Source organism: Alkalilimnicola ehrlichii (genome assembly GCF_003399765.1).
Lineage (GTDB): Bacteria > Pseudomonadota > Gammaproteobacteria > Nitrococcales > AK92 > AK92.
The window spans coordinates 57672-115342 of the sequence record NZ_NFZV01000014.1 but is presented as its reverse complement, the minus strand read 5'-3'; the positions used below and the strand labels follow the sequence as shown (position 1 = coordinate 115342).

The 57671-nt window shown below is 59.3% G+C and carries 54 protein-coding genes and 2 pseudogenes (2 of these 56 cut by a window edge); 24 read left to right on the top strand and 32 right to left on the bottom strand.

The window, feature by feature from the left end:
• The 7 genes and pseudogenes from CAI21_RS14045 to CAI21_RS14015 form a co-directional block, all read right to left on the bottom strand.
• Positions 1-467: the beginning of an 8-oxoguanine deaminase gene (locus tag CAI21_RS14045; RefSeq protein ID WP_116302863.1), read on the bottom strand. 901 nt of this gene lie to the left of the window's left edge; the window shows 467 of its 1368 coding nt (coding positions 1-467); its start codon is at positions 465-467; its stop codon lies beyond the left edge, outside the window.
• A 14-nt stretch (positions 468-481) separates the two neighbouring features.
• Positions 482-1522, bottom strand: coding sequence for a 2Fe-2S iron-sulfur cluster-binding protein (locus tag CAI21_RS14040; RefSeq protein WP_116302862.1), 1041 nt, complete (start codon positions 1520-1522; stop codon positions 482-484).
• 149 nt (positions 1523-1671) lie between these two features.
• Positions 1672-2987: pseudogene (locus CAI21_RS25010) on the bottom strand (capsule biosynthesis protein).
• 157 nt (positions 2988-3144) lie between these two features.
• On the bottom strand, positions 3145-3984 hold the full coding sequence (locus tag CAI21_RS25005; protein WP_258868958.1) for a capsular polysaccharide export protein, LipB/KpsS family: 840 nt from the start codon (positions 3982-3984) through the stop codon (positions 3145-3147).
• Positions 3981-5171, bottom strand: a complete 1191-nt coding sequence (locus tag CAI21_RS25000; protein ID WP_258868957.1) for a capsular polysaccharide export protein, LipB/KpsS family — start codon at positions 5169-5171, stop codon at positions 3981-3983. The genes CAI21_RS25005 and CAI21_RS25000 overlap by 4 nt, the downstream gene beginning before the upstream one ends.
• Positions 5164-6000 carry a glycosyltransferase family 29 protein gene (locus CAI21_RS14020; RefSeq protein WP_147305121.1) on the bottom strand — a complete coding sequence of 279 codons (837 nt, stop codon included), beginning with the start codon at positions 5998-6000 and terminating at the stop codon, positions 5164-5166. Before CAI21_RS14020 ends, CAI21_RS25000 begins: the two co-directional genes overlap by 8 nt.
• Positions 6001-6157: 157 nt before the next feature.
• Positions 6158-7207 carry a glycosyltransferase family protein gene (locus tag CAI21_RS14015; protein ID WP_116302858.1) on the bottom strand — a complete coding sequence of 350 codons (1050 nt, stop codon included), beginning with the start codon at positions 7205-7207 and terminating at the stop codon, positions 6158-6160.
• A 79-nt stretch (positions 7208-7286) separates the two neighbouring features.
• Between CAI21_RS14015 and CAI21_RS24000 the strand changes: the two genes are divergently transcribed.
• From CAI21_RS24000 to CAI21_RS22910, 3 genes are read left to right on the top strand one after another with little or no spacing between them, the layout of a single operon-like run.
• Entirely contained in the window at positions 7287-8879 is a 1593-nt protein-coding gene (locus CAI21_RS24000) for a glycosyltransferase family 2 protein (RefSeq protein WP_220348297.1), read from the top strand.
• Positions 8768-9349: a glycosyltransferase gene (locus CAI21_RS23995; protein WP_404840878.1), complete on the top strand. Its 582-nt coding sequence runs from the start codon at positions 8768-8770 to the stop codon at positions 9347-9349. The genes CAI21_RS24000 and CAI21_RS23995 overlap by 112 nt, the downstream gene beginning before the upstream one ends.
• Positions 9346-9534, top strand: a complete 189-nt coding sequence (locus CAI21_RS22910) for a hypothetical protein (RefSeq protein WP_147305120.1) — start codon at positions 9346-9348, stop codon at positions 9532-9534. The genes CAI21_RS23995 and CAI21_RS22910 overlap by 4 nt, the downstream gene beginning before the upstream one ends.
• Here the strand turns inward: CAI21_RS22910 and CAI21_RS14005 are convergent.
• The 24 genes and pseudogenes from CAI21_RS14005 to CAI21_RS13885 all read right to left on the bottom strand — a co-directional run bounded on the left by CAI21_RS14005 (position 9502) and on the right by CAI21_RS13885 (position 35126).
• Complete coding sequence (locus CAI21_RS14005; protein WP_116302856.1) at positions 9502-10971, bottom strand: class I SAM-dependent methyltransferase; 1470 nt, start codon at positions 10969-10971, stop codon at positions 9502-9504. The genes CAI21_RS22910 and CAI21_RS14005 overlap by 33 nt on opposite strands.
• 12 nt (positions 10972-10983) lie before the next feature.
• Positions 10984-12453 carry a glycosyltransferase family 4 protein gene (locus tag CAI21_RS14000; protein WP_147305119.1) on the bottom strand — a complete coding sequence of 490 codons (1470 nt, stop codon included), beginning with the start codon at positions 12451-12453 and terminating at the stop codon, positions 10984-10986.
• Positions 12450-14384, bottom strand: coding sequence for a glycosyltransferase family 2 protein (locus CAI21_RS13995; RefSeq protein WP_116302854.1), 1935 nt, complete (start codon positions 14382-14384; stop codon positions 12450-12452). Before CAI21_RS13995 ends, CAI21_RS14000 begins: the two co-directional genes overlap by 4 nt.
• Before the next feature lie 112 nt (positions 14385-14496).
• Positions 14497-14742 (bottom strand): ATP-grasp fold amidoligase family protein, encoded by a 246-nt coding sequence (locus CAI21_RS13990; RefSeq protein WP_258868126.1) that lies wholly within the window; start codon positions 14740-14742, stop codon positions 14497-14499.
• Positions 14709-15257 carry an ATP-grasp domain-containing protein gene (locus CAI21_RS13985; RefSeq protein WP_147305118.1) on the bottom strand — a complete coding sequence of 183 codons (549 nt, stop codon included), beginning with the start codon at positions 15255-15257 and terminating at the stop codon, positions 14709-14711. Before CAI21_RS13985 ends, CAI21_RS13990 begins: the two co-directional genes overlap by 34 nt.
• Positions 15227-17302, bottom strand: coding sequence for a glycosyltransferase family 2 protein (locus tag CAI21_RS13980; RefSeq protein WP_116302851.1), 2076 nt, complete (start codon positions 17300-17302; stop codon positions 15227-15229). The genes CAI21_RS13985 and CAI21_RS13980 overlap by 31 nt, the downstream gene beginning before the upstream one ends.
• A 9-nt stretch (positions 17303-17311) precedes the next feature.
• On the bottom strand, positions 17312-18535 hold the full coding sequence (locus CAI21_RS13975) for an acylphosphatase (RefSeq protein WP_181919438.1): 1224 nt from the start codon (positions 18533-18535) through the stop codon (positions 17312-17314).
• Positions 18536-18882: 347 nt separating this feature from the next.
• Positions 18883-19761 (bottom strand): aspartate/glutamate racemase family protein, encoded by an 879-nt coding sequence (locus CAI21_RS13970; RefSeq protein ID WP_181919437.1) that lies wholly within the window; start codon positions 19759-19761, stop codon positions 18883-18885.
• A gap of 100 nt (positions 19762-19861) precedes the next feature.
• Positions 19862-20917: an ATP-grasp domain-containing protein gene (locus CAI21_RS13965; protein ID WP_116302848.1), complete on the bottom strand. Its 1056-nt coding sequence runs from the start codon at positions 20915-20917 to the stop codon at positions 19862-19864.
• 49 nt (positions 20918-20966) lie between these two features.
• On the bottom strand, positions 20967-21926 hold the full coding sequence (locus CAI21_RS13960) for an ATP-grasp fold amidoligase family protein (RefSeq protein ID WP_116302847.1): 960 nt from the start codon (positions 21924-21926) through the stop codon (positions 20967-20969).
• Between the two features lie 176 nt (positions 21927-22102).
• Complete coding sequence (locus tag CAI21_RS13955) at positions 22103-23377, bottom strand: enolase-like domain-containing protein (RefSeq protein WP_116302846.1); 1275 nt, start codon at positions 23375-23377, stop codon at positions 22103-22105.
• 143 nt (positions 23378-23520) lie between these two features.
• Positions 23521-24396, bottom strand: a complete 876-nt coding sequence (locus tag CAI21_RS13950) for a sugar-transfer associated ATP-grasp domain-containing protein (RefSeq protein WP_116302845.1) — start codon at positions 24394-24396, stop codon at positions 23521-23523.
• A complete protein-coding gene (locus CAI21_RS22905; RefSeq protein WP_147305117.1) occupies positions 24357-24569 on the bottom strand; it encodes a hypothetical protein in 213 nt (70 codons plus the stop codon). Before CAI21_RS22905 ends, CAI21_RS13950 begins: the two co-directional genes overlap by 40 nt.
• A 27-nt stretch (positions 24570-24596) precedes the next feature.
• Entirely contained in the window at positions 24597-25655 is a 1059-nt protein-coding gene (locus tag CAI21_RS13945; RefSeq protein ID WP_116302844.1) for a hypothetical protein, read from the bottom strand.
• Between the two features lie 179 nt (positions 25656-25834).
• Positions 25835-26962: a sugar-transfer associated ATP-grasp domain-containing protein gene (locus tag CAI21_RS13940; protein WP_116302843.1), complete on the bottom strand. Its 1128-nt coding sequence runs from the start codon at positions 26960-26962 to the stop codon at positions 25835-25837.
• Between the two features lie 139 nt (positions 26963-27101).
• Entirely contained in the window at positions 27102-27599 is a 498-nt protein-coding gene (locus tag CAI21_RS13935) for a hypothetical protein (protein WP_147305116.1), read from the bottom strand.
• A 407-nt stretch (positions 27600-28006) separates the two neighbouring features.
• Positions 28007-29089, bottom strand: a complete 1083-nt coding sequence (locus CAI21_RS13930) for a KpsE/RkpR family capsule polysaccharide export protein (protein ID WP_116302841.1) — start codon at positions 29087-29089, stop codon at positions 28007-28009.
• Positions 29086-29751, bottom strand: coding sequence for an ABC transporter ATP-binding protein (locus CAI21_RS13925; RefSeq protein ID WP_116302840.1), 666 nt, complete (start codon positions 29749-29751; stop codon positions 29086-29088). The genes CAI21_RS13930 and CAI21_RS13925 overlap by 4 nt, the downstream gene beginning before the upstream one ends.
• The gene (locus tag CAI21_RS13920) at positions 29748-30539 is read right to left on the bottom strand and encodes an ABC transporter permease (RefSeq protein ID WP_181919435.1); all 792 of its coding nucleotides are present in this window, start codon (positions 30537-30539) and stop codon (positions 29748-29750) included. The genes CAI21_RS13925 and CAI21_RS13920 overlap by 4 nt, the downstream gene beginning before the upstream one ends.
• A 96-nt stretch (positions 30540-30635) precedes the next feature.
• The gene (locus CAI21_RS13915; RefSeq protein ID WP_258868120.1) at positions 30636-32387 is read right to left on the bottom strand and encodes a polysaccharide biosynthesis/export family protein; all 1752 of its coding nucleotides are present in this window, start codon (positions 32385-32387) and stop codon (positions 30636-30638) included.
• A complete protein-coding gene (locus tag CAI21_RS13910; protein WP_181919434.1) occupies positions 32384-32752 on the bottom strand; it encodes a DVU3141 family protein in 369 nt (122 codons plus the stop codon). Before CAI21_RS13910 ends, CAI21_RS13915 begins: the two co-directional genes overlap by 4 nt.
• Positions 32753-33182: 430 nt before the next feature.
• Positions 33183-34208 carry a helix-turn-helix domain-containing protein gene (locus CAI21_RS13900; protein ID WP_116302837.1) on the bottom strand — a complete coding sequence of 342 codons (1026 nt, stop codon included), beginning with the start codon at positions 34206-34208 and terminating at the stop codon, positions 33183-33185.
• Positions 34209-34219: 11 nt separating this feature from the next.
• Positions 34220-34803, bottom strand: a pseudogene (locus tag CAI21_RS24995) (GGDEF domain-containing protein).
• Positions 34791-35126, bottom strand: a complete 336-nt coding sequence (locus CAI21_RS13885; RefSeq protein WP_116302834.1) for a hypothetical protein — start codon at positions 35124-35126, stop codon at positions 34791-34793. The pseudogene CAI21_RS24995 and the gene CAI21_RS13885 overlap by 13 nt, the downstream one beginning before the upstream one ends.
• A 383-nt stretch (positions 35127-35509) precedes the next feature.
• Here CAI21_RS13885 and CAI21_RS13880 point away from each other — a divergent pair, with 383 nt between their 5' ends.
• Both CAI21_RS13880 and CAI21_RS13875 read left to right on the top strand, forming a co-directional pair.
• Positions 35510-38317: a TonB-dependent receptor gene (locus tag CAI21_RS13880; RefSeq protein WP_147305115.1), complete on the top strand. Its 2808-nt coding sequence runs from the start codon at positions 35510-35512 to the stop codon at positions 38315-38317.
• A 64-nt stretch (positions 38318-38381) separates the two neighbouring features.
• Positions 38382-39845 carry a purple acid phosphatase family protein gene (locus tag CAI21_RS13875; RefSeq protein WP_116302832.1) on the top strand — a complete coding sequence of 488 codons (1464 nt, stop codon included), beginning with the start codon at positions 38382-38384 and terminating at the stop codon, positions 39843-39845.
• 51 nt (positions 39846-39896) lie between these two features.
• Here the strand turns inward: CAI21_RS13875 and CAI21_RS24990 are convergent, their stop codons facing one another.
• Positions 39897-40064, bottom strand: coding sequence for a hypothetical protein (locus tag CAI21_RS24990; RefSeq protein WP_258868956.1), 168 nt, complete (start codon positions 40062-40064; stop codon positions 39897-39899).
• Here CAI21_RS24990 and CAI21_RS13870 point away from each other — a divergent pair.
• The 19 genes from CAI21_RS13870 to CAI21_RS25670 form a co-directional block, all read left to right on the top strand.
• Complete coding sequence (locus tag CAI21_RS13870) at positions 40014-40646, top strand: DUF3450 domain-containing protein (RefSeq protein WP_258868960.1); 633 nt, start codon at positions 40014-40016, stop codon at positions 40644-40646. The genes CAI21_RS24990 and CAI21_RS13870 overlap by 51 nt on opposite strands.
• Positions 40643-42007, top strand: a complete 1365-nt coding sequence (locus tag CAI21_RS24985; protein ID WP_116302830.1) for a MotA/TolQ/ExbB proton channel family protein — start codon at positions 40643-40645, stop codon at positions 42005-42007. Before CAI21_RS13870 ends, CAI21_RS24985 begins: the two co-directional genes overlap by 4 nt.
• Complete coding sequence (locus tag CAI21_RS13860) at positions 41991-42536, top strand: MotA/TolQ/ExbB proton channel family protein (protein WP_116302829.1); 546 nt, start codon at positions 41991-41993, stop codon at positions 42534-42536. Before CAI21_RS24985 ends, CAI21_RS13860 begins: the two co-directional genes overlap by 17 nt.
• The gene (locus tag CAI21_RS13855; RefSeq protein ID WP_116302828.1) at positions 42533-42949 is read left to right on the top strand and encodes an ExbD/TolR family protein; all 417 of its coding nucleotides are present in this window, start codon (positions 42533-42535) and stop codon (positions 42947-42949) included. The genes CAI21_RS13860 and CAI21_RS13855 overlap by 4 nt, the downstream gene beginning before the upstream one ends.
• Positions 42949-43497 carry a hypothetical protein gene (locus CAI21_RS23225; RefSeq protein ID WP_220348292.1) on the top strand — a complete coding sequence of 183 codons (549 nt, stop codon included), beginning with the start codon at positions 42949-42951 and terminating at the stop codon, positions 43495-43497. The genes CAI21_RS13855 and CAI21_RS23225 overlap by 1 nt, the downstream gene beginning before the upstream one ends.
• Complete coding sequence (locus CAI21_RS26035) at positions 43425-43589, top strand: energy transducer TonB (RefSeq protein WP_220348290.1); 165 nt, start codon at positions 43425-43427, stop codon at positions 43587-43589. The genes CAI21_RS23225 and CAI21_RS26035 overlap by 73 nt, the downstream gene beginning before the upstream one ends.
• Positions 43590-43594: 5 nt before the next feature.
• The gene (locus CAI21_RS13845; protein ID WP_116302826.1) at positions 43595-44794 is read left to right on the top strand and encodes a tetratricopeptide repeat protein; all 1200 of its coding nucleotides are present in this window, start codon (positions 43595-43597) and stop codon (positions 44792-44794) included.
• 62 nt (positions 44795-44856) lie between these two features.
• Positions 44857-46230 carry a histidine-type phosphatase gene (locus tag CAI21_RS13840; protein ID WP_181919433.1) on the top strand — a complete coding sequence of 458 codons (1374 nt, stop codon included), beginning with the start codon at positions 44857-44859 and terminating at the stop codon, positions 46228-46230.
• A 145-nt stretch (positions 46231-46375) separates the two neighbouring features.
• Complete coding sequence (locus CAI21_RS13835; protein WP_116302824.1) at positions 46376-46780, top strand: hypothetical protein; 405 nt, start codon at positions 46376-46378, stop codon at positions 46778-46780.
• 167 nt (positions 46781-46947) lie between these two features.
• Positions 46948-48858 (top strand): TonB-dependent receptor plug domain-containing protein, encoded by a 1911-nt coding sequence (locus CAI21_RS13830; RefSeq protein WP_116302823.1) that lies wholly within the window; start codon positions 46948-46950, stop codon positions 48856-48858.
• A gap of 11 nt (positions 48859-48869) precedes the next feature.
• Positions 48870-49739: a ChuX/HutX family heme-like substrate-binding protein gene (locus tag CAI21_RS13825; protein WP_116302822.1), complete on the top strand. Its 870-nt coding sequence runs from the start codon at positions 48870-48872 to the stop codon at positions 49737-49739.
• Positions 49736-50566 carry a heme/hemin ABC transporter substrate-binding protein gene (locus CAI21_RS13820; protein WP_116302821.1) on the top strand — a complete coding sequence of 277 codons (831 nt, stop codon included), beginning with the start codon at positions 49736-49738 and terminating at the stop codon, positions 50564-50566. Before CAI21_RS13825 ends, CAI21_RS13820 begins: the two co-directional genes overlap by 4 nt.
• Positions 50563-51627 carry a FecCD family ABC transporter permease gene (locus tag CAI21_RS13815; protein ID WP_116302820.1) on the top strand — a complete coding sequence of 355 codons (1065 nt, stop codon included), beginning with the start codon at positions 50563-50565 and terminating at the stop codon, positions 51625-51627. The genes CAI21_RS13820 and CAI21_RS13815 overlap by 4 nt, the downstream gene beginning before the upstream one ends.
• The gene (locus CAI21_RS13810; RefSeq protein WP_116302819.1) at positions 51620-52399 is read left to right on the top strand and encodes a heme ABC transporter ATP-binding protein; all 780 of its coding nucleotides are present in this window, start codon (positions 51620-51622) and stop codon (positions 52397-52399) included. Before CAI21_RS13815 ends, CAI21_RS13810 begins: the two co-directional genes overlap by 8 nt.
• 81 nt (positions 52400-52480) lie before the next feature.
• Entirely contained in the window at positions 52481-52948 is a 468-nt protein-coding gene (locus CAI21_RS13805; protein ID WP_116302818.1) for a copper chaperone PCu(A)C, read from the top strand.
• 255 nt (positions 52949-53203) lie between these two features.
• Entirely contained in the window at positions 53204-54787 is a 1584-nt protein-coding gene (locus CAI21_RS13800) for a carboxylesterase/lipase family protein (protein ID WP_116302817.1), read from the top strand.
• 301 nt (positions 54788-55088) lie between these two features.
• Positions 55089-56678 carry a carboxylesterase/lipase family protein gene (locus CAI21_RS13795; protein WP_116302816.1) on the top strand — a complete coding sequence of 530 codons (1590 nt, stop codon included), beginning with the start codon at positions 55089-55091 and terminating at the stop codon, positions 56676-56678.
• A gap of 250 nt (positions 56679-56928) precedes the next feature.
• Positions 56929-57399 carry a hypothetical protein gene (locus tag CAI21_RS13790; protein ID WP_116302815.1) on the top strand — a complete coding sequence of 157 codons (471 nt, stop codon included), beginning with the start codon at positions 56929-56931 and terminating at the stop codon, positions 57397-57399.
• Positions 57400-57657: 258 nt separating this feature from the next.
• A protein-coding gene (locus tag CAI21_RS25670; protein ID WP_116302814.1) for a TonB-dependent receptor domain-containing protein crosses the window boundary here: on the top strand, positions 57658-57671 show its 5' end (the start). Its footprint extends 1948 nt past the window's final position; the window shows 14 of its 1962 coding nt (coding positions 1-14); its start codon is at positions 57658-57660; its stop codon lies off the right edge, out of view.

Genomic DNA, 57671 nt, shown 5'->3' with positions numbered 1-57671 from the left:
CCACGCGCAGCGTGGAAACGCATACCGATCTCGGCCGCAGCGGCGATGTTGTCGTCCAGCCGGATACCGTTCACGTATAAATAGGCGTGGTCGGCGGCAGTCGTACAACCGGAGAGCATCAACTCCGCCATCGCCGTTTGGGTGGCGGTACTCGACATGGCCGGGGTTATCCGCTCCCAAACCGGAAACAAGGCGCTCAACCAGTCGAATAATTCTGCATCCTGTGCTGCCGGCAGCACTCGGGTAAGGCTTTGGAACATGTGATGGTGCGTATTGATCAGACCGGGAATGACCACGTGCCCGCTCAGATCGATCACCGTATCCGCCGTTTGCGGCAGCTCATCGCTCGGCCCAACCGCTTCGATCAGATTATCGCGGATAAATACCGCTCCATTCTCGATTTCCCGCTCCTCGGCATCGAGCGTGGCAAGTAGCGTGGCGTTTTTTAGCAGTAAACTACGACTCATCGAGCATTCCTTATTTAGGCCGTCTGGCGAGTGGGCGCGGTCGTTAACTCGTGGGCAAAATTAAAGGCGTCGGCGTAAATACGCTCTATGGGCAAACCATTCGCGGCAAACGCGCCTTTGGCGGCGCTGATCATCGCCGGTGGGCCGCAGAGGTAGGCGTCAAAGCCTGATAGGTCGGCCAAGTCCGCCGCTGCCGCCTGGTGCACGAAGCCAACGCGACCGCTCCAGCCGTCGTTGCCCACCGGCTCCGACAGCACAGGAACATAACGAAACTGCGCAAGCTTTGCCGCCCAGCCCAAGGCCTCGATATCCAGATAGAGATCCCGCCGCGAGCGCACACCCCAATACAAATAAACCGGACGTTGCACGCCTGAGTAAATCACACGCTCAATCAGGCTCTTAATCGGCGCAAGCCCGGTGCCGCCGGCAACCATCAACAGCGGCCGCTCGCTCTCCTCGCGCAAGTAAAACCCGCCCTGCGGCGCCTCTATCTGCAGGATGTCCCCAGGCTTCGCCTGCTCGAACAGATACTGGCTAAAGCGTCCACCCGGCACGCGTCGAACGTGTAGGTCGATAACGCCCCTTTCCGGTGCCGAGGCGAAAGAGAAACTACGCCGCTCCGATCCATCCAGCAATACGTCGAGATACTGGCCGGCACGGTACGCTAAGGCTTCGCCGCTCTCGACTTCCAACACGAGCCGCATGACATCGTGGCATAAGGGCGCCAACTCTCGGAGCCTCAGAGAGTGATTTCCGCAAGCTTCAGCGGGAGACGCTGCAAGAGCATCATCCAAACGAATAACGAGATCGGACGCAGCGCAGGCTTGGCAGGTTAACGCAAAGCCTGCGGCCTCCTCTTCCGCAGTAAGTGCCATGGGCGGTAAATCGTAAGTAATGTCACCACGACGAACCTGTACCCGGCAGGTACCGCACCCTCCACACTGACAGTCGAAGGGCAGCTCAACGCCGCAACGCAGCGCCGCGTCTAATAACGGCTCGCCTTGCTCCGCCTCGAACTCAACGGAAGAATTCTCGATACGGACCCGATAGGCCATAACTTGCCTCCACATTCGGTACACAACACTGTACACAAGCAAGTTATGTGCCTGCCGCATTCGGCCGCTTTTCTGGCAATAGTGTATACGTTACGCACCAACATCGTGCGGGTAGCGGCGGCGCTGCTTCCGAACGCCGCAGCGCCGAACTATGCTTGCTGGCTCAACGTCGTCATGCCTGCGGTAGACAAAGGCGCGGCCTCCCCGCTCACCGAGTCGGCGGCGACCGCCGACCCCGGACGAACCGTCCGTGGCGGCGTCGCGCCCCGACAGGTTGCCGTGACGGTACCCAGCGGCCAAGCGACGCCGGTCAATCCAAGACCTTTATGAACCCGGCGATAGAAATTACCGTTCGCCAATACGGTCGTGACCAGATAACGCCGGAAGGCTTTGTAGAGCTGCGAATCGACTGTGCCGGGTTCCGTCCAGAACTGGTCGAGGTCCACCTTGGCGACTAAGCCCGGAATGTCGTAAACCGCTTTGCCGAGTACTTTTACGGGAGTTTTGTGGTGCAACGACGATAAACCGACCGTGCTATTGATGGTCACCGTCCCCTGCGCGTGTCGCAACAAGCTGGGCAAATCGGCTTCCCGCAAGTAAACGACACGCGCTTTTACCCGATATTGCGCCGCGAGCTTAGCGATCTCGGCCCCGTGATCGCAATAGGGGCGATCCATCGGATGCTGCTTGAAGACCAAAATCGTCCCCGCCGGCGCATGGCCGGCAAAGGAGGCAATGACTTCTTCGATAAATGCCTTAATAGACTCGAAGCGGGAGTAATGGAGAACCTGCGCATCGCAATGGACTTGCAAAGGAACAAAAAATAACGTTTTCTCAAGGGCTTGAATAATCGCCGCGCACGGCGCTTGTCCGCGCAATGATAATAAGCCTTTTTACACGCCGACATTCCCCAGCGGGCGCCTTCGATATAAGGATTCAGGGGCCGATGATGACGATAGAGCGGGTAGCGTTTACGCCCTAGCCAGTAGTACACCGCATAGCGGGTGGAGAACCAGGCATGAGCCCAAAAGGCGAGCTTGCCGGGATTCACTTCCGGCCGGGCGATGGTGTCCGCAGTTGCGGCACCTGCTTTGGCTCGATCAAGGTAATCGTTGGGGTCTCGGGGCAGGCTGGAGCGCCCGTTGACGCCGCCGGCCTCGACTGTCACGAACGCGGGGCGGACATAACCCTCCTCGAATACATAGACTGGAATACGAAACGACGCCGCGACATCCAGCGCTACTACGTGATAAGGCCGACGATCGCCGTACAGGAAGACACGATCGATCTCCTGCTCGGCGATGAACGCCGCTAAATAATCGCGCCACTCAGCGAAACTGCCCGTATAGGCTAACGCGCCAGGGTGCCTGTAATCGGCTTCGTCGCCGCCATGAAAGTTGATCTTGAACACCGCACAGCCTTCCGCCGTAAGCTCGCTCGCCAAACGCGAAAAGAACGGTCCCATCGGCCCTTGCAATAGCAGTACCTTTCCAGCCATAGCCTCTCCCCTTGCTGTGGCACACGATGACACTGCCGCCCCGCCAAGGCGGGCGGCTATTACTCAATACCGTCCCACGACTGCTACGCTGTCATTCTGCGGCGCGCATAGCGCCCGCAAAGCCTTATTCGAGGTTCGCCGTTTTCTTCACCTGTTTATCGCCGCTTTGCCATCGCTCAAGCCCACGCTGGCAGCGGTATAGCCAGCGGAAGAGATAACGCCAGAGCGATGCATCGGGCGCCGTTTGGCGCCACGCTTCCAATTCGCGAAGTACGCATTCGGGAGTAGAAAAACGTCCGCTGGCGCGACTGACATAGGTGGGATACAGGATCAGGCTTGCCGCCACCAGTTGGTCCAAATTCAACTGCCTACTGCGCCGCGCTATCGGCGCGCGGTCTTGGGTTAACCCCCAGCCGGCATAGAACGGCCGACCATGGGTAACAACCTGGCGGCCCCTTAACAACGCTTCGAACCCGGCTAGCGAGGTCATGACGTGAACCTCGTCCACACTTTCCAGCAACGCCCCCATGGGCACATCGGCCACGACCTCATCGCACCAGTAAACGCAATCGGCTTCGCCGCTTCCCACTGCTCGTAGTCCTGCCAAAACGTCCGGGTGCGGTTTATAGACAAGATACGCGTGCGGTACGGCTTGCCGGACAGCGCGCAGTAAGCCGAGGTTGCTCGTCACGGCGCCGGCGCCAAAGCGCATCGCCGCATCGCCCTCCACCTGCCCAACCGCTAGCACTACCGTGTTTACCCCCGCCGGACGACGCCACTCGCCCTGGCCGACGTTGTACTTGGTCAGCCCCAATTCGACGATACGCTCGCGCAAACGCCGGGCACGCGCGAGTAACGCCGGCTCAAAGCGCGCTGACTGCAATAACTGTTCGAGGCCGGATGGTGTGCCGGCGTCGTAATACAGTCCCTGCTCGTCGAGCACCCAAGACAACGGACGCGTCAACTCGGCTCCCAACCCGACCGAGCGTAGAAAGCCATCCTCCAACCGTATAACAGGCCGCCCCCGCGCCACCGGCCGCTGTCCCCATACCGCGACGGTAGCCCGTTTCGGCAATTGCTGCTCACGGCGCACGAACCGCACCTGGCTGCCTTGAAAAACGCCCGGACAATGGGCCGCTTCCAAAGCGAGAAGCCAAGCGCATATACTTGCTCGGGGAAGCGCTCCCGCAGCGTCCGTTGCAACCCCATCCATTCGACCGCACGCTCTACTTCGCAACGGCGGCCGGTTTCCGGATCGAGGTAACGCGGATACGCCACTAACGCGGAGTGGGCTAACTGCTCGACTGTCGCCGCACCGCGCCGCTCAGGCGCGGCGAGCTCATCTTGCGTCAAACCCCAGCCGGCATAGAAAGGCATGCCGAAAGTCCGTACCGGCTTGTCCCACAACAGGCCCTCGAACCCCAACTGCGAGGTAACGACATACACGCGTTCGGCGCGCTCGAGCAAGGCAACCGGGTGCACATCTTGGCCAAGCACTCGGACCCTGGCCGCCTGAGCGGTTGTTAGCTTGTCGAAATAGCCGCGTTTACGGCCGGCGAAAACATCGGGATGCACTTTGAGCAAGATTGGCGCGCCCGGGTTTTCATCCAGCGCTGCCTCTAACATCCGCTGAAAACTTGCCGGTCCGGCACAGCCGTAACGCACCGACACGTCGCCGACCGTCTGGTCCGCCAGCAACACAAAGGAAGATGGCAAGCCGGCGCTAGCCTCTCGCGCGTGGTTATATTTGGAGACCCTTGCCTCCCGCCATTGCCGTAGCAAGGCCCGAGCACGGGCGGCCTGGGCTGCACCGATGGGCGCTCGTATTAAACGCTCCAGCCGAGATGGGCAAGTTGCGTCGTAGTAAATCCCCAGCTCGTCGGTAACCAGCGACAGCGCCGCGTCGCGGTCGCCTAAATCGACCGAGCGGAGAAACCCGTCCTCCAAATGCGTCACCGCCAGCCCCTTACGACGAGCAAACTCGACCGCACGGCGGGCACTGGGCTTACGTCCCCAAGCCAAAACCTTTACGTGCTTGGGGAGCCTGCTGCCAACAGCCCGATAAAGCACCTCCCCCCCCAGTAATTCAGACAAGCCTTTATTGGCAACCAAGCCGCGGGAAAACGCCAGATAACAAGGTCGCTCAGCCATGCTCCGTCTCCTTGGCAGCATCCGACACGAGGTTCAGGCCATCGGCCTGCCAGCGCCGCAATAAGGCCTGCTCCTGCGCCCAATGGTGGCGCGTTGCACGCGGCACCGGGCAGTTACTATCGCCGAGACTAAAGCCGACAGCGCTCACACCCTGCCAGCTTCCGAGCAACTGACGGAGCCAAGCCAAACTAAGTAAGCCGGCGCTTGGAGGCGCCATGAGTTTCTTCACTAAGGCTCGCCATACCTCCAGCGGGACCGTTAGCACAGGAACGCCTTGCTCCACAATGTCAGCCAATGCCCCCCAGTTCCGGAGGCGGAATATCACATCGGGCCCGCTGACGACGACCCAGCGGACAGCGGCGGGCGGCGCCCTATCAAGGCTTGGCGAGCGCACCCAGACATCGTGCTTCTTGCCGCTGTCGACTGCCGACGATGGGTCGTAATAGAAACGGTTAAAACGCATAACCAAACCTTGACCGTCGATGAAGCTTCCCAAGCGACTCCCCCGCATTACCGGCGCGTTTCCCACCACGCATATTCCCTGGTCGCGACACTGGGCGACATGGGCGGCAAACTGTGAGCGCCATGTCTGCTGACACCGGCAAACCTCCCTTAACACCTCGCCCCACTGGGTTGGCGGATCGCCGCCGGACTCGGCCAGTAAGCCCTGTGCCAAGTAGAAACGGCGCCCATGCAAAGCCGGCAAGGCATCGCTAAGCTCGGCCCGACGCGCTAGCGGCAGCGGGCGACCGAGGTCGCGACAATACGCCAAATAATCGAGCAAGCAGGAAGCCCGTCGGCTGCGCTGCCAAGCTCGCCGGAACAGCATTAAGGTAAACGCGTCATAAAAGCCCTTCTGCCGCCGCCGGTGCGCCAACCGGCGGAGCAAGACCCAGGGTATGTCATCGCACCGGCGCCGGCGCAGCGCGCTAAACGTTCATCGTGTTGTGCCATACGGAGGTACTGATTAAGCCCTATCAGCATGATTACGCCGCTCGCTCGCGATGAACTTCTGCCAGCAGACGTGCAGCAATCGTCTGCACATCGGCCAACGCCAGTACCCGCTCCCGTAAGCTAGTCGTCAACTGACGGTAGTAATGAAAATCCAGTAAAGCTTCGAGGTGCGCCAACCACTGCTTACCGCTTTGAGCGAGTAGTGCGCCGGCGGCAGCGAAACGCTCGGCATCGGGGGTAGGCGAGCAAACCGTCGGAATCCCCCAAAAGGCGGCCTCCATCACCTTCAAGGCGGACTTACAACGGGTAAACGGCGTCGCTTCTAACGGCGCGAGATTGACCCACCCTTCCTGCACCCGAGGATGAAAATCGGCGAAAGCGACCTTATCTCGGTGTATTACCTGCCCCGGCCGCGCGGCGAGAGAAAAATCAATCGGACCGGTAACGTGCAAGCTAACGTCGGGGTGCCTGTCGAGGAATATCCGTATCGGTTCCGCCATTACCGCGAAGTCGCGATCGTGGCTGGCGGTGCCGGGCAGGTAAGTCATGACTTTGCGTGCACTAGGCCCGCTCCGGGACGGCGGCGCGGATAGCGTCCGCCACCGATAATGCACCGCGTTCGGTAACAGCCGAATCCGAGTTCCGGGAAACGAACGCGCCACCGCCTCGACCAGCGGTTGGGTGGACACGGCGATGACATCGAACAACTGCAAAGCACGGTAATGCGCAAGGTACTGCCGCCTGACGGTTTGCAGCGGCAACTGGCGGTTCAAGACAGCGGGACTGAACGCCGCCTGACGTTCGTCGAAGACAAGGTCGTCGACATCCGCCAGCACCAAGGCTCCGGCTCGCCGCGCCGCATGGACGGCCAGCCGTAGGCGCAGGGAATAGCGCGGGCGGTGGAACAGCAGAACATCGAATTGGGGACGTAACGGTAAGTCGCGCAAATGGCCAAGAAACACGTGGTGTCCTGCCGCCTGCATTGCCGCCGCCAGGTTCTCGCAGCGGTAAATATACGAAGGGTCTTGCCGGAACCGGCTCGGATTACGGTTGCAAGCTACGAACGCACAGCGTAACGACATCCTTCGCCTCTCATAGTTAGCAGTGACGAACGACCTAGACGATCGCCGACCGTTCAGCCTCTCCAGCTTAGGTGCGCTCATGACACAGCATGTAACGCGTTTCAAAACAACAACTTGGAAAGGCCCTATCGACGACGCCCGGCACCTCGACTTGAGTGGCCTTAGCGCCCGCCCCGGCTGGTACCACATTCGGGTTTCCGTTTACCCCACAGCGGGAATGCAGCCGCCGCAGGAAGCGACACTCAGGCGCGATACCGGTGGCCCAGGGCTGCGCTTGTTGCGCGGGAGCGCCGCCGGCGAATTTGAGCTGCGGCTCTGTTCCGGCCGACCGTTGCAACAACTGCGGCTCGAATTTGATGCTCCTGCCGCATTGAAGGCGGTTCGCGTCACCTTGCGGCGGCATACCGCCCTTGGGTCGTACGCTCACATCATGCGGCGGATAAGCCGCAACGACAGTCGCCGAAACGGCAGCCGCACTCGGATCTACCGTAAGTCCTGGGCTCGCTGGCGTCGTCATGGTCGAGAAGGCTTTTTGCTCCGCCTGATTCGCGAATATCATCCTTACCTCGTGCAGTGGTTGCTTAGCGAAGACCCCTACCGTATTTGGATAAGAACAACTGAAATCCCGCGGCGTTCGGACCTCGCCCAAATCGCGACAACACTCGATAAACTGACGAACCCGCCGCACATTGTCTTGCTGCTCACGGCCGGCGACACGCCCCCGACGCAGTTACGGGCAACCCTGGAATCCGTTTGCCGGCAAGCCTATCCGCACTGGACGCTGTACCTGGACTTGCAGCCAGCGGAGGTAGACAGCCTGAGCGCCGACTACGGCAACGACCGGATCGCGGCGCACCCGAGCTCCGACCTACCTGCTCTACCGCCGCAGCAAGCCGCCGACTCCTGCTACTTCGCCCATCTAAAAGCGGGCGATCGCCTCGCCAAGGACGCGCTTTACTACGTTGCCGATGCTCTACGACAACGCCCCGGCATCAAAATCCTATACAGCGACGAAGACACCATAACGCCGGAAGGTCGCCGCCTGGACCCGCATTTCAAGCCGGACTGGAGCCCGGATCTGGTGCTGTCGTACAACTACGTCGGCCAATTGTGCCTGTACCGCTACGACCTGATTCGGTCGCTGCCCTCCAGCAAGCCGAACGACACCCTGCTCTATCGCTGCCTACCGCTACTGGCAGACACAGAGATCGCCCATATTCCGAAAGTGCTCTTCCATCGCTCCTCGCTCTCCCCCAGACGCCCGCCTTTGAGTACGGATGAAGAACAAGCAGCGTTATCGGTACGCCGGGCTTACCTAACCGCGCTAGGACACGGCAATGCGGTTGTAGAACCTGCTCGGCCTGTCGGCACCTACCGAGTTCGCTACCCGGTGCCGCGGCCGCAGCCTTTGGTCAGCTTACTCATACCTACGCGGGACCGGCGCGACCTGCTAGAAACCTGTATTCGCAGCGTTCTGGGGAAAACCAGCTACAGCAACTTCGAGATCCTCGTGCTCGACAATCAAAGCAAAGACCCCGCCACACTGAGCTTTTTGAGTCCATTCGGCGAGAGGATCAGCGCATTCACATACTGCGCTACGATCACCCCTTCAACTATTCAGCAATTAATAACGTTGGTGCGGAAGCAGCAAAAGGCAACATCATCTGCTTGATGAACAACGACATCGAAGTCATCGGCTCCGATTGGTTGACGGAGATGGTGGCGCACACTTGTCGGCCAGAGATCGGCTGCGTCGGCGCTAAGCTTTTGTATCCCAACGATACTATTCAACATGCGGGGGTTATTACCGGACTATGGGGCGTTGCAGGACACGCGCATAAGCACTTCGGCCGCCACGATAGCGGTTATTACTACCGTGCTGCCTGTACGCAGAACTACTCTGCCGTCACCGCAGCCTGCCTCTTGGTACGCAAGGAGGTTTACCGGCAGGTCGGGGGCCTTAACGAAGCGGCGTTGCCGATCGCCTTTAACGATGTGGATTTCTGCCTGAAGGTACGGCAAGCCGGTTACCGCAATCTATGGACGCCGCATGCCGAGCTTTATCATCATGAATCGGTATCGCGGGGGCGGACGACACGCCGGAGAAGAAAGCACGCGAGCAAAGCGAAATCGCTTACATGATAAGAACCTGGGGGCACCTGCTAAGCCCGGACCCTTACTACAACCCTAACCTAACCCATCGCATGGAGAACTTCGCCATTAACATCGACTCGCTGTTGTTTCCGGAGGGGAGCGACACAAGCGAGATGTTGCAACAGCTGCTGGTCCGTCGATTAGGCAAATCGCTGTCGGAACCGACGCCTTAAGTCAGCCATTATTCGCTGCACGATTGAAACCTCGGGCCGAGACTCCGGCACGGTTAGCGTTACCACTGGTAATAGCTTGTCTTCCACCACAAAGCCCACTTCCACGCCTGCATCAAGCCAAGCTGCATCCAACACGAAACTAAAGCCGCACTGTTCGCTACTCCGAGCGGCCGCTTCCGGGAAGGCTTGAACGACATCGCGTCGGCGCCGATCGATCGCAAACCGCAGACGCTCCAAACCCGAGCGGGCATAAACGGCGGCCGGTCTTACAGCCGTGTTGGGCAAGACCCAGCCGGACACCGTAAAGTGCGTGCCGTTGGGACGCAGTTCGCCTTTCGCCGGCTGATCCAGATGCCATTTGTAAATCAGGCTATGGCCGGCCGTGCTCGGGGTCTTACGCACATCTATCGTCCCCAACCGCCGTTCGCCGTGCTGGCTCGCCAAACTTTCCGTATAGGCTTGCGCGCGCTCCTCGGCTTCCGCCGGCGTCGCCATGCTTTTGTTCATTTCCCAGTTCAGGGAAACGGGAATATAACCTTTATCGAGCAAGAGGTTACTGACCTGTTGCCGATAGTCGGCGGGGACATAAGAGTCCAGCGCGAAATCCCTATAGCCTGCTTGGGCACACCAAATGTCTACCAAGTCGTCCAGTAAACCGTGCTGAAACACCTGTGTCGTAACGCGATCGATGGAAGCAGTAGAAAACTCGTGACTCACCACCGCCGTCAACGCCGCCGGAGCAGCAATCTGCCCGCGGGCAATTTGCATATAGATGCGGTCGCCCGAAATCACCGGAATCTCCGCGCGCGAGAACAAGACTCGGCCCAGCGTCGACTTGCCGGTGGCGGGCGTCTCCAGCAGTAGAAAAACATACGGCTTTAAAGGGCGGATATGCACCACATAACGCGGCACCGGATCGCCGGTCTGGGGGGCGCTATGGCCGATCACCTTCCAGGCGTAATCGGCCAGTAGTTCATTAAGCTTGCGGCGGGTAGGAAACAAGCGCTCGTCGATACTACGGGTAACGGAAATCCATGTGTTGTCGCCCGATTGGGCAATGCCCAGCTCCAAGACCAAGGTCCCGCTCTCGCTCAAGGCGCTCATAAGGCGCTTTAGCAGAGCGGCCTGGTCGTCCGCATAATGCAAGGCGGAAGCGAGCAGGATCACATCGAACGGCCCCTCGGGCAGCGTATCCCAAGACTGCTGGTAAAACTCGGCATCGGGGAATCGCGCTTGCGCCCGTTCAATGGCCGTTTTCGAATAATCGATACCGACCACCCGACTTGCGCCTTCAAATAGGGCGTAACCGGCAAAATAACCTTCGTTGCAACCGACATCTAAAAAACGCTTTCCTGCCAGCGAGGGCAAGCGGAGGGCCTTGAGTTTTTGCAGCGAATTCGAGCCGCCGGTAACGTCTGGAAAAGTCTGATATTGCATCCACTGCCTACCTTATTTTTCAACACCCTGACCTTCGGCGAATGCGGGCTCGCATCTCTGCGGCGGTAAGATACGGCGGTAAGCGGCGGCCAAAGCCTTGCAATGCGCCTGGAAACCGTACGTTTCGGCCGCCATTTTTCGGCCTGCCTCCCCCATTCTTTGTCGTAGCCGAGCGTCGTTGCACAAGGCTTGAACGCTCTCTACAAGGCGCCTCATATCGCCAAAGGGCACGAGAAAACCGTTAACGCCGGATCGCACTAACTCTGGCAACGCGCCCTGTTCGTAGGCCACCACCGGGCGACCGGCTGCCATCGCCTCCAACACGGTCCGACCAAACGATTCGGGCACATGACTTAAATTGAGTACGATGTGCGTCTGAGCAACAGCGGCTTCCGGGGTCTGGGCATAACCGGCAAACACGACGTTAGGCGCCAGTTGCCCACAGGACTGCCTCTGCTTGAGTTGCTCGGTGACGGCATTATCCGGGCCAATTAATAAGAACCGTGCTCCCGGACAGGCGCGTTTTAACTGCTGAGCCACAGCAATGAAGTCGTGCACCCCCTTCCTCGCCGTATTACTACTGATCAACCCGACCTTAATTCGCCCGCACCACGAGCGCTGTTCTAACATGGCGGAGAAATCCGGCGCCCGCCCCGGCACGACATCCACCTGCGCGAGCGAGTTTAAGCGGCTAGCGGTAAACCGAGAGTTGGCAATGAGATGCGTAGCCCGAGCGGCCAAGCTCGCGACGATCGTCTCCGAATCCGCTCCGATGGCATCGCACAAGGCAGGATCGTGCGACGGCAGTTCGCGCACGTGGACGACGCCGGGAATGTGCATCCGCTGCGCGGCAAGCAACGGTTCGCGCAGCATGATCGTATTGACATGGACGGCCCCGACACGAAAACGCTCGATAACGCCGACGAAGCGCTCGACAACCGCCTCCGCCGGCGGCACGCGTTCGTCCCACCAAGGGCACGGAATATACTCCACCGCCATCGATCGGGCCGTTAGTGCCTGCAAGTAATCTGGGTTACGCAGTTGGGGCACGCTGACAACCGGCTCGAAACCGATGGCTATCAGCCCGTCAAGCACGTCGAGTAGACTCCTCTCGCCGCCGAAAAGGGTTGTGCCCGCGGCGTGGCCGCAGACCAATATCCGTCGTTTGCCGGGAAGCGCGCGCCGCTTACCCGGTAAGCCTTGCGGCGCGCCGGAACGGCCTAAGCGGCGGCCAACCAGTAAGTAATGGAGTAACGGCTCAAGGCCGGTCTGGACTACATCGGGGTAACGCCAAGCATAAACGCTCGCACTGAACCAGGGGCCGGGGTCGCGTCCTTCGGCAGCGCCGTGACTAAGATAGTGCTGTAACGGGTCGATCCCCGCGCGCCGAACGTCCGGATAGATCGTCTGGTACCAAGCCGGCGAGAAAAGCTCCGACTGGGCAATCAGCTGCTCTGCCCTCCAGCGGCGAGCCGACATCATACGGACACCTCGGATAAAAGCCGCTCGTCTGCGAACGACTCGCACCACTCCCCTTGCGAGCCAAAGCAGGCGAATAGATTGCCTCGTATAAGGCTGGACGCTACGGCCGTCGCCGGTTTACCAACCACGTCGACCAACAAACGCTGGTAACGAATACTCGGCACTCGGTCTAGCCGATAACGCAGCAGATGCGCCTCTTTTATGAGCAAAACGTTTGTCTCCAGCTCATCGTCCGGCGCCAGGATAGCGAGCGACGATTTGGCGGCGAGGCCACGATAAGCGTCGGCAACGAAAGTCAGAGGCGTTCTGTCAAAATCCGGCCAATGCAACAAGGCGACGGTTTGCTGCCGCTCGACTAAGGATTCCACGAAGTCGTACAGCTCGCCCGAGCCTTCGCCGAAATCGGCGACAACCGTCGTATCCACCTGCCGCCAGACAGGTCGCTGATCGAGCAGTCGGTCGGGAGCCGGAAACCGGCGTTCGCTTGCCTGCGGCGGGATGTACAGCTCTGCAGGCCGGCTGTGGCTATGCCACCAAGCCGCAGCCTCATCGTATTCCCGCCGCGTACCGAAAAACTGAGTGCGTAGATGCGTATCCTGCCGGTGAGTTAGCGAACCTTCGCTCAGGCGACCGAATGCTAACGGAATAGTAGGCTGAATGTCGCTGAGGGCGGTGGCGCCAAACACCCGCTCCAGGCGCCGGTAGAACTCGGCGTCGGCTCCCGCTCGCACACCGTCCCACGCGCCGACTCGCTCGATCGCGTCGCGGCGAAACATGAAGGACGAGAGGTTGCGATGCACTAAGCCAGACTCGGCTCGCCAGCGCCCGAAATGCAAAGACGGCTCAACCCGTGCCCAGGAAGTTAACACGCCGACGATATCCGACCGCGCCTCCAGAGCCTGCACTTGCAACTCAAGCTTTTGCGGGTGCGACCAATCGTCGCTGTCATGGGTCGTGATATATTTTCCCGTCGCCTGCTGTAAACCCGTGTTACGGGCTGCGTAGGCGCCCCGGTTTTCGTCATGCCGTAACGCAACGACGCGTCGATCCCGACGCGCGAAATCGGCGATAAGCTCGGCCGTACCGTCCTTGCTAGCATCGTTAACGACTAGCACCTCCAGATTGCGCCAGCTTTGCTCAAGTACGCTGCTCAACGCTGTTGCCAAGGTGGCGGCGGCATTGTAAGCCGGCACGATCACGCTGACTTTAGGGCCGAAAAAGCCCGCCAAACGCCAGCGTCGAGATGCCCACACATTATCGATCGCAAGCGGCTTATTAGGCTGACGCTTGCGCAACGGCGCGAGCCCGGCCGTCCGGTATACCCGGTTGATCCAGTCCAGCCGTAGGCGCTCGGCCTCTTCCGAACCGTCGCAGGTATTGGCGAGAGCGAGTAACAGATCGGGCGATCGCGCGCGCGTATGCAAAGCGCGCTTCAGCAGCGCCTGCGCGGCGGCGGCTTGCCCCAACCGTCGTAAGCAATCGCTTTCCAGCAGGATAGGACCGAGATGCCCGGGAAACGCAGGCCGCAGGGCTCGCCTTGCCCGCAGCGCGGCTGCCGAACGTCGCCACTCCTGTCGGCTTGCATACCAACGCGCTAACGCCCAATAGGCATAACTACGCCAATCCCGCGGCGCAGACTCATCCGCACTGATTCGCGCCAACTCGCCGACCGCCGATTGGGAAAACCCCATCCATAGCTTGTCTTCCAGGTCCGCGGCGGGATTGGCTCGCGGCAACCGGCCCTCGCTGCGACCGTGGCGCAGGAAATGAACTAAGGGATTAAGCCCGGCTGCCCGCACATCGGGGTAGGTGGCAGCATACCAAGCGCTGTCGAAATCGGGCCCAGGCGCTCGCCCAAGAAAGCCGCCGTATTGCAAGTAGTGTTGCGCCGGGTCCAAGCCGCTCGCCGCCACGTCCGGATAAAGCGACACATACCAGCGGCCTGGTCGAAATAGGCGGAACGTTTAATAAGGTCTAACTCGTTAGCGCTCATGACAACATCCTTGTTTTGTCATGTACCCTAGAAAGAAGCGGCCGGCTACGCTACACCTTCTCTCCCACGTGCTTCTCCCACAGCTCGCCGAAGTAGCGGTCGCCAAACGGGGTAAAGGTCTGCCCATCCCACGGAAACGGGCAAAATTCGCCGAAGATGACTTCCGAGGGGGTAATGTAGAAATCAATACGCACGAAGGTATCGTAAGCGGCGCCTAGCGTTCTGGAATAAGCAAGGAGTTTGTTCAACTGCTGCGGGCGTTCTATATCCCCCCGATGCGGCGCATAATCGCTGATCGGCTCCTCGATGAACTCCCAAGCCTCGGTAAAAAACCTTGGTACAGCGTCGTGATATCGTGCTTGTCCGGATCGAACTTGTCGTGGTTAACGCGGACGATGCAGCGCTCGCCGAAAACAAACACCTTGTAACACTCGACGTAGTCATAAGCACCCGTTTTAGTGGGTGCATACTCCTCGATTAATACCGGCTCGCCTTTTGCGCGATACCGTTGCCGCAACCACTCCCAGTCAACTTCGGTTCCGGCAACCTGATTCCATCCGTCGGCGATCGGGTAGACACCCTCTCCCGAGTGGCCGCGAAAAGGTTTGATAACGAAACGGGCCGGCAAGCCTTCCGGCGGCAAGGCGTCGAACTGATCCCCAAACCAATATAAAGCCGGAACGGGCACTCCATGCTGGGCGGCGAATAGCTTCGCCTCAAGTTTGTTGGCGAGCCTCGCTTGCCACATCTTTTTCGCCGCCCAACGCCGACGACGTCGGGCTATTCGGCTGGTGAACGTGCGCGTGCCCACATAACCTCCTGGATAGCAGAACTTTCCTCGCGATTCGGTCGGTACCTTTGGATATCCCCGGATTTCGCGCTACCGGCGGCCCCTCCAAGCAGGGTCCGTATCCGGCTATCTACGAGAACGGCTGGGGTATTAGCCGAATCCTTTTCCAAGACGGTTTGTTCTATGCCGTGGACGCGGGGCAGCGCGTCCACCGGAAACTCAAGTAGCCGACTATCTGCAACGACGATCAAGGGCGCTTTGAACGAATCGCCGGGACTAACGAGCGCCACGGCTTGCCGCTGACACAGCTCAAATACCGAGTCCGCCACCGGTGCGTTCCAACGACCTTCGTACACAGGCCAATGGAAGATGGCGACCTTTGCCCCCCGCGCCAGATGGGAAGCGACTATACGTTCACAGAAACGCTCCAAATCCGGGTTGTCGACCGAGCAATCGGCAAGCGCCAACACATCGTAGGTATCGGAACAGCCGCGGAGGTTGCCCGTTGGAGCCGGGAAACGCCGGCCATCATTAGCACCGACATGCAGCACTTCATTCGAGCGATGCCACCATTGCGCAGCCTCTCGGTAAAGTCGCCGCAAACCGAAGTGTATCGTTTTGACATGAGTCGCCTTGTGCCGAGTCAAGGAATCGGAGGCGGCGAGCGAGAACGATAGCGGAAGCCCAGGCAGAACGCTCCGTATCGCCGACCTGCCATAAACGGCTTCGATGCGCCACAAATACTCCGTGTCGCCGCCGACATTCACCTCGTCCCAACCGCCGAGCGCTTCGAATACCGACCGCCGCAGAAGGGTTGAGGAGTGGTTCTTCTCAACAAAGCGCCCACTTAGAAGCCAGGGACCAACGAAGACTAATTGCTTATCTACTCTCACCCAATCGCTATACGTAACCGCCAGATGAGGATCGCTGAGCAAAGCCGCCATTTGCCGCTCGATCTTCTGCGGATGGGACCAGTCGTCGCTATCGTGCACGGCGATAAAGTCGCCTGTTGCGGCACGAGCGCCGGTATTGCGGGCCGGGTAGGCACCTCGATTAGCGGTGTGACGAATCAACCGGACCCGCGGGTCGACAAACTGAAGGGCTTCGACAATTGCCGCCGTCGAGTCCTCGCTGGCATCGTCCACAACGATAACTTCCAAATTCTTCCAGGTTTGCTCCAGCAAGCCATTAAGGGCGATACGAATAGAGGACTCGGCGTTATAAGCGGGAACGATAACCGTAACCAACGGCCCCTTTATTGGGTGCCGCTCTTCCACGCTCCGACCCGTCGTTAGGTTTCCCAAGGCAAGCGGGCGTGTCGGCTCACGCGCCATCAGCGGCAACAGGTCATGCGCGTCGAACAACTCGTTAATTAACGCGAGCCATTCCCCCATCCGCTCCGGTTGCCCATTTAACCAATTGAGCAACACGTAACGTCGCTGATCTCCGAGCACATCGGCATAGGTGTGTTCGAGCAAGGGCGCCAACTCGTCGGTACGCGCCAGACAAGAAAGGCACTTAGCTTCCGCTACCAATTCGCTTTGCGTCGGGGCATCGCCGCGCCGCCGCAACAAATCTAAGGCCACAACGCTCTCGCCGTGGGCATGGAACCACTGCGCTAACGCCCACCGTGCGCTACGGGCTAGCGCAGGCTGCTCCGAGCGCTCGTACTCCATGAGGCCTTGCAAAGCCTGGCGCGAAAACCCTGCCCATAAACGGTGGCGATAGAATCCGACCGAGCGCTCGCCCTTACCTAGCTCCCGCCCTTCCGACCTGCCATACAGCACATAATGGTAAAGCGGGTTCATACCGGCTTCTGCCACATCCCGATTCGCCCGCAGGTAGGCATTGGTCGAAAAGCCTGGCCCCGGATCTCGGCCAAGCAAGGCCCCGACTCGCAGATAATGCTCGATAGGGGGCATACCTAGCATGACGACATCCGGGTACGTCGCCTGGTACCACGTCTCATCGAACAATGCCGAGGCCTTAATCAGCTCGATAGCGGCCGTCTCATACAGCATACCTAAACTGCCGTTCGAAGCCGTGCTTACCATGCCATTGCCCATAAGCACCGCCTACGCCGGCAGGGCTTCGGACGCCGGCTTGGACTTGCTGGATATGACGCCCTCTGGCTCTGTCACCTGCTTGGACTTACGCCTTCTAAATCCCGCGGCAACCTTGCCGGTGTAACTCGCCTCCGTTACCCCTTCGACACGTGCTTTCGCCGGACCGCGCCGGCACAGCTGTTGCATTTCCGCCAGTTTTTCTTCCGTTCCCGCGATCACCATCTCGACCTTGCGGTCGCTTCTGTTACGCACCCATCCGGAAAGTCCTAACTCTTCGGCGCGCGCCTTCGCCCAGCGCCTGTAGCCGACACCGATCACCTTCCCTTCGATAAGCAACGATAACGCTGCCGAATCGGTGTTGGGACTAGCTGCTTCGCTTGCGCCCGATTCGACCTTTTGCCGACCGCCCGAACGGAGTGCTCGCCGCTTTCTGTTGGGCGAACGTAGCGTCATAACACGGTCAATGGCTAATTCTGCCGCTTCGTACCCGGCCCCTCCCGGTTTCATGAGGGCGTAATCGATGCCCGTTGCTCCAACCAAACCATCTGGGAACGCAATTTTATCCACGCCTGGGAAGTAACTTCTTACGATCTCTCCCACGACATTACGGCCGATGCCCTGCATCGGAAAATGCGCATTGCTGACAGCGGGATCGCCTTCGCATTCGATGACCAAATATCCTTGCGAAGCCGGCTTTCGAATATCCTTTGTTAACAAGTCCAACCCAAACTGTTGCACCGGCCGTAAGGCGTTGGCTATTTCGGACGCTACGGAAAGGTAGGAAGGGTGAACATCGTCAGTCACATCGATAAAATCTCCGCCAGCAGAAACATTGGCACTTTTTCGCAACCTTAACCGAACACCTTCTGGCAAAACATCATTGAGCCGGAACCCTGCATCGCTAAGGTTCGCAAGGACTTCATTATCAACAACGATCTGCCGCCCCGCAGTATGGGGATTCAGTCGCCTTCTCGCGTTATTCTCATTGATGAGCTGTTCGACCGACGCTGTGCCATTGCCGACCACCGAGGCCGGTTCTCGTTTGAGTACGCCGACCACACTGCCGTCGACCACATACAATCGGTAGTCGGCTCCGACAAATCGACGTTCTACCAAGATGCCGCTACGGCTGGCGTATCTGCGAGTATAACGCCAGCCGTTTGCGAACGAAGCCTCGTCCTTGATCGAGCCGACAAAGCCCCGCCCCTTCGAGGAAGCAGCCGGCTTGAGCACAACCTGAAAATCGAGCGATTGGGCGAACGCTAGCGCTTCGCTATAATCTTGCTGCTCGAAACAAGCCCAATCCCCCAGGCAAACCTTAGTATTGAGCTTCAGAAACCGTCGGAAGGCGGCCTTATTCCACATTAACAACTCGCTAGCGCGCGTTACCGACGAACCGCAGGCGCGATAAAAATGCGCTCGCCGACCGCCCGCCGGATCTTCCGCGAAGAACATCCCTCGCGTAACGGGAATTATCTTTAGACCTAGACGCCGAGCTTCGATTTCCGTTACCACGGAGATGAGCTCCCCCTGACCTAGTTCGGCATCGGTAATGAGCTGTTGCACCGTACTGACTGACATTATCGAGTGACCTCCGACCGGTTAAGCGACCTGGTTGCTTTATCCTGCCCATGGCGATATAGAAAACCCTCGCTGTGATACGAGAGGGGGGTTGCTCCGTTTGCCAAATTACTAAGCGACTGTGCTAGAACGCTGACGGGATCGCAGATGCACAGTTCGGGATAAGCGTCTACCAGTTTGTCCCGCACAAACTGCAACTCCGTGCATCCGAGAATGACTGCATCCGCACCGCTCGCTGCAAGCTCGGCCACGGCCCCCACGATGGCCGTGTAAGCCGTTTCGCTTGGCGGCGTCACGCTTTTCAAACCTAACTGAGGGTTGTATATGGCGTCGTGGACGGCGGCACGGGTCGTCATTTCAGGCTCGAGCACGGCAAAGCCGGCGGCCGTTAGCGGCTCGCGCCAAACACCCGCGCTATATGCCCCCAACGTGGAAAGAACGCCGACTTGATACGGTTTCGCCGGGCTCTCATGAAGACAGCGAAGCGTTTCTTCTATGAGGTGGTAAAGCCCTAAGAAGCTAGGACTCCTGCTACAGGCTTCGATGAGCGGCGTTAGGATAGGCACAGCATGAAAAGTACCGCACGGCACAGCTAGCACCCAATAGCGGCCTGCCCGATAAAGTATTTCCCCAACCTGAACCAAATTTCGCGCCATAACATGAGAGGGGTTATCGCTATGGCTGCCGAGTAGAAAAGCGGTACGATCCGGCATCGTCGATACATCCGCTACGTGCCAGATATCAAGATGATCGCTGTCCCGTTGCACCCCCTTGGTGTGCCGCAGAATCTGTTCATGGAGGAAGACACCCGCCAGGGGGCCAACGCCTCCGCCTATAACAACGGTGGGTCTGCTGGGTCGATCGCATCCTACCTGCATGCTGCCTCCAAGCATGTTGCATTCAGTAAGTCATGCCCCCTTCGCATTCGACGGATTTACCGGACCTTCCTCACGGCCGTTTCGAACGGGAAACGGTTTGCTAGACGGGCGAGTAGCGCCAGTCCCTAAACCGGTCCCATACTTCTTGCTTCTTGAGCGCATGTCGCCATATAGCCGTCGCCGCATTCCTCGGCTTTCCGATCAGCGGGTAATGGTGGCTGCCTATCGCGGGATTCGTATTAACCTCAAGCACAACCACACGCGGAACCCCGTCAGGCTCTGTCGCTGGCGAGACGATCACATCTACGCCGGCCCACTCCAGGCCCGGAATACTGGCAACCGCCTGCACGGCGACATTACGGGTATATTCGGAAATATCGTCGGTGCAATCGATCGAATCGCCACCGGCGGAAAAATTTGCCTCTCCCTTCAAGCGTATTTTCTGACCCGCCGCCGGTACATGGTCGACGCTTAGTCCTTGGTTGCTCAAATAGGAAAGCAGGCTATCGTCTTCGGTAATCAAGCGGGTCGAAAGGTGGGGGTTTTGCGACCGTATAACGTTCTTTCGCCGTACCAGTTCCGATATCGTTGAGATACCGTCCCCTATGACATTGGCCGCCTCTCGTCCCAAGGCGGAAATCACCCGGCCGCCGACAACGAGAATCCGATACTCCTCGCCCTCTACCATCTCCTCCACCAATAAGCCCGACAAGCTGCGAGATCGCGAAAAAACAGCGACAATGCCCGCCTCGTCGGAAATGCCGATCGAGACGCCTCTGCCTTTCTGTCCCTTCTTAGGTTTAATGACAACGCGTCCCTCCCCGAGCTTTTTCCAATGCTCGACAGCTTTCTCAGGCGTGCGCGCAAACCGTCCCGTAGGGACGGGAACGCCCGCCTTTAACATGAACTTTTTCGCGACCGCTTTATCCGAGGCAATCATCGCGGCAATCGACGAATCCGCCGACCGGCAATCCCAAAACGTAACGGAGGTTCCCGCCAGGGATGCGGTAAAGATAAACTTAGTCATCCACGAGATTCGGGCGCCGTCGGATTCCGCAGCCTCTGCCAACAGCAACGGACCTAACGGGTAATTGGTCATTTTAGCGAATAGCGCTTGCGACGCTTCATCGTCGTATTTGTTATATTGAGGCTGCATAAGACCTCCCGAACATGAAATCGCTATAACTGCTGCTGGAATGCCTTGATTAACTGCAATGCATAACCCGTCTATCCTCGCTGTTCGTACGCTGTAACGTCGCCACTTCTTCCAGCTCGGTAAGCCGCCTTAGCTCAGCCTGCTCATAGAGAACGCCGAGGTAGAGATCTACCAGCGGATCGAATTTATGGTACAAACCCGGCTCAGGCGTTAACTCACCGACGACCACCCCATGCTGGGTGTCGTAAAGATCGATACGGCAAAAAGCTGTCGGTAAAATGCGCGATATTTCCCGCGCGGATTCCAAGATCGCTTCGGCGTTAACAGGCGGCACTGTCTCGGGGTCGAGCCGGTCTTCGTGTTTCCCCGTTTTCACCGCCTGCCACGTGGAGTCATACCACCTGTAACGCGGTTCCCCCGCCTCGCGCCTTACCTGTAAAATCAATGGCGCTTCGCCCTGAAAGGCGTAGACTTTGTAATCCGGCAAAGGTGACGGTTCACCGTCTGGCGGCAGTAACAGCTCTTCAAGCTGCCATAGGTTCGGAAACATATAACGTTGCATGGGCGCATCGAGCGCTGCCAATAGATCGACAAGCCGATATTCCCTATCGTCGAACAGGTTACGAAAGCTGAACTCGCCGCTACGCACCAGCGGCATCACGCCCCAGGCATTGGTCGCATGGATCGGCTTAACGACAAATCGATGCAAGTCGCCGATCGCGCGTCGTAGCTCAGGCAGCGCGAACCCTTCCGCGTAAACCTGCGCCGTCAACCAGCCCTGCTCGGCCAGAAAGCGGCGAACCCAATGACGCCGCCGCGCCAAACGCGCAAAGGGAGTACGCTGTAGAACGCGCTCCTGGTACTCGGCCTTGCGCACCGCTTCGTCCAACTTGCGGGCGAACGAAGGAGCCGTCGGTTGACTCTCTTTGCGCGCCATATGCCGTGTCACCGCGTAGTCAGGTACCTGAGCAGACGCTAGAAACTCGCTCAACGGGGGTAACTCCTGCATAAACGGCGCCTCCTTGCGCTACCCTATGCCCGCTCAGTAAACCGAGGATTCCAGAACCTGTGCCTTGTTCCGCGACTTGCTAAAGCCTTCTCCGCTGGCCTGCACATCATCCCGCCAGCGATCGTCAAAGGCGCGCGTCAGCACGTTTTGCCAGGTGCGTTTCCGTTCGCTTTCGGTTAACGCGTGACGACGGACGAAATGCATCTTTTCAGCCGTTTCTCCAACCCTGAGCGGCACAGCACCACCCCCCAGCCCTGCCCAGTCGGCAAACGCAGCTCAGCGTCATCCAAGGAAAGCCAGGCGTCCCCCGAGTGAATCAAACGGACCCGTTTCTCCTCCTTCCTGCTCGCCGAGAAGTAACCGCAGCGCGGCCCCAACATTTGGCCTAGAGCCGTCAGTGCAAGCGTGTTGAGATCGGTGTTCAAAGCCGCGTTGCCGAGGTAAATCTTGCCGCCGACATTGCGCTCGCGAAGGTAATCGCCGACCTGCAATACTTCCTCGAAGCTGCCAGCCTTTTGCGGCGTAACGTTCAAATCGACGAACGGGAGCAGCTCATCCAGCTCTGCTAACGAGCGACGGTCCCAAACCGGCTCGTCCAACATGATGCGCAACTCAACGCCAAAGCGATCCCGCAAGCGCTGCGAGAGCGCTAGCAATTCTGCGTAATGAGCCGTTGCGTAACTAGGAAAGGGCTGTTCAAGGATTAAGTTAACGGGAGCCCCTTGAGTCTCTGCGCCGCTGTTAAACGTCTCCTCAAAGGCCTTGAGATCGTCGACGTGCCAACGGCCGCCCAGGTCGAGCCACAGTCCTTCGAACCCTGCCGCCGACCAGATATTTGCTCTTGTTAACGTGTTCATCAACTCGCCGGCTCTGACACCCGAGTAGGAACACCGCGATCGCCACCACCCCGACGGGGCTCTCCCGTCAATGAGTTGATTCAGTAAGCGGCTTGCATTGGAGAGTGGCCGACTAAAAACATTTCGGCTGACACTCGCGGCTGGTGCGAGCGCCAATAACTCGCTCATGCTACGAGAACTGGCTCGCGCCATCGCATCGAGCACAGCACACTCAAAAGCAAACCGGACGGCGCTATTCAAACCCGTCGGTAACTGCGTCGTCGGCGCCACGCCGAAAGCTTTTTCGGCGGCCGAGCGAACGGCCTGAGCCGCCTGGGCCGTAGCCTCCCTACCGGACTGGCCACAGTCGAGTTCGACACCGACCAATACCTCCCCCAGGCGTACGGCTGCACTAAAGGCGCCCGCCGGCGTCTCTCCGCTAACTGACGTTACTGCGCGTATTTCGCCCAACCCGCTATGCTGCACGCCGTTATGCTCGACCTGAAGGTGGAGGATCACAGAATAGCCGGCGTCGGGAACCGGTAGCCGCTCCTTGCCTTTTTTGGGCACCGGCATATTACGCATATGAAGCACGTCAATGGCCATCACTTCCATGTGGTCACCACCTCATTGGTCCGATTACAACTTGGTTAGCGGAATGCGAAACTCGCGCCCCTAGCGGTCTACCAAGAGACATAAAAACTATTCGCCGAGATAAACACCGTAATGCTTCAAAAATTTTCGGTATACGGAATCTTTCAACAGCGGCTCGTGCATTTGAAAAAGTCGAACCTGGCTAAAGCTATTACCCTCGATAACAACGAAATCTTTATCTCGAATAATAATGTCGAATCCGCAATAAGCAATATAGGGAATGCGCAAAATAGATAACGAACACGCTCCGTTATCTCCCGCCAGTTAGGGATTGCCAAACCCTGCAAACGCTCCCCGGTATCGGGGTGCTGCTCAATATTCCGCCCCGCATAAGGGCCGGCCGCCGCTACCGCCTTACCCAATACTCCCGACGCCAAATCGATAGCGACGCTAAGCCCACCGTACGAGAAGTTATCGATGGGGTAGGAAGCGCTAGTCCCGACTCGTAAAACCGCGCGGACGATATGCGGCTCAAGCGTCTCCGGGTCTCGCACCACCAGTATTCGCAAGGTATTGACAGTGAGCGGAAAGAGCGCCTTAGAAAAGCTTCCCTGCTCGATATATTCGGTCACCATGAAAGGCACGCGTTTGCCTTCGAAAAGGCTATCGATTTCCGCCGGCGGATAGCGTCGCCTTCGCGCCGCTTCCGGGTCGTTGGATTCCACCACCACGGATTGTCGTCCCGCACGGATAAAATAAATGTTGCCGCCGCCTCCCCCTCCCAAGGGCTTTGCCACCAGCCGAACGGGCTCTTCTAATTGCCCCGATTTGATTTGATTCCAAACGGGACTATAAGGAATAACCCGTTCGCTGCGCCAAATCGCAACAATCTCGGGAATGCGACAAAAGTTACGAAAAACTTGTGTGAACAGAACTTTGTTATTAAAAACAACCGCAAACTTGCCGTTAATCAACTGCGTCATCCAACGCTGAAGATCGCTTAAGAAGCACTCGGGGTCGTCGCGGTCAAACGTGTACAAGTCGATTTTTCCGGGGTGAATCCACGACGGTACAGGAACATCGACCGTTCATCGCCGACATTCGTTTCATCGGCAGCGAAATCCCGCGTAAAGCGCTTATAGCGCAGCAGCTCCTCTTCGCCGGCAAGCCCGCTGCAATACAAAGCGTGATGACTGTCATCGTTCGGCTTCATTGCGCACCACCACAGTTTATCGACCGGTCAAACCCCAAACTCTTTTAAGAACCTGCGCTGCACGTCGCCCCCCATGATGGGCCCATGAACCTGGAACGCCGCAGCACTCACGCGAGCGCCGGCGTCGACCACCATGGGACCGCTCTCGGCCAAGGCCACGTCAAGTTGGATGACGCCAAATAACGGCAGCCTGCGTAAGCCGGCTTGCAGCTGCATTACAAGCTCCAACCATCCGGGAATAGCATCGCCGACAGCCAAGACGCCTTTATCGCCAAAAGCAGCGGCAACCTCCTGACGCCGGCTTACTTGTTCGACGCGGACGATGGACGCGATGCAGCCGGTATCGTTATCGATGCGTGCGCTCACATACTCGTTACCGTCGCCCCCTGCCGGCGTCGTGCCGATGCCGTCGAGCAAGTAGATCGCCGAGATCAGATACGGAAGATTGTCTTTAGGGTTCAGTAGAAAAAGCAGCTTAAGGCGGCTATCGACTCCCATCGCTAGCTTTGCATACCCAGGCGCCGACCAAGCCCGTAAGCACAAGAGCAAATCCACGGGTTGCGCCGCGAGAAAACCCCGCAGATCGCTAGCGGCTTCCTCGCCGCCCCCGGCAATCACCCGACCGCCTTTGACTTCTAATTGAAAACTCCGCTGAGCCTGGCAGTCGTCTAACGGCAGCGCGACGAGGATAAAGCGTGTGTTCTCCTGGCCACCCTCCACTACTTTCTCCCATAGCCTGTCGACAACCCGCACTTGCCGGCGTGTGACTAGCGCGATGGGGCGAGCCAGGGGCAGAACGCCGCTAAATACCTGCCAAAACAAATTTCGGTTCTCTAACACCAGCCGGTTACGCCCGTTGACGTAGGGCAGCAACTCCACCTGCAAATCGCTTAAGTAGTCGTCGGCCAAAGCATTAGGCAAGCCGTATAAGTCGAGCTTGTCGGGATAGAAACCGCGCTCCACTAGGTAGGCCGTCAGTTGTCGCGGCGGTCGCGGCCTAACGGCGAAGAACCGATCGGCAAAACGACGCCAATGGGTGAGGTTCGTTATGCCGTTTAGGCGTTCGATCCGCCCCTCGTGAGACATGTTCTTTCGTTTCGTACGGAATATGACGCGCGGCGACGGAACCAAACCGGGCGGCCGTAACCTCGCCGGGGTAAATACGGTTCTGCCGATTGGCGCCGAAAGGGCCTCCGCCACAGGAGGATCGCTTACTCTCGGCTCCGCGACCGTCGTATCGTCAACCGCCACTAAACGCCCTCCCCTCATAGTTTCAACCGTCGCAACTGATCCGCGAACACGGCGTCGGCAAGCAGCGGTCGATGCACCTGGATGGCAACCACGTCCGGCAACGCCGCCCCGAGAAGGCCAAGTTCCCCGTCCATCAACACGAAGTCAAAGGCACACACGCGCAGATAGGACGACTCGTCGAATATTCGAAGCAAGCTTGCGCGTATCGAATCCCATTGCGGGACTCGGCTGCCGACAATAGGTGTGCCGGTATCGGGGTGGACATCGTGACGACCAAGCTTTGGCCCTTCCAACAAGCCGACACAGGCGGTTAACTCGCCCGTATGAGTATCGACTCTAGCGCTAAGCCCACCCGCTTCTAGACTGGTACGAGAAGCCGAGGACAAGGTACCGATACAAAGCACGGCAGCGACGATATGCGGCTCCCAGCTGTCGTGATGCCGCCCCATAAGCACATGCAGGCGGTTTACCGCACCGGGAAACATCTGGCGGGCAAAGCGCCCTTGCACGAGCGCTTCCGAGAACAAATAGGCGCTATTCGCCGCTAGCGACCAGTCCTTAACGATATGCCGCAACTGTTTTAGCGGACCGTGCTTCCCAAAGCCGGAAAACTCTCCCTTAGCAAGGCTTACCGTTTCGGTACGCCCCTGCACGCTAACCGGCAACGGTTGAATGACAACCTGCATGTCCGGCGCATCGTTACTACCCGCCCGATGCGCTTCCCATTCCTCCGAAAAACTGACTTCGGCGGCGCCTAGCCCCCGTAGGGCGTGAATAACGGGCACCCGGCAATAGGCGGAAAGCGCGTGATTCAGCAGCAGACGGTCATTCGCCACATTGGCATAAACGCCGTTAACGGCCGGTAACAGACACACTTGGATATCGCTGAGATAGTTCGCGGCGTCTTCTCGCCCTAAGCCATAGAGCCACCATCTGTTACGGTAAAAGCCTCTCCGAAAAAGAAATTCGTTTTTCTCGCCCGGAGTACCACCGGATTTCGTTTTCCAGTAATTTTCCGAAAACTCTTTCCACGCCGCTAAGCGCGCCTCGCCCTGTAACTGCTGCACATAGGCTTTATGATCCCACGTCACCGGCTTCGGCACGGCGGCCCCCGGTGGCGCAACGAAACTCGCTTGATTCATTATTGTTACCCTCGCTGTATCTACACACGGCGCCCAATCAATCGACAGCAAAAAGATAGGCTCCAACGTTTAGCGGCAAGCGCTTGATCGCTGGCGCGCCCTACGGGCAGGTAGCGCGGGGCACGCCCAGGATGGACTTTTAAGCCGAGCGGCCGCCAGGTAGGACCCGCTTTTTCTTTCCCCGCCGAATAAAATGAAGTAACGGGTTTTCCAAGGCGGCAATATCGGGATTATTGGCTAAGTAATAGCGCGTATCGAAAGAAGGCCCGGGAGACCTCCCTTCGGAGGCACCCCACTTGAGATAATGCTCGACTGGGTCCGCACCGACCGAAGCGACGTCGGGGTACTTCTGCAAATACCATTCGCGGTCGAAAAGACCGGAGTTGTTAATCGCCCGTATGTCGCGCTTTAACCGCCAGCTCTGGCGAAGACGGGCGATAGAAACACTTCCGAAACGGACGCGCGGAGCGTCTGCCTGTGCATGAGCGGCTTTAGCAACAGTCGGCGCATCATTCCCAACACTCACTTGCAAAGACGCCTCATTGAGCATCTTGGTTAGAATAGCCAGCTCCTTGAAGCGCTCGTTCAGCTGCTCGATCAGTTGGCACTTTTCCCGTTCGAGCTCCTGTACCTGCAATTTAGCTTCGTCTGCCGCTTGCTGGAGGTTTTCTATTCGGACCTCCTGCGTCTCTACCAGCGTCTTTAGCCTTTCAAGCTGTGTTGGACTCGACCTGAGCCTGCCGGAGTTAGCCCTGGTAGCGTTATCCTGACGAGTTGCTTCCATTCCACGACCTCTACATCGAAAAACACGCGTATCCCGTTAGACAACAGAGCCAAAAGACGAGAAAAACCAGTAAGGGACGCAATCAAGTCGGCAGCCTAGGTGCTGCCTGGGAACTGAGGCGGAAAGGCCAGAATCTTCTTACCTGAGCACAGCCCTTAGCGGGCCAGATAGTCAGGAGACTGCAAGAATATTCCTATATATCTTATGGCGACAGCCAGCTTCTTTATCAAGTCGGCTTTTCTGCCGTAAGCCCAACATTTTCAGTCCCTGTGATCCCTTACAATGGCGGCAATCAGATGGGCAATGAAGGAAAAAAGAAAAGCCATAATAATAAAAACGGTAATATTGTATATACGCCGGGGTTCGGTTGAGTATTCCGGCTGCGTCGGCGCCTGCAAAACCGAGACCTGCTTTAACGTTCTGGCAGCTTCGACCCGCGTATTTTCCAATGCTGCGAGGGCGCTGGCATACATCTCCCGGGAAAACTCATGCTGCAAGCGAAGCGATTCGTATTCGGCGGAAATACGATTCAGCGCCTCGCCCGAATGGGTCGCCATACGCGCATGCTCGATGTCGATTTGATTGCGTACCGCGTCGATCTCATGCCGCAGCCGCACCATCTCAGGCGAACGCTCGCTATGAGAAGCGGCTAACGCGTGCCGGCGCGCGTTAAGCTTGGCAAGCTCGCCCTCCAAGGTGGCAACGACCGTACTCAAACTCTCGACGGTACCGGTTGGCGACACCAGGCCATGTTCGTTCTGATATGCGATGAGCGCCTCACGCGATTCGTCGAGCCGGCCCATCAGATCTTCGACTTGCAGCTCGATGAAGCGCACTTGCTCTGCCGCCAAGCGTTGCCCCATCACGTTCATATGCTTCTCGCCCTCCTGCAACAGCAGCGAGGCGATAGCCCTTGCGGTATCCGGATCGTAGGCCTGGGCTCTGATCCTTAGGACCTGAGCGTACTCATCCATTTCTATCGACACTCGCTTGAGGTAGTAGCGGTGCAGATGCTCCAACGGCACGCTGGGAGAGCGCAGCCGGGATAATCTGTCTATGGCAGGATCGGCGTAGTGGTCCCGAAGGTTTAGCTGTCGGTCAAGCTTAATAAGCATATCGACCGAACGCAGGTGATCGCGCAGCATCAGCAGCTCGTTAGACGTTCCCCCCGTAAGAATCGACGTAAAGTCGAGGCTGGGAGGGGCTGGACTCGCGCTTTGCAGCACGATATTCGCTTCCGATACATAACGGTCGGTGGCCCACAGGCTCCAATAGAGCACCGCGCCGAAGATCGCCACGATACTTATCGCCCAGTAGGGTTGTTTGGGGAGCAGTACTTTCATGAGCGCTTAATACTCTCGTGATAGGCGGCGATAGCATCGTCTATGCTGTCGAACCAGTACGCATGACCATCCCGAAGGAAAAGCCCTGCCTGACAAAGCTCCTTCAGAATACCTTCGCTGTGCGAAACGATAACTAAACCGGCCTTGCCCACTTTGTCGCGAAACGCGGCTGTGGCTTTGGCTCGAAAAGCTTTGTCGCCCACCGCCGTTGCCTCGTCGGACAGGTATAAATCGAAATCGAACGCAAGCGATAGGCCAAATGCCAAACGACTGCGCATACCGCTCGAATACGTCTTTACCGGTTGATCGAACGCCTTGCCAATGTCGGCAAACGCCTCCACTCGATGAATAACGGCTTTCATAAAGCGATCGTTGCCATGAATGCGGGCAACACATTTAACATTCTGCCGCCCGGTCATCGAGCCCTGAAAACCGCCCGTCAATCCGATCGGCCAAGAAACCCGACAGCGGCGAACGATCTCACCTTTATCCGCAAAGTCCATTCCCGCAATTAAGCGCAGCAGCGTCGACTTCCCCGCACCGTTACGACCCACCAAGCCAACGTTGACACCTCGAGGAATCGCAAAATTAATGTCGCGCAAAACCCAATCGTCAGCGCGATGAGTACGATAGCGTTTATAAACGTTGCGCACTTCGATCATTTCGCTTTTACCCGCATGGTAAAACGTAGATGGAGTGCTAAACCCAGGGCAACCATGGCTAAAGCCCACCACCAAAGATAAAGCATATCGACTCCGGCCAACGATTTATAACCGGAGAAAAAACTAAGTCGTAACGCCTCTAGAGCATGTACGACCGGGTTATATAAAAGATAATGTTGAATTGAGTGAGGCAAGGCATGCAGGGGAATGATAACCCCGGATAAAAGAAACAACGGCAGTATCAGCATTCGCAAGACACGCCCGATTTCGGGCACCAGCGGTGCCACCACCGAAGCTACCAGCCCCGCGCCAAGGCCGAGCACCCAGATGGAAAACCATATAAACATCGCCGCAAGAGGGTCCGCCGGCAAGATTTCGTAACCAAGCAAACTAGCTCCAGCGATCAGCACCATAAAGACCACCGTTTTTAAGATGCCTTCAACGACGTTGCGAGCAATGACAGGGTCGACCGGTTTGACCTGCCTATAAGCAAATAAGCCTTTGTTGGCATCTACCGCGCCAATCGAACGCAGCAGACCTTCTCGGAACAAGAAAAAACCCAGGAGCCCGACAATAAGCCACGGTACGAAATCGGCACCGATAACGAAGCGCACACGCCCAAGCACTTCTCGAACGCCAATCATTATGACGACAAACGCAACCGGCTCGGCGATCATCCAGAACCACGCGAAACGGCCCGCCATGGTTCTGGCCAATGCTTCCCGCATGAACATCGCGTGCCATACGTCCAAGGTAACTTGCAAAGGCGGCCGCGGCGCCTGGCTCATGGGCTTGCCTTCGTCCCGGAATGCAGGCGCCAGCCGGTGCCGCTCACTGCCACCGGCGAACACGCCTTATAGCTGGATCGAAGCAAATACCGCATATCAAATATCCAATACCACAGCCGTCGTGACAGCGATCTGGAATAGGATCTGGGTCAGGGTCGCAGCGAGATGAAGGTTCTTAGTCGGGGCGGTCGGTAAGACTAATATTTCGTCGCCCGGACGCAGCGCCACACCTCGCCGGGCGGCCACCACTTCGCCGTTTTGCCGGACTAATAAAATCTCCCGCCGATTGGCCCGCTCGGTAAACCCGCCCGCACGCTCGACATAATCCCGCGCGCTCTCGTTGGAGCGATACACGATCGCCTGCGGAATCCGCACTTCGCCGCTTACTAAGACGGAATCGGAGCGTTCGGGGATTGTGATGACATCGCCGTCTTGCAGCCGGATATTGCTGATTTCCCCATCGTGAGCGACCACCATTCGCCCGGTGGGCTCTATTTGGCTTGCTCGGGCGACGAAATCTTGAATCAGCTCCGCCTCCCGCGCCCGCATCGTCGCCTCTTCGGGCGTCGACGCCGGCGCGCCGAGGTAAACGCTCTCCAAACGGCGCAGGCTGTCCTCCAAGGATTGCCGTTGGCGCTCGGCAACACTACGGCGCCGCAGCGACACGCTACGCGCATCGGTTAGGTCCGGATCGATTTCGATGCTGTCCAGAAGCTCGCGTAAGGTTGCGTCTTTCGGTACCGCGAAATGAGACGGGCCGTAATAGCTGCCTTCCAGATGGACCACAATACTGTCTGTCCGCTGGTCGGCGGCAAAGATGACTTCGTCGCCCGAACGGAGCACATCGCTTTCGAACTCGTGCAGGGGCAAATACGCCGACACCGGGCCCCGGTCGCGTACGCCGCGAATCAGCACATGCGATACACCCGCCTCTAACTGCACCAGCTGGATCAGCTCATGCCCTAGACGCGCATTGCCATCGAGTTCGTAACGGTAGGCTTGAGCGACATCGCCGGACACGGTCACCACCGGCCCGCGCCGCTCCACGACTATCGTGTCGCCGTCTTCAAACTGCGGTCGCGCTAAATCGCCCGCTAACAGAAAGTCGTACAAATCGACTTCTTCCAGCGTCTCCCGCTCCCGCAACACGCGAATTCGGCGGAAACTGCCGGAGTTTTTGTCAATGCCGCCAGCTTGATCGAGAAAGTAAAGCAAAGAATCGTTAGGATTCCCGGCATAGCGTCCCGGCTTGTTAACAAAGCCGGTGACGAACACGGCAACCGGCTGGACGCCCTGGAGATTGGTATAAACCGATACATTGTCGGTAAAGACTTCGCGGATAGCCGCCCGCACGCGACTATCCAATTCCGAATTACTCACCCCTTCGACGTGAATCGGCCCCACATTGGGGACAAAGATATTCCCCTGGGCATCGACCGGCAGCACCCTATCGATCTCCGCCGCGCCCCAAGCCCGAAGCGTGACTTGATCGCCCGGCAAGATCCGGTAGCTCGGGTTAAGCCCGGAAGCGCGCGTACCGCGGAAGCCACCGGTAAACAAATGCGCCCCGAACGGCGGAATCGTATCCCCCGCCTCTCTATCCCGATCCGGCCCCGGACCATAGGTACCGGTCCGGCGATCGACTGCGGAAGGCGACTCTAAGTCGTCGGGCACCGGTACCGCTTGCTCCCGCCGGTTTTGCTCGTTGTTATCGCTAATACCGAGCACGCCGTTAGCCGATTTGACAGGCAACAGTAATCCGGCGCAGCCAACCACCAGCAGCAACGCCCAAAGCATTGCCCGTAACCTAACAAGCCCAACCTGATCGTAACGACGGAAATTGTTCATGGCTGTGCACTCCTGCGCCCGTCGGATTCAGCGCTCGCCATCGGTACGGGCCGCCCGGTTTCGTGTAACACCCGCACGGCCGTCCATACGCCGTCTTGGGAACGACACGCCAAAGCGGGCCGGCGAACGCCGTCCGCTTCAACCGTTAGTCGACGACAAACCCGCCCGCTCGCCGCATCGTAAAGGCCGTGCAAGCGAACCGATACGTCCGGCCCCCAAGGGCTTTCCCGCAACTCGGCTCGGCTATTTACCGGCTCCTCGTCAAGCATTGTTTGAAAGGCCGCCGGCAGTGCATGCCTGGCCGAGGCGGTACTCACTTGGCTCGGCGTCGCAGCGCAGCCTGCGATAACCAAACCTGCAAACAAAGGTGCAACAGTCCTGATGCCATAGAGCCCGAATGTATTGCGGTTTATCCACATAAGCTATTGCTCACCAAGCAGCGCGTTGCCGAATTTAGACCCTCACGTAACGGCCCGATGCGGTTCTCGATTGTCCGTTTCCCCAACGCTTCTCGGACGAGATAAAAAGGCTGCATTTTCCAAGCACAAGAATCTCGGAATTAACAACAAACCCAGGAGACAGGCGACACCGCAGAAGCAAAAGAGTGATTAAGCCGACCGGCCCCTATGAGGAAGGACTAACGGTAGCCGGTTGCGTTGGATATCGGGACGAAATGCGACGGGAACAAGAGGAAGATGCTGCCGCCGTCTTATGGCACAAGAACCATCCCGGCACTAAGGCGTCGCCGCCACGGGAAAAACGTAAAACTTACCTGTGGCAGCGGCCGCCCTCGCGTTAGACGTGACGATAGGCGCTGGGCGTTAAGCCAGTCCAGCGCTTAAAGGAGCGACGAAAGTTGGCACAATCATGGAAACCCAAGTAATCGGCGACCTGTTCGTTGCTATACCCCCGCCCCTGGATCAAATAGACGGAGACATGTTTACGGGCCGAATCCAAGAGTTGCTGAAACGACGTGCCGTGTTTATGCAACTTACGTTTCAGCGTCGCCGGGCTCATATGAAAATCCGCCGAGCAACGCTCCAGCGTCGGTACTCGGCGAATACGCTGCATCAAATAAGCGTACACCGTCGCCTGAATACCGGCGCGGAAACCCAAGGCTAACGACTCTTCGTCGCAACGCCGCTGCGCCAACAGGCGGTTGGTGCCGGACCCATTAGGCCAGGGCGTATGCAGGTAACGGCTCGGCACCCGCATGGCGGTAACCGGCTGAGCGAAATCGACCTGCTCGCCGAGATGGACGTGATACTGCTCCGGGTAACCGGGGCAGGAATAATCCAACTGATAGGCCCAAGGTATTTCCGAACCGCTTAACCAGCGGCACAAGGAGGTAAACCCGGCCATCGCCGCTTCCACTAAAAACCGCCGGCTTGCGCCGGCGCCGCAACTATCGACCCAGTGCAGGTAGCACCACTGGGTATCGATAACCAAGCGCGGCATAAGCAGCGGCGTTAGCAACATCTGGTTCGCTACCAGCGTTTCCAAGGCATCGTAAAGGCAACGGCCATGCAGCAACGCCGTGCTGGCGGGCGGACAGCTCCCCGGAAACAGTCGGTGCCCGTAAAGAAACGCGACATCGTCGCCTCGGATCAGGCACTCGGCATTGGCAAACAGCCGATAGAGCTGGCGCGGGCTGAGTTTGACTTCCTCGCGAACAAGACGCTCGTAGAACAGCCCCGTCCCGCTTAGTAAGCGATTGACTTCGACTTCCCGGCTCAAGGCCAAGTCAATCAGCGAGGCGGCATGATAGTGGGCAGGAATACAACGGGTGTCGTTCTCGAACCAGAGGTTGCGAATCGTCATCGCGCCCCCCGCTACGCGGCCAGGTAGAGCGCGTTCGCCCTATCGTCTTTTGCCTGCCGTAGCGCCTTGCCGGCTCTTTTAAGCAATGCGCTTGCCGTCTCGTCGGCGGCGGTCGCCGCACCGATGCTTACTCGCTGGTAAAGCACTTGGCCGGTTTCGGTTCTATAAGCAAAATGGCGCACCGCGGCGGCCAGTTGTTGGCCGATTTCTTCGGCAACGGCGGCTGTCGTGTCGGGCAAAAGAATGCCGAACCGATCGCCGGCATAGCGACAAAGCAAATCCGAACGGCGCAAATTAAGTAGCAGAAACTCCGTCAGTGCCTGCAAAAACGATCGCCTTCGAGGTAGCCGTAGTTGCGGTTAACACGGTCGAAATCGTCGACATCGAGCATCAACAAAGCACAGGGGCGGCCGGTCTGCCTTGCGAACCGCAACTCTATGTCCAATTGCTGCCGCAAATACTGAGCATCGCACACCTGAGTAATACCGTCGATGCGATTATGCGCTCGAAACAAACGCTCGCGTTTACGCAATTGCTCGTTAATTGCCGTTTGCTCTTGCTGCCAAAAATAAATGGCAACGGTCAGCACCACCATGCCAATAGGCATCGGTACGTTTTCCAACCACGCATCCCACCACGTGGCGATATAAAAAACTCGTCCAGCAAATCCTGCCAGAGCGAGAGAAAAATACCGGCAAAACCGATAACCAGCAGATTCGTCACCCGCCCGCCGGGCCGACTCGCCAAAACGCAAACGATCCAAGCCAGCGTCAGCGCCGCCGCGCCGCCCTCGCCGACGATGTCTAACCAATCCCAGGTTCGCCAAGTTTTTCCTTCGCCCACCCAGGCGACGGCCCCTAGCGACAACAGGGCCGGCCCGAGAATCATAGCCAACTTAAAATAGCCTGAGCGATGCATGACCTTTCTCATTCCCATGACTGCGGCATCGATAGGTAACAAACCAAGATGACAGCTTTGTTAACGACCGCACTAGCTCGCGGGTCCATACAGCTCAGGCCATTCTTTTTTGCTGAAAAAAAATCTCTAACTGCACGTAACCAATGGCCGCCGAATGCGGGTCGTCGGCATAAGAATGCGGCATAAGCATGATCGCTTCCCTAGTTTAAAAGCTTCTAAAAGAGTCCTTTCAGCTCAATCCGAAGCCGATCGACATCGTTTTTGCATCCCGTTCGGTCTCCCCTAAAGCAGGCGTCATCGTTCTGACATATTGCTTGCCTACCGTTCGCAGCGCTGACAAGCAAAGCAACCTCATCTGGATCGTGTTTTTTGGGGGATTAGACGTGGACAAACGGCTAAATGCGCTGGGGCTAGCGGTTGCAACGGCGTTAACCGCAGCGCAAGGATCACATGCTGCCGACCTGGAAACGCAAGGCGTACTTCAGATCGCCCAAGCAAGCGCTCAGCAGCCTCAAATCGCCGGCAATACGCTCGGCAGCATCGAGGGGCGCGTTCAAGACGCCAACCGCGCTTTTCAACTCAATGGCGCGTTGATCACCGTCGAAGGCAGCAACCGGGAAGCCCGCACGGATCGTAGCGGCCGCTTCAGCCTTGTCGGCTTGCCGCCGGACAACTATCGGTTGCACATCGATTACCTTGGTTATCGCAGTCAGTCGGTCGAGGTTACCGTCGAGCCCGGCGGGAAAGCCCAGCTTGACATCGGCATGGAAGACGAAGCCGTTGCCATGGGCGTTATGAACGTGCAAGCGATCCGCGACATTCAATCGCGCTCGCTTAATCGCCAACGAGCCGCGGATAACATCATGACGGTGGTCTCGGCGGATTCCATCGGTCGCTTTCCCGACGGCAACGTCGCCGAATCGTTGAGCCGCACTTCCGGCGTCTCCGTCCAGCGCGATCAAGGCGAGGGGCGCTACATCAACGTTCGCGGCGCGCCTGCCGAGTTTAACCGGGTCGCCATCGACGGTATCGCCCTGCCCTCGCCCGACGGCGGCACGCGGGCCATCGACCTAGACACGATTCCAACCGATATCGTCGCCTCGCTGGAAGTCACCAAGGCGCTGACGCCCGACCTCGACGCCGACTCCATCGGCGGCCACGTTAATATCACCACGCGCAGCGCCTTCGACGAATCCGGCCCTTTCCTGCGGGCAAACGTTGGCTACGGCTACAACGAACTCGGCAGCGGCGATAATCACCGTCTCGGTCTCACCTTAGGTAACACGTTTGCCGACGACCGCATTGGTTTGGTGGTCTCGGCAAGCCATTCCCGCACCGAGCGACAAACGGATAATGTCGAACACGACTGGACCGAGATCGACGGCGAGTTCTTTCCCGAAGAAACAGTCTTTAAGGATTATGAACTCACTCGCGAGCGCTATGCGCTAAGCGGCCGCCTGGACTTCCGGGTCTCCGAGCGCAGTACGCTTTACCTTAGCGGCACCCATTCGAAGTTCGTCGACGACGAGATTCGACATGCAACCGAATTCGAATACGGCGGTTATGCGCCGGGCTCGACGCCGGACAGCGGCACCTTCGAAGACGTCGAGGTGACGAAGGAGCTACGCCACCGCCGCGTCGAGAACACCCTTAACCAACTGGCCTTCGGCGGCGAACACCGGTTCGACCGCTTCGACGTCGACTATCGCGTCTCCACCGCACGCGCCGAACAACGTTATCCGAAACGCGACTACCTGGAGTACACGCTCAACTATAACCCCGACATCGACTACGACTGGCGTAACGGCAACAGCCCTAAACTGTCCGTAGCCGGCATCGACGGTCTGAGCTTCGCACCGGAAGACTTCGAGTTCTCGCAATACGAGCGTCGGGAACGCAGCAGCAAAGACCGCGAACACACCGTCGCCTCCAACGTCACCGTACCGTTCCAGCTCGGCACGGCCGACGCCGAAGCGAAATTCGGCCTGAAAGTACGGCGTAAGGAAAAAAGCCAAGACGAAGACCGCTTCCGTAACCGAAGCCAACCGGCCGATGGCCCCGAATACAGCGATGTCATCCGCAACGAGCGCTCCAACAACTTCGGCTACCGGCTTGGCAACCGTTTCCGTAAAAACACCTTCGATCGCTACGCCGACATTTACCGCAACGACCCGAACTACCGGGCGCGCGCCGGCTACGCCTACTTCGGCGACTTCAAGGCCGAGGAAGACATCTACGCCCTCTACGGTATGAACACCTTCGACTGGGGTGCGACGCGACTGATCGTCGGTGCGCGGGTAGAGCAAACCCGTACCGACGCCGAGGCGTACTACTGGGACGACGACGCCGAAACGGCTTCGCTACAGGAAGCATCCCGCAACTACACCCATGTCTTCCCAAGCCTCCACTTACGGCACGAAATCAGCCGCAACCTGATCGTACGCGGTGCCTACACCACAGCGATCAACCGGCCCAACCTCAACCAGTTTTCCCCGTACGCGGAAGCCGAACCGGCGGATTTCGAAATCGAGCGCGGCAATCCGAAGCTGGACCCGACCTACGCGCACAACCTCGACCTTATGGCGGAGTATTACATTCGCCCGCTCGGTATCGTTTCCGCCGGTGCGTTCTACAAGCGCTTGAACGATCCGATCTTCGAGGTCACCAGCAATCGCGAGATCGACGGCGAGCTGTGGGAAGTCTCGCAGCCGGATAACGGCGATAGCGGTTATCTCTACGGCGTCGAATTGAACTGGCAGCAGGGCTTAAGCTTCCTGCCCGAGCCGTTAGACGGGTTCGGCGTTTTCGCCAATTACACCTACACCGAATCCGATGCCGACCTTCCCGCCGGCCAGGGCAGCGTCCGCCTGCCGGGGCAGTCGCGGCATAGCGGCAACCTCGCGCTGTACTACGAGCGGCATGGGTTCAATACCCGCATTTCCTACAACTATCGCAGCGCATTCATCGACTCGGTGCACGATACCAATCGGGCCCTCGATACCTGGTGGGATTCACGGGCACAAATCGACCTGAGCGCCAGCTATCAGGCCACCGACAACTTCCAGCTCTACGCCGAAGCCATGAACCTGACCGATAGCGCCCAAAACCGCTACCGCGGCGATTCCAACCGTGTTTACGAGCGGGAGAAATTCGGCCGGTTCTACCAAGCCGGTGCCCGCTTGAACTTCTAAAACCCGACGCCGCCGTCCCGCGCTCGCGGCGGGGCGGCGACTTTTTTACTGCAAGAGGACAGCAATGACTATGGGCCTTCGCGCATTCCTAAGCCCCCCTCGCACCGCCCTGTTAGCAAGCATCGGCTTCGCCCTTTGCGCGAGTGCCAACGTCTACGCGCATAGCGATCACGAGCGCAACACGCTGGTGCCGCCCGGTTATACGCATTATGCCCCGTCCCCGGTGCCCGACCGGGTCGTACTGACCTTCGCCGGCGACCCGGCCACCAGCGCCGCCGTGAGCTGGCGCACCGACACGGCGGTAGAAAATCCGCGTGCGCAAATCGCCCCGGCTTTGGATGGCCCGGCCCTTCATCAAGTAGAGCAGACCGTAGCCGCCGCTAGCGTGGGGTTGACCATGGAAAATGGCGCTGCCTTACATCATTCGGTTGTATTCGAAGGCTTGGAGCCGGATACCGTCTACGCTTATCGCGTCAGCGGCGGCAACACCTGGAGCGAGTGGTTTCAATTCCGCACCGCCAGCGACAGCGCCTCCGAGTTCGCCTTCATCTACTTCGGCGACGCGCAGAACGCCATCAAATCCCATTTCTCGCGCGTCATCCGGCAAGCCTACAGCGATATGCCGAAAGCTGCCCTGATGGTGCACGCAGGGGATCTCGTCAACTCGCGCGACAACCGCGACGACGACGAATGGGGCGAGTGGTTCGATGCCGGCGGCTGGTTGCTCGGCATGGTGCCCAGCGTGGTCGCCGCCGGCAATCATGAGTTCCACAAACACGAGTTACCCGACGGCACCGAGGAGCAGCGCCTCTCGCCGCATTGGGCGCCGCAATTCCGCCTGCCCGAAAACGGGCCGGAAGGACTGCGGGATACGGTTTACTACGTCGACTATCAAGGCACCCGCTTCGTGGTTCTGGACTCGACCTCCGCCCTGAACAACGACACCGTCGAACAGCAAGCGCGCTGGTTGGAAACCGTCCTACGGGATAACCCGAACCGCTGGACGGTCGTTACCTACCACCATCCCATGTTCTCTGTCTCCGCCGGACGGGACAATCCGCCGCTACGCGACCACTGGAAACCCTTGTTCGACCGTTACGGCGTCGACCTCGTATTGCAGGGGCACGACCACGTCTATGGCCGGGCCGGCGACAACCTGCCCGAAGGCAAGACCCGCTTCGACGACGAAATCGGCACGATGTATGTGGTCTCGGTCGGCGGCCCGAAAATGTACATGGTGTCCGACCAGGCGCGCACGAATATGACGCGGGTTGCGGAGGACACGCAGCTTTATCAACTCGTCCGCGTTCAACACGATCGCATTCTCTTCGAAGCCCGCACCCCGAGCGGCCGCCTCTACGACAGCTTCGAACTGGTCAAAGCGGCGGATGGCCGTAACCGCTTGTTCGAAGTCTTGCCGTCGGAACGGCGCTGCACTCGGCCCGACATCCCCGGCTATCGCGAAACCCGTTGCTGGGAAGGCAGCGATCTGATCGAACCGCCCGCAGCACTGCGCAACGCGCGCTAGGAGTTCAGGCCGATGGAGCACCTTAGCCCACGTAGCGTCCGGCCGCTTTATCTAGCGGCGTCTTCTCCTCTGGCTGATCGCGCCCAGCGCGCTCGCCAGTGGCCCACTCGATAGGCTGTCGATACGCAGCAACAGGCGACGCTCGCCGCTCGCGACTCGCAACAGCGCATCGACCGACTCGCCGAACAGCGAACGGACATGGCCCAGGAATATCGCCATATTCGCCGCCAGCTGGAGAGTTTGCGGACCTACAACGCCAATCTGGAAGCGATGATCGACGCCCAGGAGCAAGAGGCAGGGGCCTATCGCGAGCAGATTGCCGAGGTCGACGTGACCCAGCGCGAGATCGTCCCGCTGATGGTGCGGATGCTCGACACGCTGGAGCGCTTCGTGCAACTCGACCTGCCCTTCCTGCCCGGGGAGCGACAGGAACGGCTAGCGTCTCTGCACGCACTGATGACGCGGCCCGATGTCGATGCCTCCGAGAAATACCGCCGTGTATTGGAGGCCTATCAGGTGGAAGTGGACTACGGCCGTAACATCGAAGCCTACCGTGGCGAGCTCGAACTTGACGGCGAAACCTTGACGGTGGACTTCCTCCGCGTTGCTCGGCTGGCGCTGATTTACCAAAGCCTGGACGGCCGCCACACCGGTTTCTGGCACCCGTACGAGCGGCGCTGGGCGAGCCTGGACGACAGCTACCGCAAGCCGGTTGCGCAAGCGCTACGGGTCGCCCGTCGGCAAGCGCCGCCGGAGCTGATCCGTATTCCCGTCGTGCTGCCTAAGGAGCCGCGCTCATGAAGTCACCGATCAAAGCGCTCGCGATCGCGTTAATCCTGTGTTTCGGCGCAGCCGACGCCAACACAGGGCCCGATCTCGATCAATTACTGGAAGAAGTGCGGCGCGCTGCCTATAGCGCTCGGGACGAGCAGCAACAGCGCGAAGCGCAATTTGCCGCCGACCGCGCTACCCAGGCCGAACGCCTGGCACAGGCACGGCAAGCGCTAGCCGCCGAAGAAGCTCGCAGCGCAACGCTACAGGATCGTTTTCACGCCAACGAGCACCGGCTCGCCGAGCTTGAGCAGTCGTTGCATGAACGCCAGGGTGCGCTCGGCGAGCTGTTCGGCGTCGTCCGACAAGCGGCCGGCGATACCGCCTCTCAGCTGGAAAACTCGTTGAGCTCGGCGCAGTTCCCCGCCCGTCGGGCAACAATGGCCGCTCTGTCCGAACAACGGGCGCTACCCTCGACCGAGCAACTGGAGCAGCTCTGGCTGACGCTGCTGGAGGAAATGACCGAAGCGGGTAAAGTCAGCCGCTTCGAAACCACTGTCGTCACCCCGGCGGGCACGCGCCGCCCGGCTACCGTCACCCGCCTAGGCCTTTTCAACGCCATTGCCGACGGCCGTTACTTAAGCCACCTCCCCGATACCGGCGATTTGGTCGAACTCCCCCGGCAACCGGCCAAACGCTATCTGAATCAGGCCCAGGCGCTCAGCGCCGCGGCTAACGGCGAACAACTCGCGGTGTTTATCGACCCCTCCCGCGGTGCGTTACTCGGCCAGCTCGTGCAGACCCCAACGCTCGCCGAGCGCATCCAGCAAGGGCGCTGGGTCGGCTACGTCATCCTGCTGCTCGGCCTGATCGGTCTGGTGCTATTCGGCGAACGGCTGTTCGTCCTCAGCCGCACCGAACGCGCCATTAAGCGACAACTGACGCAAACCGAAGCGGACTCCGACAACCCCATCGGCCGCATTCTCACGCTCTACCGCGACAACCGGAATATCGACATCGAGACCCTGGAATTGCGTCTGGACGAAGCTGTCGTGCGCGAAGTCCCGCGTCTGGAACGCGGCCTGAGCACGCTCAAGCTACTAGCGGCAATAGCGCCCTTACTCGGTTTACTCGGCACCGTCGTCGGCATGATCGAAACCTTCCAATCCATTACCTTGTTCGGCACCGGCGACCCCAAGCTCATGGCCAGCGGCATATCCCAAGCGCTGGTGACCACGGCACTTGGTTTGCTCGTTGCTATTCCACTGCTCCTGCTGCTCAACATCGTCGCCGCCAAAGCAAAACGCTTGATCGGCATTCTCGAAGAGCAAAGCACCGGCATTCTCGCCGAGCATCTGGAGAAGGATCGTGCCGATGGTCTTGCTACCTGAGCAGTGGGACGCGATCAGCCGCTTTCTGGAAACCGGCGGTAGCATCCTCTGGCTGATTCTGGCGACCGCCGTTGTATTGTGGATGCTCATACTCGAACGGTATTGGTTCCATTATCGCGTCTATCCGCGGCTGCTGGCGGGGTTAAGCGATAGCTGGCAAGGGCGCTCGTGCAGCGGGCGGTGGAGCGAGCGGCACATCCTCGCCCGGCAGATCGCCGATCTTTCGGATCAGTTACACCGCTCGATATCTCTGATTCGTACGCTGATCGCGCTCTGCCCGCTGCTGGGGCTACTAGGCACCGTCACCGGCATGATCCAAGTCTTCGACGTGATTGCCGTCACCGGCACCGGCAACCCGCGCGCCATGGCAAGCGGTGTTTCCATGGCCACCATCCCGACCATGGCGGGCATGGTGGTCGCCCTGTCCGGCTTGTATTTCAGCACTCATCTTCAACGCAGCGCCCGCACCAAGGCCCGTTTGGCGGCAGACCGACTGGCCCGGCAGGCGCGTTCGGGAGTTTTATCATGAGACGTCGTCGGCTACGTCAGCAAAGCGAAGAAGACGGTCTCGGGGTCGATATGACCTCGATGCTGGATGTCGTTTTTATCATGCTGATTTTCTTCATCGTGACGACCTCGTTCGTAAAAGAATCCGGCATCGAGGTCAACCAACCCAGCGCGGCCACAGCCGAACGCCAAGACCACGCGAACATCCTCATTGCCGTCTCCGACGGTGGCGAGATCTGGATCGACCGCCGGCAGGTGGACCTTCGTGCCGTGCGGGCCAATATCGAGCGGCTGCGGATGGAAAACCCCGACGGGGCAGTGGTCATCCAGGCCGATGCCGACTCGCGTAGCGGCTTACTGGTACAAGTCATGGATCAGGCAAGACTGGCCGGTGTCGCGGACGTTTCCATCGCGGCTCGCGAGGAAGGCCGTTGATGCGTTACCTGATCGCCTTCGCCACGGCCATCGGCATCGCCCTAGGTTTGTTCTGGGGCATGCAGGCCATGATCGGTACCGACTCGCGCGAGCTTGCCCGCCGCGACCCGGCGCCGGCCGTCGACTTCGTTCGCGTCCAACCGGCACAAACGGCGCCCCGGGAACGACAGCGACAACGCCCCGAGCGCCCCACAGAAGCGCCGCCCCCACCCCCGCCGGTACCGCAAGCGGCAGCCTCCCCCGCCATCATCCCCGAACCGCTTAATTTGGCCGCACCGGCGTTCACCCCGCAGTTGGCACTCGGCGAGCTGCCGACGTTAGGCGCACCGACGGCCGGGACACCCTCTGGCGTAGAGCACTACGAAGGCGAGCTGATGCCGGTATCGCAAGTACCGCCACAGTATCCGCAGCGGGCTTTGAATCAAGGTTTGGAAGGCTGGGTTGGCTCAGTTTCATCATCGCCGAAGACGGCTCGGTGCGCGATGTCGAGGTCGTCGAAGCCTACCCTCGCGCGGGCGTTTTCGATAACGCCGCCCGACGCGCTTTAGCACGCTGGCGCTTTCAGCCCAAGCGAGTCGACGGCCGACCTGTCGCAAGCCGCGCGGAAATCACGCTCAACTTTTCGCTACAAGAGGGGTGACAGCCATGCGCCGACAGCTTGTTTACCGCTTCATCCTCGCCCTGACGCTTGCGCTCGCCGCCACCGCTCAGGCGGAGAGTCTCTCCAGCCGCGCTCATCAGGTATTAAGCCAGGTTTACCAAAGCCTGGATGACGGCGCGTGGGACACCGCGGTAGAACAGTTGGATCAAGCGATAACCGCGCTTGCCCGCGAACCCTATGCGCAAGCGCTCGCCTATCAACTCCGCGGCTACGCGCACAGCCAAGCGGAGCGCTATCCAGCCGCCCTGACCGACTTCCGCCAAGCCCTCGCCGCCGATGCGCTGCCGGCATCGACTCGCCAACAACTGCTCTACAACATGGCCCAACTTCATCTGTTATTGGAAGAATTCGCACAGGCCGTCGAGGTCGTCGAGCAGTGGCTTAGCAAGGCGCGCGATATCGCTCCGGCGGGCCGAGTTGTCGCCGCTTCCGCTTATCTCAATCACAAGGATTATCGGGCGGCCGCCGCCCAGCTCACGCAGGCAATCGAGCAACAGCCCGAGGCTCCCGAGGTTTGGTATCAAATGCTGCTTAGCGCCTGGTTCGCCTTGGACGACAGCGCCGAGCTAATGCGCTGGCTGCCAAGAGCGATCGAGCAGTTCCCGGAGCAACGTCAGTACTGGTTGCAGCTGGCCGCCTTATACCTTCAAGAGGAAAACGACACGGCGGCACTAGCCGTACTGGATACCGCGTACCGCAAGCGCCTGCTCGTCGAAGAGCGGGAGCTGCTGAATCTTATCCATTTACATCGGCAAGTCGGCACACCCTACCGCGCCGGCCAGATCTTGGCCGCCGGCCTAGACCGCGGCGAAATCGAAGCAACGCCGACCCATTACGAGCAGCTAGCCGATACCTGGACTCAAGCGCAGGAACCGGAACGCGCCGTTGGGGCTTTGGAAAACGCGCTACGGCTAGGCGCCGAGGATGGGCTACGGCTCAAACTAGCCCGTTTATTAATGCAAGAAGAACGCTGGTCGCAAGCGTACCGGACGCTGGACGAAGGCCTTACCGATTTCCGCGACGACCGTAAAGGCGAAGCCTATCTCCTAATGGGCATCGTCGCGTTTGAAGACGGCCGTGCGGACTTAGCGCGAGAAGCCTTCAGCCACGCCAAGGCGCATGAAGCGGTGCGGGAGGATGCACGCCATTGGCTCGCCTTTCTCGACGCTGCTAACCGGCCTTAAGAAGACGTTCGCTGTATTTGCCCCGCCCAATAGACGACAACCCAACTAGCAAGAGGTTTATTGTGAAAAGAGGTTTTGTGTTTGTACTGAGTACGTGTGCCTTTATTGGCGCATGCAGTCAGTCCCCGGTCGAGCCACCGTCGGTCGCCGCAGAGCGCGGCTTTTTCTCTAGCAAAACGCCTTATCAACCGCAACAAGACTGGAAAAGCTACGAGCCCGCACCCGCCGGTTTCCAAGCCATACACATACAACACGTCGCTCGCCACGGTTCGCGCGCCCTCTCAAGCCGCAAGTACGACGACCTCAGCTATCAAATCTGGCAGCAGGCAGAAAAAGAGCAGGCGCTAACCCCACTCGGGAAACAACTCGGGCCGATTGTCTCGGAGATCATGCAAACGCACGAAGCGCTCGGCTACGGAAACCTGACCGTGCTTGGCGAGCGAGAACACGAAGCCATGGCGGAGCGGTTACTCCAGCGCCACCCGGCGCTTTTCGACAATATCACCGCCGAGCGCCGAATTTTGGTACTCGACTCCGGCGAACCGCGTGCCCGCGACAGCGCCCAGAGCTTTCTTAACGGGTTGATACGGACGCAGCCGGCACTGGCTACTGCGGCCGAGCCGCCGCAAGCCGACACCGAACGTCTTTACTTCCACCGCTCCCCCGCCGCCGAAGCGTATCGAACGTACAAAGACAACGACCCACGCCTACTGGCCAAACTCGACGAAATCTTCTCGCTACCCAAAAATCGGCAGGTCGCCCGCGCCATGCTCGAACGGCTGTACCAACCGGAGTTCGTCGACCGCTTGGCAAACGGTGCCTACGAATTTCGCGATACCGGCAAGGGCAGCACGGTCGTGCGCGACGAAGTCGACGCCGCCTATATGCTCTACAACCTCTACATCATCGTGCCGGGCCTCAAGCCGGACAATGATTGGCAGTTTTCCCGCTTCATCGCCGACAAACACGCGGAATGGATGGCCTATCTCAGCGATGCCGAAGACTTCTACGAGCGCGGGCCGGCCTTCGTGGGCGAGGACATCACCTACCGCATGGCGAATGTCCTGCTCGACGATTTCTTCGCCAACATCGACGCCGTCCGTGCCGGGGAGTCGGACTTAATCGCCACCGTACGTTTTAGCCATGCCCAAGTACTCATCCCCTTCGCAAGCGTACTCGGCCTACCCGGCAGTACCGACGCCCTGCCGGAGCAAGTTACCTACCGCTACGACAATAACGCTTGGCGCGGAGAGGCGATCACCCCCATGGCCGCCAATGTGCAGTGGGAAGTTTTCGCCGACGACAACGGCACTTATTTAGTCCGCATGTTGCATCAGGAGCGCGAAGTGCCTTTCAAGAGCGACTGCGAGCCGTATGGCGAGACGCGCTTTTATGTCGAGTTCGACGAACTCAAGCGCTGCTACGGCTACCTATAGCTAAGTCGCTGCGTATCGCAGGGCTTGGCCTAGCGCTGCCGAGCCCTCACACGCCGTCGCTTGCAATGAACGAGATCCTGTTGTAGCGTTTTGCCCGCTGGCCATGGTGCTTAGCACAACTTCGCGGGAACGAAGAAGCACAAAAATGCAGGGACTTCCTCGGCAAATACATCGTCGCCAGACGCTGGCACGGCGTTTAATCGCCGTCTTGCTGATTTTGCCGTTCTTGTTACCCCCCGCCCTGTGTATTAGCGTTTCCCAAGCAAACCCATTATTCGCACTTAACGGCGCACTGTGCAGCGAGCTTGGCGGCCGGACCGCCGAAGTCAGTTACGAAGACCTGCTGGCCGAGCACACGCTGGAGTACGACGACAGCGGAAGCTGCCCCGCCTGTGCGGCTATGCCGGGCATCGCCGGCTCCAGTGCAGCGCTCGGTAATCCGCAGGTGGCACTGCCGTTAGCGCGCGCGCCGACGGCACACGGCTTCTCCGCCGCTAGTTTTCTCCTTCCCCGCCCTCGCGACCCGCCCTCTCCTCTCGCTATCGGCTGAGCTTTCGGAGCACCGCCACTTGCTTGCCGCCGCATGCTCGGTTGCATAGCCGTTGGCGGCACTCCGAATCCCGACAGTAGGCCGCAGGGCCTACCTGCCGCCGATGCCGGCGCGTGCGAAGCGCCCGCTGGCACCGGCCGCACCTTCCAGCGAGAGGATTCAGATCCATGTACGCACCTGCTGTTGCGTTCGCCAGTCTTATAACCGGCATCGCATTAACCGGGGTGGCGCAAGCCGCTCCTTCCAGCGAGTCGACGTCGGCTCATTTGCCCGCCGTGGTCGTCACCGCCGTCGGCAGAGAACATCCGATTCAGGACGTGATCGCACCTGTCGAAGTCATCGACCGCGCAACGATAGAGACTTTCTCCGGCAGTTCCGTTACGGAACTGCTGCGGTTCGCAACCGGCACCGCCACCTTTTCCTCCGGCAGCACGGAGTCCGTCCGCCTACGCGGCTTCGGTGCCAACCAGACCTTGGTACTCGTCGACGGCCAACGCAGAGCCAGCCGCTTCGGCGGCCAGAACCTGGCAACGCTCGCGGTCAGCGAGATCGAGCGGATCGAAGTCATTCGCGGGCCGATGTCAGCGCTTTACGGCGCCGACGCCCTCGGCGGCGTCGTCAATATCATTACCCGTCGAGCCCAAGCAAACGGCGAGGCCGATCTGCGCATTGTCGCAGGCAGCGCGGAGGGCGCCGGCCGCGATACCGTACAAACATCCATCGGCGTCGGCCTTGTCAGCGCCGGCACGTCGCATTGGCTCAACGGCGAATACCGTACCCGCGCTGCGGTAGCGGAACGGAATTCGCCTCAGGATCGCTTAAACGAGCACACATTAGCCGCCTTTAGCTATCGCGGCCACGCCGATCTGGCTAGCCAACATTGGCTGGAATGGTCGCTGGAATACCAGGATCAAGACGATAGCGGCACCCGCTATATAGCGCCGCGCGGACCGGCTCCCGGCTCGACCTATTCGGGCATCGAGCGCGAAGAAAGACACTTCGCAGGGCTGCGTCTTAACGGCACGCCCACCGAAACCCTCGACTATCACCTTGCACTGGGCCATTCGCATACCGACGGCGCCGCCCGTCGACAGCCTAACCTGATCGAAACCACCGACTTTCGGCTGACGCAACTCGACGCGCGCATGAATCGGCAATTGGGAGCACACCTGTTGAGTTTGAGCGCCGGCGGCCTGCGGGAAGTTATCGACATCAACACCAATAGCCGGAAAGCCGAGCGAGATAATCATTACCTGCTGGCACAAAACGAGTGGCGACTGCCGGCAAACGTCAACGCCATCTTCGGCGTTCGTTACGACGATTACTCCGATTTCGGCTCAACCGTTAATCCGCGAGCCGGTGCGACGTGGCAGTTAGGCAACGCTCAGCTGCGCGTCAACTACGGCACGGGCTTTCGTGCCCCGTCAAGCTTGGAACAGTACAGCAGCTTCGTGCGCGGCAACTCGCTGATCACCGGCAATCCGGAACTGGAGCCGGAAACAGCCCGCATGACCGACATCGGTTGGCGTTGGCTACGGCGCGACGGCTCGCTGGACATCGGCGTGTACGAAAGCCACGTAGACGATCTCATCGCCAGCGAGCGTACCGGCGAGGTCCGCGACGGCCTAAACGTGCTCCAGTATCGCAACGTCGAACGCGCCCGCCTGCGCGGCCTCGAAGCCGCCATAGCGCAACGCATCACCGATTGGCTGGACATCAGCCTGCGTTACGACTACCTCGATGCCCGCGACCGCGACTCCGACGCCAGGCTGACCGGACGCGCCCGCCATAGCGGGAAAGCGACCGTAGGCATGCAAGCAAGCAACTGGCGCACAGAGCTGCGCGCTCTACGCATCGTCGATTTCTATAACAACGAAGGGCCTGGGATCGAACCGGTCGACCGCAACTACGCCCGCCTGGACCTATACGCGGAACGGCTCCTGCGCAGGCAGTGGCGCGTATTCGCCGGCATCGACAACCTGCTCGACCGGGCCGACCCCGATACCGCCGCGCGCTCGATAACCACCGACCCCGGCACCCGTTACTACTGGGCGGGCATCCGCTGGCAAACCCGTTAAGAGAGCAAACCATGCTGTCCATGAACAACGTTTCCCGTCACAACCCCGAGGCGATTCTCGCCACCTGGCGGGCTCTAGCAGCCGCCACGCCCCATTTACACCAACCTCAAGCGGCGGCCGCCATGCGACTTCCCGAGGCCTGTTTAGCCGCCAGCCGCTGCGGCAAGGCCGCAACCCGGCTTGCCGGCGAGCGCGACGCCATCCTCGCCAGCATGACCGCACTGGGTAAAATTCTGATAGCGGTTCCCCATCATGCCGGTGTTGCCATTGCCATCGCCGCCGAGCTGAGCCACGACATAAAAGACGGCTGGCTGACCCTCACAGCAGAAAAAGTACAGTTACGGCTAGCTCTATCGGCCATCGATTCGCTGTATGCCGTTATCGATCCACAAGGGCCGCACGGCCGCGAGCGCCACCTGCAACTGTTCGATGCGGAAGGCAACGGGATTTGCAAATTACTGGTGCTTTATAAGCGCTACGAACGAGAACTGGTTGCGCTCGCCGAACGTTACCGCAGCCCGTACCAAAGCCGCGTTTGGCAACCGTCGACACCGGCTTATCGCCCGCCTGCCGTAAGCTACCCCGGCGACACTCCGGCCGCTCAAGGAGCGATCGAATGCTTAACCCGTTGGCATAAAGCGGCGCTGCCCGTACGGTTCCGTGCCCAACGCCCCAACGTGGGGCTCGACGTCGTATGCGCGCCAACGCGGGTAAACCACGACTCAAGCAGCGGCGTGCTGCATGCACACCATCCGACGTTCAAGTTACATACCCGGCTCGCCGCCTGGCGATCGCCCTTAGTCTGGGACAGCGGTATCTGCTCCCAGGCCGACAATAGCTGGTTCGGCTGCAAACCGGTCGCGAAGGAGCAGCAACGATGAGAGCGCTCATAGGGTTGATCGGTATGGCGCTCGCAACCGGCTGTCTCGCGGCCGAACAGCGGCTGGTCGTCATCGGCCATCAGCTTACCGAAATCGTCTTTGCGCTTGACGCTGGCGACACAGTGGTCGGCGTGCACGGTTATGTGGACCATATCCCAGGCGCCGCCGAGCTACCGCGCCTACGGGGGCCGCGCCAAACCTCCGCCGAAAGCGTGCTGGCGTTTCGTCCTACGGACGTCTGGATAATGGACGGCCGAGCAACGCCTGAGATGGCGCACCAGCTGCAGGCAGTCGGCATCAACGTACAGTTTTTTCCGGGCGAATGGAGCTTGCTGGAAATCCCCGCACGCATTACCGAAGTGGCCGAAGCGCTCGCACGCCAGGACGCCGCGCCGGCACTGATCGAGCGTTACCGCGCCGAGCTTGCCGAGGCCAGTACAGGCAGCGCTCAAGCTCAGGGGCGGAAAGCCCTGTTCGTGCTCGGCGGCGGCGGCCGCCCCCTGCTCGTAGCCGGCCGCGACACCACCGTCGCCGCCATGATCGAACTGGCTGGCGGCCGCAACGTTACCCGCCACACCGGCTATCAGCTACTCAGTCCGGAAGCGATTATGGGCAGCGCACCCGAGGTGCTGCTAATGCTCGGCGATGCCCTACAAGCGGATGGCACCCCCGTCATCCTCGGCCTACCCGGCGTTAACCGTACTCCGGCTGCACGCAACAGGCAGTGGCATGTCGTCGACGGGCACTGTATCAGCGGCGGCATGGGCCTCAGTACGCCGAGCTGCATCGACGCCATCCGGGCTAGCCTGGAGGCAGCAACACCGTGAGTCTGGACGCCCGTAACCCCGGCGCAGCGCGAGGCCCACTCATCCTGATGCTGATCGCCGCCACCATCGTTAGCCCGTTGTTTGCCCTTGCCCAGGGCGCCGTTCCATTAACGCTGAACGAGGTCGTCGCCGTTATCGCCCAGGCTGGCGGCCTAGAGCGGGCTGCCGACCCGTTTCAGTACGCCATCCTGATGGAAATCAGGCTACCCCGCGTGCTGATGGCGCTCATTGTCGGTGCCATACTCGGCATGGCGGGCGCGCTCATGCAGACCTTATTTCGCAACCCCTTAGCCGACCCCGGCCTGATCGGCACGTCGGCGGGCGCGGCGCTGGCCGCAGCCCTGGCCATGATCCTCGGCAATGTCCTGTTTTCGGGCATCGCGGCAGCGCTGGCAATATGGTTTGTCCCCGCGTTCGCCTTCCTTGGCGCCTTGTCGGCGATGCTGTTGGTACTCCGCCTCGCTAACTACCGCGGGCAAATGGATGCCAGTCACCTACTGTTGGCAGGAATCGCCGTAAACGCCCTCGCCGGAGCCGGCATAGGCCTTTTGGTGTATACGGCGACCGACGATCAGTTACGCAATTTCACTGTCTGGACGCTAGGCAGCCTGGCCTCCGCCAGCTGGACCAAAGTATTCGTCGCCGGCGGCGTACTTGCACTTCTGATCGCCATGACCCCGCGCCTAGTAAAGCCGCTCAACGCCTTATTGCTCAGCGAAGGCGATGCCGCCTGTCTGGGTTTCGAGGTGGCGCGCTTAAAGCTCCTGCTACTATTGCTTAGCGCCCTGGCGGTGGGCGTCGTCGTCGCCTTCTGCGGCGTAATCGGTTTCGTCGGCCTGGTCGTACCTAATCTGGCACGGCTCCTGGTTGGGCCGAATCATGCTTGGCAACTGCCTACCTGCATGCTCATGGGCGCCGTTCTCCTAAGCTTGGCCGATGTGTTGGCGCGCGTACTGGTTGCACCGACCGAGCTGCCCATCGGTGTGCTCACGGCGCTGCTGGGAGCGCCGTTTTTCATCGCGTTGCTGCGACAGCGTGTGAGGGCCTTAGCGTATGCTTGAGATTCAAGAACTCGTGGTACGCAAAAGCGGGCGCACACTACTTGAGATAGCCGACCTGGCCGTGGCCGGAGGCTGCCTCATGGCGCTGGTAGGCCCTAACGGCGCCGGCAAAACGACCCTACTATCGGCGCTGGTAAACCCGAAGCCACGCGGTCGAATCAGACTCTACGATAAGCCTCTTGAGCGGTGGAAAACCCGAGACCTGGCGCAAGTGCGGGGCTTTCTACCACAACAGTTTCAGCTCGCAGCGGCTTTTAGCGTCCGCGATGTCGTGGAGCTGGGTCGCAGCCCGCACCTAACGCCGCGCGCACTAAACCAAGCCGTGGCGCGCGAATGCCTGGAACACGTGGGGCTCGGCCACGCTGCCAGCCGTTCGTACCTAACCCTCTCCGGCGGCGAAGCACAGCGTGTTCACCTGGCCCGCGTTCTCGCCCAAATCGGCCCGCGCCCCGACCTCTGGGGTGCGTACCCGCCGCTGCTTCTGCTCGACGAACCGACCGCAAGCCTCGACCTTGGGCAACGAACCGCCGTACTCAAGATCGCCAAACGTATCGCTAAGGCCGGCGGCATTGTTATCGCCGTTCTGCACGACCTCAATATCGCAGCTCGCTATGCCGACGAAATCTGCTTGTTGAGCCAAGGACGCATCTACGCACACGGCAGCGTCGGCGCCACGCTCACGGCCGACAACCTTCGAGCCGTCTACCAAGCAAACCTAGAAGTCGTACCTCACCCCGCGCAGGCGGGCCTACTCGTATTGGAACAGGACTAGACAGGAGATAAACGCTCACCCCAAACAACCGCTTTCTTTTGACTTAACGTTTTATCTGCCACACAACCTGGAGAGCTACCCATGAAGCAAGCGTTGAGAGCATTTGCCGGGCCATTGGCCATTATGATGTGTGTTTTTTCGGCTCCCGCCGCAAGCGAAACACTAGAAGCATCCGGTGCCTACGCCCGTGCCACCCCGCCCGGCACAGAAAACAGCGCGGCCTATCTTGTGCTGCGTAACACAGGAGAGGGCGATCGGCGCTTAGTCGGTGCTGCCACTCCGGTGGCACAGACCGTCGAGCTACATACCCATCTACACGAGGATGGCGTCATGCGTATGCGTCAAGTCGAATACATCGAGCTTCCCGCAGACAGTCAGGTAGCGCTGGAGCCGGGCGGTCTGCACATCATGTTACTCGGGGTGCGGGAACCGCTTGAGGCAGGTCAAACCGTGCCGTTAACGCTACAGTTCGACGGCGAAGAACAGCTAACGGTGCAAGCCGAAGTGCGCCACCCCAGCCGCTCGCGCCACCACCATCGCCACCACTAGATTACGATCCCCGCGGGGCGCGCCATGCTGGCGCCCCGCCGTATGTTCTCGCCGGTTAAAGACAAACTAGCAGGACGCCAAATTGCCGAACGCAAACAAGACAGCTTTCTTCACTGTCTCAAACTCGCGCAACGGTTATAATCCGTCTTAGCCATCCCGCATCGCTCTCCCTTGCAAGGCCGAATACGGTTTCCTGACACCAAGGACGCGGGCAGCACGCTCATGCCAATTAATGCAGAATAAGGAACAACAACAATGAAACGTTTGCGCGCCGGTGTTGGCACACTTGCCCTGTTAATGATTGCCGGCGCTACGGCCGGCGCCCAACCGACAACGCCCGCAGCCCACGACGATCCTCTCCTGCGCTTGACCGAGCAAGGCTTTGTACGCGGAGAAATCGACGCTCGCGAAAACATGCTGGCTTTTCGGGGTATTCCTTACGCGGCGCCGCCCATCGGCACACATCGCTTCGCCCCACCAACCCCGCCGGCCGCATGGGACAACGTACGAGCAGCAACGGCATTCGGACCCGACTGCGCGCAACCGGGAGGCGCCCTCGGCACCGCCAGCACAGAAGAAGACTGCCTGTATCTCAATGTGTTCGCGCCTACGAAGGGCGATAACCACCCCGTTATGGTGTGGATTCACGGCGGTGCTTTCACCAGCGGCTCCGGCACACCCTATAGCCCGCCTCGTTTAGTGGCGGAAGACATGGTCGTCGTCACGCTAAACTATCGCTTGGGCGCCTTCGGCTTTTTAGCGCATCCCGCCCTTAGCGAAGAGCAGAACGGTCGCTCGGGCGGCTATGGTTTGCTGGATCAGAAACAGGCCTTGGCTTGGGTCCAAGAGAACATCGAGGCTTTCGGCGGCGATCCGACTAACGTCACCCTGTTTGGCGAGTCCGCCGGCGGCCAAAGCATACTCGCCTTGATGAGCTCGCCATTAACCGAAGGGCTATTTCATAAAGCCATTATCATGAGCGGCTCGGTCGCCCCCAATCAGCAATCTCTAGCCGACGCCGAAAGGCTTGGCAGAGAAGCCTTTAAGGACTGCGATATCGAGTGTTTACGCACGCTCGCCACCGAGGACGTACTGGAGCGGCAGGCAGGGCTGATCGAGGGGATCGGCATCCTTATCAATTACGGCACAAAACTACAGCCCGAGCGCTCAATCGCCGCCGCCTTGAAGGAAGGGCGCTTCCTGCCAGTCCCGACACTCATTGGCAGCAATCTTGACGAATTTACTTTATTTGTCGGCGTCAACGCGCTGGCAGGGGAAACGCCGCCGCCCGCCGCTGCCTACCGCGATGCTATCGGTAACTTAATCGACCGCCGCAGCTGGGGCCTTGCCGTCCGCGCCATCGCTCGCGCTTATCCGCTAGCAGAATACGACGACAACGTTTGGCAGGCCCTCAGCGCCATCGGCACCGATGCGGTTTTTGCCTGCAATGCCCTAATGCAAACTCAACAGCTCGCCGAACATGTACCGACCTACGCCTACCAATTCACCGACCGAGATGCCCCCTTGGCCGTTCTACCCGAACGACCCGCAGGACTGGCGCTGGGCGCAGCCCATGCCTTTGAGCTGCCTTACTTATTCGGACAGCGCGAAGCGTTCCGCGCACGTGGTGCCGACGATTCTCAGCTCGCCCTGTCGGAACGAATGATCCGCTATTGGACAAGTTTTGCCCGTAACGGCGACCCTAACTATGAGGATGGGCCTGTTTGGCCAAGTTTCGTTGACACGGAAAGATTACTGCATCTCGATCCGGCGATTGCGATAGCCATCCCTAGCGAAGACTTCTTTAATAACCACCACTGCCGCATTTGGAGCCGTTAAAGGCACGCCATCGAACACTGGGCGCCTAGCACGCGTTTCGCGACGGCGCCCTCCTCCCCAAGCATCGGCCTCGCCGACCGGCCCATCGCCGACACCCGACTGTCGCACGCAGCCGCTAGCGCTTGATACCGCAGCACGACAACACAATATTGACTATTGTATCAACAAATGAACAATTTTAAATTCGCATTTGATAAATAACGAAAAACCATTCCGACGAGTGCGGGCCAATAATAATGCTCAAGCCCCGTCAACAAAGAGCCTAAAAGCTCTCAATAAAACGATAAGGAGGAGACCTTCCATGCAATATTCACGCATTAAAGCGGGGGTAAGCGCGCTTGTGCTCGCTTCCGGCTTAATGGCCGGTTGTTCTTCGGGTTCAAGCTCCGACAACGACGCACCGGTGCGCGAAACGGCACAAGGCGCCATCGGCGGGTTCACCATGGACGGCGACATGGTAGGCTTTAGAGGCATCCCCTACGCGGCTGCGCCGGTTGGGGGCCTTCGTTTTGCCCCGCCGAAACCCGTCGCGCCCCATGAAGGCACCTTGCGGGCAACCCAGTTCGGCGCCGACTGTGCGCAGGAAGGCGGCATTATGGGGGCCGGCAGCACCGCCGAGGACTGCCTCTACCTCAACGTTTACGCGCCCGCCAATGCCGAGAATTTACCGGTCATGGTCTGGATTCACGGCGGCGCCTTCACCGGCGGCTCCGGCGGCGCGGCTTACGATCCTACTCGCTTGGTCAAGCAGGATATCGTTGTCGTCTCGATCAACTACCGCTTGGGGGCACTAGGTTTTCTAGCTCACCCGGCCCTGGTCGATGAACAAGGCGGAACGGCCGGCGCCTACGGGCTACTAGATCAGAAGCTGGCCCTGGAGTGGGTGCAGGAAAACATCGGTGCCTTCGGCGGCAATCCCGCTAACGTCACCATCTTTGGCGAATCGGCCGGCGGTCACAGCGTTCTCTCCCTGATGGCCTCGCCACTAACCGAAGGCCTGTTCCACAAGGCCATCGTCCAAAGCGGATCTCTACTGCCGCACCAACAATCGCTGGAAGACGCGCTCGAACAAGGCGTTGCCGCCTTTGGCAGCGACTGCGATACCACCTGCCTACGCGAGTTCTCGGTCGAGGAGATCCTTGAAAAACAAGCAGCGCTTAGCGACGGCATCGGCCTCGTGGTTAACTACGGCTCCGAGTTTCAGCCCCACGACTCCATTCATGCCGCCTTCGAAAGCGGCAACTTCCGACGAGTTCCGGTGCTAACCGGCACCAATCTGGACGAGTACACGCTCTTCATTGCAGCACAAGCCCTGGCGGGGGACGCTCCCCCACCGCCCGCGGCATACCGCGCGACGATTGCGGCAAGCATCGGCGTGCCGGAGGAGAGCGAAATAGTCGACGCTATCGAAGATGCTTATCCGCTCGGGTTGTACGACGACAACGTCTGGCAAGCGATGGCCGCCATCGGCACCGACATGGTCTTCGCCTGCAGTGGGCTTAACCAGGCAAATCAGTTGGCGGCACAGGTCGCAACCTATGCCTACGAGTTCGCCGATCGAGACGCGCCCTTGGCCCTGTTACCGTTCGATCCTGGCGTGATCGAGCTCGGCGCCTCACACGCGTTCGAGATTTCCTACGTTTTCGGCACGGACGCAGAGTTTTTAGCACGCGGTACTACACAGGAGCAGCTTGCGCTGTCCCACAAAATGATCCGCTACTGGACCAACTTCGCCAAGTACGGCGATCCGAACAATGGCAGCGACACCTATTGGCCTCCGTTCGTCGCCGCCCAAGAGATCATGCAGCTAAATGCCGGCGGCTCCGAAACCATCAGCGAGACAGCCTTCTCCAGCTTTCATCGCTGCCAGCTCTGGAATAATCTTCCATAGTCTTTGGCTTCGCGAATGACTCAAGCGGGCCATAACCATCCGCTATGGCCCGTATCCTTCTCCCTCTCCCCCTGTAAAGCCTGATTCTTTAAGCCTCGCCCGCAGGCGGTATGCGGCTTTCTCGTAGCACAACCGCTGCTGTATGTGCCGCCGTTAGCACTTTATACAAGCGAAGTAAGCACCCACTTGTAAATACGAATGATTATCGTTTATAAACTACAGAGGGAAGCAACAACATCCGGGAGCCGACATGCTGGCTGAAACCAACCTCTCGAACTGGCGCCAAGCAACTAAGGCGGCGCATCAGGCACTCGCGCACCAAGCGCACACCGAGGCGCTGCAACACTTTCTAACCGCCGTTCACGAGGCCGAGCAGCTTCTACTGCATCGCGCGGAAGACCTGCCGACGCCGCGCATTTACGGATTCACCTGTCAATGCCTCGTTAACTGTTATCGTCGCCTCGGGCAGATGGAACAGGCCTTCTCGACAGTACAACGAGCATACTGGCGACTGGTCGACATCATCGAAGACCCCTGCTTACCGGAAGTACTCAGACGCAACGGCCTTGCCGAGCTGCGGCATCATCTGGTTCCGGCGCTTAATTTTCTTCAGCAATGGCCTGAAGGCGTCGTTGAAAGCCAACGCCTGCTCAACCACGCCCACACCCTGACCGTGCGCCGATTCGGCGTCGCCCCGGCGCCAAACGTAACGCGACACTAAGCGGGGCAGCCAAAACAAGACTACCGGCAACGGTCGAACCGTCCCGAACGTTGTCCACGTCCGTCTCCACTGTTAACTGAAAACGGCAACCATCGACGGCATCGCGGGCGTGCTTGCATGTCTTTATAGTAATGATTATCATTCGCGAATAATAGCAATGTCTGCGTAAACAGACGTTCACATCCCAGCCAGCCAGCCTCGCTCGCGGCGTGCAGCCAGCCAGGAACCACCACCTCTATATATTACAGGGGGTTTCTCATGGCTCTTCCTCT

Bases quoted from the DNA above. Each gene is read 5' to 3' on its own strand.
- CAI21_RS13855 (WP_116302828.1), top strand. From the start codon at position 42,533: ATGAGACGTCGTCGGCTACGTCAGCAAAGCGAAGAAGACGGTCTCGGG.
- CAI21_RS13900 (WP_116302837.1), bottom strand. From the start codon at position 34,208: ATGACGATTCGCAACCTCTGGTTCGAGAACGACACCCGTTGTATTCCT.
- CAI21_RS13830 (WP_116302823.1), top strand. From the start codon at position 46,948: ATGTACGCACCTGCTGTTGCGTTCGCCAGTCTTATAACCGGCATCGCA.
- CAI21_RS13825 (WP_116302822.1), top strand. From the start codon at position 48,870: ATGCTGTCCATGAACAACGTTTCCCGTCACAACCCCGAGGCGATTCTC.
- CAI21_RS13860 (WP_116302829.1), top strand. From the start codon at position 41,991: ATGGTCTTGCTACCTGAGCAGTGGGACGCGATCAGCCGCTTTCTGGAA.
- CAI21_RS13965 (WP_116302848.1), bottom strand. From the start codon at position 20,917: ATGCAGCCTCAATATAACAAATACGACGATGAAGCGTCGCAAGCGCTA.
- CAI21_RS13790 (WP_116302815.1), top strand. From the start codon at position 56,929: ATGCTGGCTGAAACCAACCTCTCGAACTGGCGCCAAGCAACTAAGGCG.
- CAI21_RS22905 (WP_147305117.1), bottom strand. From the start codon at position 24,569: ATGAAGCCGAACGATGACAGTCATCACGCTTTGTATTGCAGCGGGCTT.
- CAI21_RS14000 (WP_147305119.1), bottom strand. From the start codon at position 12,453: ATGATGTCGGCTCGCCGCTGGAGGGCAGAGCAGCTGATTGCCCAGTCG.
- CAI21_RS13835 (WP_116302824.1), top strand. From the start codon at position 46,376: ATGCAGGGACTTCCTCGGCAAATACATCGTCGCCAGACGCTGGCACGG.
- CAI21_RS13980 (WP_116302851.1), bottom strand. From the start codon at position 17,302: ATGGGCAATGGCATGGTAAGCACGGCTTCGAACGGCAGTTTAGGTATG.
- CAI21_RS13925 (WP_116302840.1), bottom strand. From the start codon at position 29,751: ATGATCGAAGTGCGCAACGTTTATAAACGCTATCGTACTCATCGCGCT.
- CAI21_RS13845 (WP_116302826.1), top strand. From the start codon at position 43,595: ATGCGCCGACAGCTTGTTTACCGCTTCATCCTCGCCCTGACGCTTGCG.
- CAI21_RS22910 (WP_147305120.1), top strand. From the start codon at position 9,346: ATGATAAGAACCTGGGGGCACCTGCTAAGCCCGGACCCTTACTACAAC.
- CAI21_RS13915 (WP_258868120.1), bottom strand. From the start codon at position 32,387: ATGAACAATTTCCGTCGTTACGATCAGGTTGGGCTTGTTAGGTTACGG.
- CAI21_RS13820 (WP_116302821.1), top strand. From the start codon at position 49,736: ATGAGAGCGCTCATAGGGTTGATCGGTATGGCGCTCGCAACCGGCTGT.
- CAI21_RS13795 (WP_116302816.1), top strand. From the start codon at position 55,089: ATGCAATATTCACGCATTAAAGCGGGGGTAAGCGCGCTTGTGCTCGCT.
- CAI21_RS14040 (WP_116302862.1), bottom strand. From the start codon at position 1,522: ATGGCCTATCGGGTCCGTATCGAGAATTCTTCCGTTGAGTTCGAGGCG.
- CAI21_RS14015 (WP_116302858.1), bottom strand. From the start codon at position 7,207: ATGTCGTTACGCTGTGCGTTCGTAGCTTGCAACCGTAATCCGAGCCGG.
- CAI21_RS13970 (WP_181919437.1), bottom strand. From the start codon at position 19,761: ATGCAGGTAGGATGCGATCGACCCAGCAGACCCACCGTTGTTATAGGC.
- CAI21_RS24000 (WP_220348297.1), top strand. From the start codon at position 7,287: ATGACACAGCATGTAACGCGTTTCAAAACAACAACTTGGAAAGGCCCT.
- CAI21_RS24985 (WP_116302830.1), top strand. From the start codon at position 40,643: ATGAAGTCACCGATCAAAGCGCTCGCGATCGCGTTAATCCTGTGTTTC.
- CAI21_RS13920 (WP_181919435.1), bottom strand. From the start codon at position 30,539: ATGAGCCAGGCGCCGCGGCCGCCTTTGCAAGTTACCTTGGACGTATGG.
- CAI21_RS14005 (WP_116302856.1), bottom strand. From the start codon at position 10,971: ATGCAATATCAGACTTTTCCAGACGTTACCGGCGGCTCGAATTCGCTG.
- CAI21_RS13955 (WP_116302846.1), bottom strand. From the start codon at position 23,377: ATGGAAGTGATGGCCATTGACGTGCTTCATATGCGTAATATGCCGGTG.
- CAI21_RS13930 (WP_116302841.1), bottom strand. From the start codon at position 29,089: ATGAAAGTACTGCTCCCCAAACAACCCTACTGGGCGATAAGTATCGTG.
- CAI21_RS25000 (WP_258868957.1), bottom strand. From the start codon at position 5,171: ATGGCTGAGCGACCTTGTTATCTGGCGTTTTCCCGCGGCTTGGTTGCC.
- CAI21_RS14020 (WP_147305121.1), bottom strand. From the start codon at position 6,000: ATGCTGTTCCGGCGAGCTTGGCAGCGCAGCCGACGGGCTTCCTGCTTG.
- CAI21_RS13800 (WP_116302817.1), top strand. From the start codon at position 53,204: ATGAAACGTTTGCGCGCCGGTGTTGGCACACTTGCCCTGTTAATGATT.
- CAI21_RS13810 (WP_116302819.1), top strand. From the start codon at position 51,620: ATGCTTGAGATTCAAGAACTCGTGGTACGCAAAAGCGGGCGCACACTA.
- CAI21_RS13805 (WP_116302818.1), top strand. From the start codon at position 52,481: ATGAAGCAAGCGTTGAGAGCATTTGCCGGGCCATTGGCCATTATGATG.
- CAI21_RS13940 (WP_116302843.1), bottom strand. From the start codon at position 26,962: ATGAATCAAGCGAGTTTCGTTGCGCCACCGGGGGCCGCCGTGCCGAAG.
- CAI21_RS13960 (WP_116302847.1), bottom strand. From the start codon at position 21,926: ATGCAGGAGTTACCCCCGTTGAGCGAGTTTCTAGCGTCTGCTCAGGTA.
- CAI21_RS24990 (WP_258868956.1), bottom strand. From the start codon at position 40,064: ATGGCGATATTCCTGGGCCATGTCCGTTCGCTGTTCGGCGAGTCGGTC.
- CAI21_RS13945 (WP_116302844.1), bottom strand. From the start codon at position 25,655: ATGTCTCACGAGGGGCGGATCGAACGCCTAAACGGCATAACGAACCTC.
- CAI21_RS13885 (WP_116302834.1), bottom strand. From the start codon at position 35,126: ATGCATCGCTCAGGCTATTTTAAGTTGGCTATGATTCTCGGGCCGGCC.
- CAI21_RS13875 (WP_116302832.1), top strand. From the start codon at position 38,382: ATGACTATGGGCCTTCGCGCATTCCTAAGCCCCCCTCGCACCGCCCTG.
- CAI21_RS23225 (WP_220348292.1), top strand. From the start codon at position 42,949: ATGCGTTACCTGATCGCCTTCGCCACGGCCATCGGCATCGCCCTAGGT.